Below are 56,184 nucleotides of genomic sequence, written 5' to 3'. Positions count from 1 at the left end.
TCATCCTCCTATCGTGACACCGATCGCACCGCAAGGCCCATCCAGCCCGCGGCGGGAGTGACCGAGGTCACGGACGGCGCGGCTCCTCCGGCGCGGGCCGGTGGAGCAGGTCGGCGAGGGCCAGCAGCGTCGCCTCCCCGCTCGGCCGGCCGATCAGCTGCACCCCCATCGGCAGCGCCGGGGCGTCGGGCGCGGGCGCCGTCCAGTGCGTGGTCGTCGCGACGGCCGGCAGGCCGACGACGTTGAGCACCGACGTCCACGGCGTGTACTGGCACTGCCGCCGGTAGTCCGTGTCCGCGTCGAGGTCCCAGTGCACGCCCGTGTACCAGCCGACGGGCCGCGGGGTGTCCGCCATCGCGGGGGTCAGCACGGCGTCGAAGGGGGTGAACGCGGCCACCGTGTCCCACTCGACGCGCCGCAGGACGTCGAGGGCGCGGGCGAGGTCGACGGCGGACCGGGACTGCGCGCGGGCACGGAACTCGCGGGCCAGCGGGGTCAGCCGCCGCTCGGCCTCGGCGTCCAGGTCGGGCAGCCCGACGGCGGTGGTCCAGACGGCGGAGAACGCCTCGGGGTAGCGGGGGTCCCAGCGCGGGTCCACGGGTTCGACCCGGTGGCCGGCCGCCTCGAGCTCCGCGACGGCCGCGTCGAGCGCGGCGTGGGCCGCAGGGGCGATCGGCAGGTCGTAGGTCGAGGCGAACGGCGAGGCCGTGGTGACGCCGACCCGCAAGGGGCGAGCGGCGCCGCGTGCCTCACCGGCGGCGCCCGGCCTGAAGGATTCGGGCACCGCGCTGAGCGCCCGGTGGTTGACGTCCCCGGCGAGCACGTCGAGCAGCAGGGCGGCGTCGGCGGCGGTCCGGGCGAGCGGACCGGCGACGGCGAGCCGACCCAGGTCCACCTGGCCCGATCCTGTCGCGACCCGTCCACGATTCGGTTTCAGCCCGATCAGCCCGCACGCGGCCGCGGGGATCCGCACCGAGCCGCCGCCGTCCGTGCCGACCGCGAACGGCAGCATCCCGGATGCGACCGCCGCGGCACTGCCGCCGGACGAACCGCCGGGGCTCAGGCGCGGGTCCTGGGGCAGCCGGGCCGGGGGGTGGGTGAGGCTCTCGCTGTGGCAGCTCAACCCGAACTCGGGCACCGCCGTCTTGCCGAGGAGGACGACGCCGGCACGGCGCAGCGTCTCCACCAGCGGGGCGTCCTCGGCCGGGGTGATCGGGGTCAGGGCGGCCGACCCGTGGCCCGTGGGCACGCCCGCGACGTCGGCCAGGTCCTTGATGCCCATCGGCAGCCCGTGCAGGGGGCCGACCGGGCCGCTGTGGGCGAAACGTTCGTCCAGGTCGGCGGCGTCGCGCATCGCCTGGTCCGCCGTCACCGTGACGAACGCCCCGAGCGCGGGATTGCGGGCCTCGATCACCGCCAGATGATGGGCGGTGACCTCGCGGGCACTGAGCTGACCTGCGACGAGAGCATCGCGGAGGTCGAGCGCGGACAGAGTGGTGAGGGAGTCGGTCATCGCTCCCGAGGCTAACGGAGGGCCGGAACGCGCCGAAGTCTCTATCATGTCCCCTATGCGCGCAGATCGACAGGACCCGCCCCGTGGGCAGCAGTCCGCTGTCGAGCGCCACGACCGCCGGCAGCGGTCCATCGCCCAGCGACCGGGATACCCCATCCTCCTGCTGCTGCAGCGGATGACCTCCGAGATCGAGTACTACGGCGCCCGGATGCGCCGCCGGGCCGGGGTGCGGCGTACCGACATGCACGCCGTCTCCGCGGTCGTCGACGCCGAGCGCGAGGAGCAGGAGATGACGCCGGGCCGTCTCGGCACGATGCTCGGCCTGTCCTCGTCCTCGGTCACCGCCCTGGTCGACCGCCTGTGCGAGGCCGGTCACCTGGATCGCGGCACGGCCCGGGCGGACGCCCGCCGGGTCGCCCTGCACGCGAACGACACCGGCCGGCAGGTGGCCATGGAGCTGTTCGACCCCCTCGATCACGCCCTGATGGAGGTATTCGACCAGTACAGCCCGTCCGAGCTCGAGCTGTTCAGCCGGATGATCCGGGATCTCATCTCCGCCACCGCGCAGGCGGGGAACGCCGAGCGTGCCGCGACGGGCGTCACAGGCACGCGATCGCCGGAGTCGTCGTCGAACGGTGCTGCATCGAACGGTGCGGGTGTCGACCGGGACCGCGCTCGCGGTGCCGCCGACTCCTGAGGACTCAGCGGACGGCCGGGGCGGTGAACCGCTCCGGGACGGCGGCAGCGAGCAGCGGCGCCTGCTCCACGAACCAGGGGCTGAAGGCGAACGGCACGCCCGCGACGGCGTCGAGAACCCCCGCCGGATCCGACCACGCGACGTCCATCACCTCGTCCGGGCGCGGTTCCAGCGTGCCGTCGATCAGGCCCGTGAACACCGGGCACACCTCGTGCTCGACGATGCCGCTCGCGTCCACGGCGCGGTACGCGAAGTCCGGCAGCGCCATCGCCAGCCCCGTCACGCCGACGCCCAGTTCTCGCTCGGCCCGGCGTCGAACGGCGTCGGTCATCTCCTCCCCGGGGAAGGGATGCCCGCAGAAGGCGTTCGTCCACACGCCCGGCCACGCCGCCTTGCCCAGCGCTCGCCGGGTCAGCAGCACGCGGCCGTCCGCGTCGAACAGCCAGCAGGAGAACGCCAGGTGCAGCGGGGTGTCGCGGGTGTGCACCTCGGCCTTGCGGGCCACGCCCGAGGGCCGGTGGTCCTCGTCCAGCAGCACCACCAGCTCCTCCGGAGCCTCGCGGGGAGGGGCGGACGCGTCGGTGGGGATGTCCATGATGACCGATCCTAGATCGCCTTCTCGATATTCGAGAGACGTGAGGTTGAATGGGGTCATGACGGTGCTCACGGAATCGGGTGAGACGCAGTTCCTCGACGCGGTCGACTCCGCCCTGACCGGGTTCTTCGCTCGCGGCCGCGCCGGTACGGCCGGACTCCCGGCCACGGTGGGCGACCTCTGGGACGCGCTCGCCTCCTCGGCGTCCGGCGGCAAGCGGATCCGGCCCCGGCTGCTGCTCTCGGTCGTCGAGGGCTACACCGGCGACCGCTACGCCCGCGACCCCGCGGGCGACGTTCCCACGGCGGCGCGCTGGTCGCCGGAGGACCCGTCGGTGGTCACCGCGGCGGCGCTCGAGCTGCTGCACACGGCCCTGGTGACGCACGATGACGTCATCGACCACGACTTCGTCCGGCGCGGAAAGCCCAACGTCGCCGGCATCTACCGGCACCGGGCCGCCGACGAGGGCTTCGACGACGACGCCGCGGCCCAGCGTGGGCAGGCGGCCGCCATCATCGCCGGGGACGTGGCCCTCGCCGCCGCCTACCGGCTCGTCGCCTCCAGCGGCTCCCCGGGCACCCCGGCGCTGCTGGACCTGATGGACGCGGCCGTGCACTCCGCCGCCGCGGGCGAGCTGCTCGACGTCGAGCACTCCGGCCACCTGCGCATCCCGGCCGCGGAGGTGGTGCTGCAGACGGCGCTGCTGAAGACGGCCATCTACTCCTTCGACGTCCCCCTGCAGGCCGGTGCGGTCCTCGCGGGGGCGCCGATCGCGGACCGCGACCTGCTGTGCCGGGTGGGCCAGGACATCGGCACCGCCTACCAGCTGGTCGACGACCTGCTGGGGGTCTTCGGCGTCGAGTCCGCCACCGGCAAGACCATCACCGGGGACCTGACCGCCCTCAAGCACACGCTGCTGCTCTCCCACGCGTCCCGGCAGCCCGACTGGCCGGCCGTCTCGCCCCTGCTGCTCAGCCCCGACGGGCTCGCCGACGTGGCGGCCCTGCGCGCGCACCTGGACGGCAGTGGGTCCCGCGCCTACGTCGAGGCGGTGGCCCGCGACTACGCCGAGCGGGCACGCGCCGCCCTGACCGGGTCCGCCCTGCCGGCCGCTCTGCGCGCGGACCTCGAGGTGCTGATCGACGCCGCCGTGGACCGGGTCCGATGACCGCCCGCCCCACCGGCGACCGGCAACCGGCCCCACCCGCGCCCTACGCCGGTACACCGGTGTCCGCGTCCGACGCCGCCCTGCGCCGGGAGAGCTCCGCCCGCTACGACGACGTCGCGCAGCGGGCGGCCGCCGTCGTCATCGGCCGCTACTCCACCTCCTTCGGCGCCGCGAGCCGCCTGCTGACCCCGCCCCTGCGGCGGCACGTCCGCAACATCTACGCGCTGGTCCGGGTGGCCGACGAAGCGGTGGACGGGGTGGGCGCCGAGCACGGGCTCGACGACGCCGCCGTCCTCGCGGCCCTGGACGAGCTGCAGGCGCAGACGGAGGAGGCGCTGCGCACCGGGTACAGCGCCAACGTCGTCGTCCATGCCTTCGCCCTGACCGCCCGCCGCACCGGTATCGGGCCGGAACTGACCCGGCCCTTCTTCACCTCGATGCGCACCGACGCGCAGCGCTCCGAGCACGACGCGGGCAGCTTCGACGCCTACGTGTACGGGTCGGCCGAGGTGGTCGGCCAGATGTGCCTGCGGGCCTTCTTCGACGGTGCGCCGGTGGACGCCGCCGAACTCGCGTCGCTCGACGACGGGGCCCGCCGGCTCGGTGCCGCCTTCCAGAAGGTCAACTTCCTGCGCGACGTCGGCGCGGACGTGCAGACCCTCGGCCGCCGCTACTTCCCGGGCGTCGACCCCGCCCTGCTCAGCGAGACGGAGAAGCGGCGCCTGGTCGACGACATCGACGCGGACCTCGCCGCGGCCCGCGCGGTGATCGGACGGCTCCCGGCCGGCAGCCGGGCGGCGGTGCTCGCGGCGCACGACCTCTTCGCCGAGCTGAATGCGCGGCTGCGCCGCACCCCCGCCGCGGACCTGCTCACGACGCGCATCAGCGTGCCGTCCCGCCGGAAGGCGCTCATCGTCGCCAGCGCCGTGGTCAGTGCCCGCCGGGGTCCCGCATGACGGTCACGGATCCGCGCGTGCGGGCCGACTCCACGACCGCCGCGAGCGCCGGGCCCGACGCCGGCACGCCGCGCCGCGTCGCCGTCATCGGTGGCGGCATCAGTGGCCTCGCCACCGCCGGCATGCTCGCCCGGCTCGGGCACGAGGTCACCGTGCTCGAACAGCAGGAGACCGTCGGAGGGCGCGCCGGTCGCTGGTCCGCGGACGGCTTCCGGTTCGACACGGGACCGTCCTGGTACCTGATGCCCGAGGTGTTCGACCACTGGTTCGCGCTGATGGGCTCCTCCGCCGCGGCCGAGCTGGAGCTCGAACGGCTCGACCCCGGCTACCGGGTGTACTTCCGGGACGGCGGTCCGCCCGCGGACGTGCCCGCCGGCCGGGAGAAGGCGATGGCGCTGTTCGAGTCCTACGAACCCGGCGCAGGAGCGCGGCTGGCCCGTTACCTGGACTCCGCCGCCGATGCCTACCGACTGGCCCTGGCCCACTTCCTCTACACCTCGTACCAGAGCTTCGCGCCCCTGCTGACCCGCGAGGTGATCACCGGGCTGCCGCGGCTGGCCCGCCTGCTCACCGAGTCGCTGCAGCACCGGGCCGCCCGCACCGTGAAGGACCGGCGGCTGCGCCAGCTGCTCGGTTACCCGGCGGTCTTCCTCGCCTCGGCGCCGGACCGGACGCCGAGCCTGTACCACCTGCTCTCCCACCTCGACATGCAGGACGGGGTCTTCTACCCGCGCGGCGGGTTCGGTGCGCTGATCGACGCCGTCGACCGGTTGACCCGACAGGCGGGCGCCCGGATCCTCACCGGGGCCGCCGTCACCGCCATCACCACCGAGCGCGTGCCCGGACGCGCGGGTGTCCGGGGGCAGACCCGGGCCACGGGCGTGCAGTACCGGACGGCGGACGGCGCGGAGCACCACCTCGCGGCCGACGCGGTGATCAGCGCCGCGGACCTGCACCACACCGAGACCGAGCTGCTGCCCCGCGAGCTGCAGACCCTGCCCGACCGGTTCTGGCGGCGCCGGCTGCCCGGGCCCGGCGCCATCCTGCTGCTGCTCGGGGTGCGCGGGGAGCTGCCGCAGCTGGCCCATCACACGCTCGTGTTCACCGAGGACTGGGACGCGAACTTCAGTGCCATCTTCGGCCGCGACAGGCACGTCCCCGAACCCGCGTCGATGTACGTCTCGCGGACCTCCGCGACGGACCCCGACGCGGCCCCGCCCGGGCACGAGAACCTGTTCGTCCTCGTTCCCGTGCCGGCGGATCCGGGTCTCGGCCGCGGCGGCGTCGACGGGGCCGGCGATCCCGGCCTCGAGGCCGCGGCGGACCGGCTCATCGCCCAGCTGGCCGCCGACCTGGACGTGCCCGACCTCGCGGACCGGATCGTCGCGCGGCGCGTGATCGGGCCCGGTGACTTCGCCGCGGACCTGAACGCCTGGAGCGGCACGTCACTGGGTCCGGCCCACACGCTGCGGCAGAGCGCGTTCCTGCGGGGCCCGGTCGTCAGCTCGAAGGTGGCCGGCCTGTCCTACTGCGGCTCGAGCACCCAGCCCGGCGTCGGCCTGCCGATGTGCCTGATCAGCGCCGAGAACCTGGTCAAGCGGCTGCACGGTGACGTGTCGACGGCGCCGCTGCGGGAGCCGCTGGGGCCCGAGTCGTTCCGGGTCCGGCGCCGGTGATGGGACTGGTGTACGCCGGTTGCCTGGTGGCCGGCCTGGCCGCCATGGCCGCGGTGGACGCCCGCTGGCGGCTTTTCGTCTTCTCCGGGCAGCCGGTCCGGGCCGTGCTCACCCTGGCCGTGGGGGTCGCCTTCTTCATCCTGTGGGACGTCGCCGGCATCGGGCTCGGCGTGTTCTTCCGCGGCGGCGGTCCGTACCTGAGCGGGCTCCTGCTCGGGCCCGAGTTCCCCGTCGAGGAGCTGCTGTTCCTGACCTTCCTGTGCTGGCTGACGATGGACCTCTGGGTGCTCGGCACCCGGCTCCTCGCCACGGGACGGCCCGGCCCGCGCCGCCGGGTGGTCCAGACGAAGGGGGCCGAGGACACGGTGGCCGGGGACCGGGTGGTGGGGGACCGATGACCTACACCGCACTGAACATCGTGTTCCTGCTGGTCGCGGGCGCGTTCGCGCTGGTCGCGCACCGGATCGCGAGCCGGCGCCGGCACGAGAACCAGCACGAGCACGACGGCGACGGCGCCCGGTCCGGTCGCGTCCGCCGACCGCGGTTGGTGGCCGGTCTCGCGACACTCGCCGTGATGCTGGTGCTGACCGTCGTGTTCGATTCGGTGATCGTCGGCGTCGGTCTCGTGGCCTACGACCCGGCACGGATCAGCGGGGTGTACGTCGGCCGCGCCCCCGTGGAGGACCTGGCCTACACCGTCGGGGCCGTGCTCGTGCTGCCGGCCCTTTGGCGGCTGCTCGGCACGCGGTCGGGACGCCGCGGACGGACGCCGGGGCGGGACCGGTGAGCGCCGTCGCCACGCTGCCCCGCCGGCTGTTCGCCTCGTCCCGGCCGGTCTCCTGGGTCAACACCGCCTACCCGTTCGCGGCCGCGTACGTGCTGACGGCCGGGCGGATCGACGTCACCGCCGTGGTCGGCACCCTGTTCTTCCTGATCCCCTACAACCTGGCGATGTACGGGATCAACGACGTCTTCGACTACGAGAGCGACCTGCGCAACCCGCGCAAGGGCGGCGTCGAGGGCGCGGTGCTGGACCCGTCCGTGCACCGCGCCACCCTGTGGGCGGCCGTGCTGCTGTGCCTGCCGTTCGTGATCTATCTGTACGCGGTGTGCGGCCCGGTGGCGGCGCTGGTGCTGACGGTGAGCCTGTTCGCGGTCGTCGCCTACAGCGCGCCCGGTCTCCGGTTCAAGGAACGGGCGTTCGTCGACTCCCTGACCTCCAGCACGCACTTCGTCTCGCCGGCGGTGTTCGGTCTGACCGTCGCGCACGCGACCTGGACGCCGGCGCTGGTGGCCCTGGTGGCGGCGTTCTTCTGCTGGGGCGTGGCCAGCCAGGCGTTCGGCGCGGTGCAGGACATCGGGCCGGACCGCGAAGCGGGTCTGGGCTCCGTCGCCACGGTGATCGGGGCGCGGCCGACGGTGTGGTTCGCCGCGGCCGTCTACGCGCTCGCCGGCGTCCTGCTGCTGTTCACGGCGCCTCCCGGGCCCCTCGCGGCGCTGCTGGCCGTGCCGTACATCGCCAACGTGCTGCGGTTCCGGTCGGTCACGGACACGACGGCGGAGCGCACCAACGCCGGCTGGCACACGTTCCTGTGGCTGAACTACGTGACCGGCTTCCTCGTCACGATGCTCCTCATCTGGTGGGCGATGACCCGCTGAGGTCGTCATCGACCGGCCCGCCGGACCCCGTGCCACCGTCGCGGCGCGCCCAGCGGCCGACCAGCAGCGGGTAGACCAGCAGGATCAGTACCAGCAGGACGGCGAGCACACTGCCCGCGGCCCAGCCGGCTCCGGGGCCGATCACCACGTGCACGATGAACGTCAGGCAGCCGGTCAGCATCAACGCGATCGCGCCGACCATGATCTTGATCAGGGTGTCGCCGTTGCTCACCAGCAGCGGCTTGTGGTGGTGGCGGAACAGCATCCGGTGCAGGCTCACGGGCGCCAGCATCACCGCCGTGGTCAGGCACGCGAGCACCACGAGACCGAGGTAGAGGGCGAGCCCCGCGTCGTCCAGCTGGGTGAAGCGCTGCTGGAACGGCAGGGTCAGCAGGAAGCCGGTGATGATCTGGACGCCGATCTGCATCACCCGGATCTCCTGGAGCAGCTCGTTCCAGTTCCGGTCCGCCCGCTGCTCGGGGGTCTCCTCACGTCCCGGGTCACCCGCGGTCGTGGGCTCACTGCCGGGCAGGTGGGACACGGGTGCTCCTGGGAGTTGGACGAGGACGACGCCCCCATTCTCGCAAGCGTGCGCCCGTCATGATGCCGGCGCCCCGCCGGGCGATCACCGGGGTGGACTAGGCTGAAATCGTGGATTCCCTGCCGAGCGTCACGGTCGACGCGATCACCGACACCACCACCGTCCTGGACGTGCGGGAGGACGACGAGTGGGAGGCCGGGCACATCGCGAACGCCCAGCACATCCCCCTCGGCGACGTCATGTCCCGCTACGGGGAGCTGCCCGCCGACGAGGAGATCCACGTGATCTGCCGCACCGGCGGCCGGTCGGCCCGGGTCACCGCCTGGCTGAACCAGAACGGGTACGACGCCGTCAACGTCTCCGGCGGCATGGGTGCCTGGATGGACGCCGAGCGCGACATGGTCTCCGAGACCGGCGCCGCTCCCTACGTCAAGTGAGCGACGCCGCGTGAGCCCCGACGGATCGAGCGGGGAGAGCTACGCCTACCTCGGCCCCGAGCTGACGTTCACCGAGTCGGCCCTGCTCACCGTTCCCGGCGCCGCCGCGGCCCGCCGGGTGCCCGCCACCAGCGTCAACGCGGCCCTGCAGCTCGTGCTCGACGGCGAGGTCGGGGCGGCCATGGTGCCGATCGAGAACTCCGTCGAGGGCGGTGTCACGGCCACCCTGGACGCCATCGCCGTGAGCGACGACCTGCGCATCCTCCGCGAGGTCGTCGTCCCTGTCCGGTTCAACCTCCTGGCCCGGCCCGGCACCCGGCTCGAGGACGTGCACGTGGTCGCGACCCACAGCCACGCGATGGCCCAGTGCCGCGGCTGGGTGGACGGGCACCTGCCGGACGCCGAGTACCTGCCCTCGAGTTCGACGGCGGCCGCCGGCGTCGCCCTCACCGGTCCGGGGCCCTGGCCGTGGGACGCCGCGATCTGCGCACCCGTCGTCGGGGAGCGGCACGACCTGGCCGTCCTCGCCGAGGACATCGGCGACCGGTCCGGCGCCGTCACCCGGTTCGTCCTCGTCAGCCGCCCGCGGCCCCTGCCGCCGCGCACCGGCTCGGACAAGACCACGATCGTCGTCCCGCTGCCGGACGATCACCCCGGCGCCCTGATGGAGATCCTCGGCCAGTTCTCTGCGCGCGGCGTCAACCTCTCCCGCATCGAGTCGCGGCCCACGGGCGCCTACCTCGGCGACTACTTCTTCAGCATCGACGCCGAGGGCCACCTCGAGGACGCGCGCGTGGCCGACGCGCTCGCCGGTCTGCACCGGATCAGCCCCGCGACCCGGTTCCTCGGCTCCTACCCGCGGGCCGACGACGGGATCCCCACCGTGCCGCGGCACCATCGCGACCAGGCGTTCGAGGACGCCGACCGCTGGATCCGGTCCCTCACGGGCCGGCCGGGGGACGACGCGTCGGCCGGCGATCCCGGCCGGTGATCCGCGCCGGATTGAGCGGCCGGGTGGTCACCGCTTAGGCTGAACGATCTGCGCCGCACCCGGCTCCGTCGGGGGACGGCGCCACCGTGACACCGACAGCGGCGCGAGGCCGCGAGAAGGAGCGCATCATCGTGAACGAGATTCCCGACCGGTCCGACGACGGCGAGATCGTCAACCCCGAGCTCCAGTACGAGCCCAACGCCTCCGGCACGGACGACGACATCGCCCGTGACGAGGCCGACGAGGCGAACGACATGCGTTTCGCCGAGGAGACCGAGGCCATCGCGCGCCAGTCCCGCGGCGACGACGAGCTCCAGATCTCGCAGGGTGAGAAGGACGTCGAGAAGGACTTCAACCAGTCCTGACGCGACCGGCGGCGGCCGTCACCGGTCGCCGCCGCACCCGCACGGTCCTGCCGCGCTCGCCGTCAGGCGGGATTGCTGAGCTGCTTGTCCATCTTCGGCGCCAGCACCCGCACGGTCAGCGCCCCCGGATTGACGGTGACCCGCATGGCCACGGCGTCCCCGGTCTCGTCGCCGTCCACCTGCGTCATCAGCGCGTGTTCCGTGCTGATCTGCGCCTCCCGGGTGTCGTAGTACCGGATCGCCGGCAGTGAGCGGCGGTGCTTGAACACCACCTTGCCGAGCACGGCGACCCACTCGATCATGTTCCGCGGCGCCATGATGACGACGTTGAGCGTGCCGTCGTCGATCACGGCGTCGGGGATGAAGTCGATACCCCCGGGCAGCAGGCCGCAGTTGGCGACCAGGACGCTGCGCATCCGGAACCGCTTGCGGCCGCGCTCGTCCAGGTCCATCTCCACGGGGTGGCGGTGGCCCACGAGCTTGCGCACCCCCGCCTCGCCGTAGGCGAGCCAGCTGATCTTGGACTTCAGGTCGTCACGGGTCTCGGCGATCACCTCGGCGTCGAACCCGATGCCGGCCATCACGAGGCCGGTGTGCTCGTCGACCGAACCGTCCTGGCGCTCGAACCGCACCGTCGACGTGTCGATTGCCCGGTGCACCCCGAAGATCGCCGCCTCGATGTTGCCGACGAGGTCGTCGGGGTCGATGTCCAGGTTGCGGGCGAGCAGGTTGCCGGTGCCGAGCGGCACGATGCCCATGGGCACGTCGGTACCGGCGAGCACGTGAGCGACCATCCGGATGGTGCCGTCCCCGCCGCCGGCGAGCACGACGTCGGGGTCGTGCTCGAGCGCGTCGCGGGTCATCTGCACGCCCGCGTCGTCCTCGCTCGTCTCGAAGAACCGGGGCTCCTCCCAGCCCTGCTCGCGGCAGAGCGCGGAGATGCGCGTGCGAGCCTCGTCGGCGTTGCCCTTGATCGGGTTGATGACGACGGTGATCCGCTGCGGACCCTCGTGGGCGGGGCTCGTCTCGCCGCCCACGGCGGAGCGGGAGTGGCGCGATCGCATCGCCTGGACGGTGGGCAGGTTCGTCACCCGGGAGCTGCCGGTCAGGGTCGCGACGGCGCGGGCGATGAACGGCACTCGGGTCTCGGTCATGCGCCCCATGCTATCGGCGCCGGCCGATCCCGCCCGGCGCGGGACACCGCGTCGGACGAGACGAGGAAGGGCGCCCGACGACGTCGCCGTGGGAGCTGCCGGACGGAGCGCCGAGACCGGGCGCTGACGGGGCCGCTGACTACTGGACGCTGCGGTGCAGCCGGAGGGCGTTGCGCATGGCCATCGCGACCGTCATCGGCCCGACGCGGGGGATGAACGCGCCGGCGGTGTCGGTGATGTCCTCGGTGAAGTTGCGGAACTCGGCGAAGTTGGCGCAGATCGCCCCGGGCTTGATCTCGTCCGGACCGATCAGGTCGAAGCTGCGGGACGGCACGCCGGTGACGACGACGTCGGCCCGGGCGAGGGCCTCCTGCCGGGTGATCGACGTCGGCTGGATGACGTGGGACTGCCGGCCGATGGCCGGCGCGAAGAGGAGGGCTCCGTCGATGTCGATGGAGATGACCTCGGCCCCGTCGTTGGCGAGCATCGCCGAGAGCGGGCGGCCGACGATCTCGGAGCGGTTGATCACGCACGCGGTCAGGCCCTGCAGCGGCGCGTCGGTGCCGTTCCCGGTCAGCCCGGCCCGCAACAGGAGCTTGAGCAGGGCCAGCGGCGTGCACGGCAGGATCGCCGGCGTCGTGCGGCCCTCGTCGAGGTAGCGGCGGTTCTCGTAGAGATACCGGCTCCAGAAGGAGTGCATGCCCTCGACGTCCTTGCGCGGGTCGACGAGCTCGCGCAGCCAACGGTCCCCCTCGGGCCCGTGCAGGGGGTAGTAGAGGAAGATGCCGTGCACGTCCGGGTCGGCGTTCGCCTCACCGATCGCCCGCTCGGCGTCGGCCGACTCCACGTGCCGCAGGTCGAACTCGATGCCCACGGACTCGCAGCCGAGCTGCGTGTAGCGCGCGTAGGTGGCGGCGGGGCCGGACTCCTGCGCCAGCAGCCCCACGATCCGCAGTGGGTGGTCCAGCTCGTCCAGCTCGGCGCGGATCCGTGCCCGGTAGTCCGCTGCCAGTTCGGTCGGGTCGATGAGCGTCGCGGTCACGTCAGTCCTCCTGCGGGTGGGAGAGCGCGGGCCGCAGCCGGCGGTGGGCGGTCTCGAGTCGCTCCAGCGCCGCGTCGCGCCGGGACGTGAACGCCGCGCGGGGCTCGGCGTCCAGGGAGGGGAAGTTGATCTCGACGGTGTGCAGGGCGGCGTGGAACGACCCGGCCAGGATGTCCGCGCCGGCGAGGACGTCGCTGCGGACGTGGTCGTCGACCCGGTCCACGACCGTCCCGGCGAACTCGACGGCCTCGGTGATCGCCTCGGCCAGCGCCAGCGGCACCTCGGTCGCGGCGCCGCTCGCGTCGGCCACCGCGCGATCGCGGTCCTGACCGCCGGCGTCCTGGCCGGCCGCGTCCTCGCGGGGGAGCCGGTAGGCGCGCATCAGGTTCTCGAAGGCGACGACGTCGGCGGCGGCCGCCTCGGCCAGGGTGTCGGCGAGGTCGTCCCCGCGCCGGGCGTCGTCGTCCCAGGCGTGCTTCGCCGCGGCGGCGTCGTCCCCGCTCTCGCGGGCGGCCTTGCGGGCGGTGATGGCCACGGCCATCTGGATCAGACTCGCGCCGAGCGTGGCCGTCACGGAGGAGACGGATCCACCGCCCGGTGTCGGGCCGGCACCGGCGGTACGGCGCCGGAACTCGGCCAGCGGGAGCGACCACAGGTCCTCGTGGTCGGCGGAGGAGGGGGCGGGGGCAGCGTCATGGTCGGCCATCGACACCATCGTAGGGTGCGGGCCCGCCGCCGGGTCCGTCCGGCGCAGACGTGACCCGTAGGATTGGCCCGTGATCGATCTGAACGAACTCCGCGAGGACCCAGACCGTTTCGTCACGTCGCAGCGCGCTCGGGGGGCCGACGCGTCTCTCGTGGCACGCATGCTCGAGGCCGACAGTTCCCGCCGGACGGCGATCACCTCGTACGAGTCCCTGCGGGCCGAGCAGAACGCCTACGGCAAGAAGGTGGCCAAGGCCTCCGGCGACGAGAAGGCGCAGCTGCTCACGCAGGTCAAGGAGCTCGCGGGCCGGGTCAAGACCGCGCAGGCCGACGCGGACGCCGCGCAGGCCGAGCTGGACGGCCTCGCCCGCACCATGCCGAACGTCGTCATCGACGGCGTGCCCGCGGGCGGCGAGGACGACTTCACCGTGCTGCGCGAGGTCGGTGACAAGCGCGACTTCGCGGCCGAGGGCTTCGAGCCGCAGGACCACCTCGCCCTCGGCGAGCCGCTCGGGATCGACATGGAGCGGGGCGCGAAGGTCTCCGGTTCCCGGTTCTTCTTCCTCAAGGGCGCCATGGCGCGCCTCGAGCTCGGCCTGCTGTCCATGGCCATGGACCAGGCCGCCGCGGCGGGCTTCATCCCGATGATCACGCCGACGCTGGTGCGCCGCGAGACGATGGCCGGCACCGGCTTCGACGTCCAGCACGACGACGAGATCTACCAGCTGCCCAAGGACGATCTCTACCTGGTGGGCACCTCCGAGGTGGCGATCGCCGGTTACCACGCCGACGAGATCGTCGACCTGAGCGACGGCCCGATCCGGTACGCCGGCTGGTCCTCCTGCTACCGGCGTGAGGCCGGCTCGCACGGCAAGGACACTCGCGGCATCATCCGCGTCCACCAGTTCAACAAGGTGGAGATGTTCACCTACACGACGGTGGAGGAGTCCTACGCCGAGCACGAGCGGCTGCTGGCGTGGGAGGAGGAGATGCTCGGCAAGTGCGAGCTCGCCTACCGCGTCATCGACATTGCCGCCGGAGACCTCGGCACGTCCGCCGCCCGCAAGTTCGACTGCGAGGCGTGGGTGCCGAGCCAGAACCGGTACCGCGAGCTCACCTCGACGTCCAACTGCACGACCTTCCAGGCCCGCCGCCTGAACATCCGGGAGCGGGTCACCGCCGCCGACGGCAGCAAGGCCGGCACCCGGATGGTCGCGACCCTGAACGGCACGCTGGCCACCACCCGGTGGATGGTGGCGATCCTCGAGCAGCACCAGCAGGCCGACGGCTCGATCCGGGTGCCCGAGGCGCTGCGGCCGTACGTCGGCGGTGTGGCCGAGCTGCGCCCGTAGGCTCGCGCGTCGCCGTCCGGCGGCGCTTCCCGGCGGCCGTTCCCGGCCGCTGTCCGGCCGCTGTCCGGCCGCTGGCCGCGCGAGTGTTCACCCGGCCTTCATCCGGGTGAGGCCGTCGCGTCCGGCGGACGGTCAGGGGTGCGTGGCAGGATCGGATCATGACCACGAGCATCACGACCGGCACCGAGGACCGGTCCTCCCAGAATCTGACCACCACCTCCGTTCTGGCTGTCCCTGAGCCGGCTGGGGCACGTCGTCCCGAGCGGGCTGCCGCGCAGCGGCGCCTCGTCGCGCTCGACGTCGACGGCACCCTGCTCGACCACGACGGGCACATGAGCGACGCCGTGCGCGAGGCGGCCGGTGCCACCGTCGCGGCCGGCCACCACGTCGTCATCGCCACCGGGCGCTCGCTGCACGCGACGCTGCCGGTGATCGCCCGGATCGGCCTGGAACGCGGCTACGCCGTCTGCAGCAACGGCGGCGTCACCGTGCGCATCGACCCGGACCTGCCCGAGGGCCACGAGGTCGTCGAGCGGGTCACCTTCGACCCGGCGCCGGCGCTGAACGCACTGCGGGCCATCCTGCCGAACGCCACCTACGCCCTCGAGGACGACATCGGCCGCTTCCTCTCCACCGAGCGATTCCAGGACGCCAGCTTCGGCGTCGAGGCCGAGGGGGTGGATTTCGGCCGGCTGCTCGACGCGACGGCCGTCCGCCTCGTCGTCTACAGCGCGGACTCGACCTCCGACGACTTCTCCGCCGCCATCGAGCGGGCCGGCCTGCACGGCGTCGCCTACTCCGTGGGCTGGACGGCGTGGTTGGACATCGCCGCGCAGGGCACCACGAAGGCCAGTGCGCTCGAGCAGGTGCGCCGCCGGCTCGACGTGGACCCGTCCCTGACCATGGCGATGGGCGACGGCCGCAACGACATCGAGATGCTCGGCTGGGCCGGGCACGGCGTCGCCATGGGGCAGGCGCCCGCGGAGGTCGCCGCCGCGGCGGACGCGATCACCGGCAGCGTCCACGAGGACGGCGCCGCCGTCGCGCTGCGCACCCTGCTCGGCTGAGGAGGCACCGGCTCGGCGTCGCTGCCGTTCCGGGCGCCGGGTCTTCTTGCCGGGCTTTCTCGCGTCGAGTGTGCGGCTGATGCTCTCATCGGACGCGAATGGCGACATCGTCCGCACACTCGGCGCAGCAGCCGGGCCGTCCCGTGCCGGTGGCCATACTGGGACATGGCCAGTTGCCTCGTCCGCCTCGACCCGGCGCTGCGCGGCTTCCTCCGCCCCGCGCTGCGCGGCGAACCGGTGACCGTTCCGCTCGATGGTCTCGTGCCCGTCATGGACCGCATCCAGGCGCTCGGCGTTCCGCACACGGAGGTCGGCCGGATCGAGGTCGCCGCTGCGGGCCGGACGGCAGTGGCGGTGTCGCCGGATCATCGTCTCGCCGACGGTGAGGCGGTCGACGTGCATCCGGTGGCCGTTCCCCAGGCGTGGCCGGAGGCGGCCGAGGACGCGCCCGGCTTCGTGCTCGACGGCCACCTCGGCCGGCTGGCCGGCTACCTGCGGCTGCTCGGCTTCGACGTCGAGCACGCCACGAACGCCGAGGACGGCGATCTCGCCGCCGTGGCCGCCGCCGGAACCCGCGTCCTGCTCAGCCGCGACGTCGGTCTGCTCAAGCGCTCCGCCGTCCGGCACGGGGCCTTCGTGTACGCGACCGACCCGCTCGCCCAGCTCCGAGAGATCCACGACCGGTTCGGGCTCGACGGGCACGCCCGTCCGCTGACCCGGTGCCGGGTGTGCAACAGCGCGTTGCTGGACGGCGCCGGGGCCGGTCGGGCGGGCGACGTGCCGGCGGACGTGGTCGCCCGGGGGCTGCCACTGCATCATTGCCCGCACTGCGGACGCTCGTACTGGCCGGGTGGGCACCGGGACCGGCTGCGCGCCCGGTTCGCTGCGGCCGGCATCACGCTCGGCTGACCACGCGAGCGAGATCATCAGCATGCTTCCGGTCCCGGTGATCCGGCCTAGACTGCCAGCATGTCGGATACTCGCGCAGGACGACCAGCACCGCCGGCGGCGTCGACGGAGCGTCCGGACGGACGATCCCCGGGCGACGGCGATCGCGGCCACGAGAAGCACGGCGGCTCGATGTTCACCGTGCTCGTCGCCTTCGCCGCGAACGTCCTCATCGCCGTCGCGAAGTCGGTCGCTGCCGTGATGACCGGCTCGGCGGCCATGGTCGCCGAGGCCGCGCACTCCTGGGCGGACTCCGGCAACGAGGTGTTCCTCCTGATCGCCGAGCGCAAGGCCGGTCGGAAGCCCGACGACTCCCACCCGCTCGGCTACGGGCGCGACGCCTACGTGTGGTCGATGTTCGCGGCGTTCGGCCTGTTCAGCGCCGGCGCGGTCGTCTCCATCTGGCACGGCATCCAGTCCCTGAGCGAGGAGGGCGACCAGACCGATCCGCTGGTCGCCTACATCGTCCTCGCCATCGCGTTCGTGCTCGAGGGAACCTCGTTCTTCCAGGCGACGCGCCAGACCCGCGGCCAGGCGGCCAGCCTCGGGCTGCACCCGCTGCGGTTCATCACCCGCACCTCGGATCCCACGCTGCGGGCGGTGTTCATCGAGGACGGAGGTGCCCTGATCGGCATCGTCATCGCCGTCGCCGGGATCGGACTGCACCAGGTCACCGGATCCGCGGTCTACGACGCGCTCGGCTCGATCGCCGTCGGCATCGTCCTCGCGGTGATGGCGATCTTCCTGATCGCCCGCAATCGCGAGTTCCTGGTGGGCCAGACGCTGGCCGGTCCGCAGCGCGATGCCGTGCTGCGCGCCCTGCTGGACGACGACGAGGTCGAGCGCGTCACCTACCTGCACCTCGAGTTCGTCGGCCCGGGCCGGATCTTCCTCGTGGCCGCCGTGGACCTGGCCGGGGACCGCACGGAGTCGGAGGTCGCGGAGCGCCTGCGCGCCGTCGAGGCCCGGGTGGAACAGCACGACCGGATCACGGAGGCCGTGCTGACCCTGGCCACCCGGGCCGAACCGTCGCTGACCCTGGAGTCGCCGGTGTCGTGATCCCCTGACGCCAAGCCGGATCACGACGGCAGCGGCCGAGCCCACGCCGTCTCAGGCGGAGAGCACGCGCTGTCGATCGAGGAGGCCGAGCAGGCGGGCGGCGGCGGGCCGGGCGGCCCACTCCTGCGGCAGCAGGGAGCGCTGTACGGCCTGGGAGACCGCCTGCACGGTGATGCCGAGCTCGGCCGCGATCACCTTCTGCTGCCCGCGCACGCCGGGCGTCATCAGGTCCACGACGCGCCACTCGGCCGTCGTGCGGACCGCCACGATGCGGCCGATCAGGCGCAGCACGCCCTCCGCCTCCGCCGCCAGCTTCTCGTCGAGACCCTCGACCGAGAGGGCGACCCGGTCCGTGACGGCCAGGGACCGTTCGGCCGCGTTGCGCGAGTGAACCATGGCGGGGCCGGCGGCGTCGAGGACGTGGTCCGAGGTCAGATCGTCGACCCGGCCGACGCCGATGCCGACCGACCAGTGGCCGCCCCGCAGACCGACCAGGGCGGCGTCGACGGCGACGGCGGGGTCGTCGACGATGCCCTGCACCTCGTCGGCCACCGATCGTTGGAACGGCACGAGCACGGGGTGGAACCGCAGCCGCGTCATCAGGTCCGGGACGAGGTCACCTGCCTCACGTCCAGCACGCTGGTCGAAGGTGAGGGCGAACACGGATCCAGTATGCCGGGCGGCGGGCGGCACGACGCCGAGGCCCGGTCCCACGACACGCCGTCGTCGACCGGGACCGGGCGCCATGTCCCTCGGCGCTCGGGAGTGTCCGGGGACCGGGCCCCGCGGCCATACTCCCGGAGACGACGATGCCCCCGGCCGCGAGGCGACCGGGGGCATCGTGGAGTCGGTGTCAGTTGTTGACCGGGTCCGCGTCGACGTCGCGGCCCTGCGGCTCGTCCTCCTCGGACGGGGACCCCTCGGCCTTGAAGCGCTCGAGGGAGGCGACGACCTCCTTCTCGGCGGCCGCGCGGTCCTCCCAGTCCGCGGCCTCGACCCACTTGCCCGGCTCGAGGTCCTTGTACTTGGTGAAGAAGTGCTTGATCTCGTCCAGCAGGAAGGGGGAGACGTCGCCGATGTCCTGGATGTGGTCGAACCGCGGGTCCTCGGGCACGCACAGCACCTTGGCGTCCCCGCCGCCGTCGTCGACCATGTTGAACACGGCCACCGGGCGGGACTCGATCAGCACGCCGGGCACGACGTCGACGTCGAGGATCACGAGCGCGTCCAGCGGGTCGCCGTCCTCACCGAGGGAGTTCTCGATGTACCCGTAGTGCGCGGGGTACTGCATCGAGGTGAAGAGCACGCGGTCCAGGCGCAGCCGGTGCGTCTCGTGGTCGATCTCGTACTTCACGCGGGACCCCTTCGGGATCTCGACGGTGACATCGAAGTTCATGGTTCTCCTTGCTGGCGATCGGCGGTGAGGCCCGGTGGTGCCGACGGGCGGGGCCCGGGTCGGCGAGACTGGTACCCACGATAGTTCAGCATCGACCGACGACGAGGGGGTGACCGGTGCCCGCATCCGCCGTCCCGTCACGCCCCCGCCGGCGGTCCCGGGGCCGCCGCACGCTGATCGGGGTGCTGCTCGTCCTGGCGATCATCGCCGTCGCCGTGCCCGTGGGACTGTTCGCGCTGCCCGGCGGGCCGACGGGGGACTCCTGGACGGCCGACGACGCAGCCGCGATCCCGGCGCAACGCCCGCCGACGGCGCTCGCCACCTCGGCCGGATCACCGGCGGGGACGGCGCCACTGCCCACCTCGGCGGGGGTCGCGGCGGCGCTCGCGGCCGCCCGGTCCGTCGCGCCGGGCGTCGACGTCTCCGCCGCCGTGCTGGACGCGGCGACCGGCCGCGCCGTGCACCAGGACGCCGCGGCCGAGCCCCGCCTGCCCGCGTCCAACCTCAAACTCCTCTCGTCCCTGGCGATCCTGAGCACGCTGGACCCGCAGTCGCGCCTCACCACGACCGCGGTGCGCGGCACCGGCCGGGGCGAGGTGGTGCTGGTCGGCGCCGGCGACGTCATGCTCGGCAGCGGCCGGTCCGATCCGTCCGCGACCCAGGGCCACGCCGGCCTGCGGACCCTGGCCGAGCGGACCGCCACCTCGCTGCGGGCCGCCGGCGTGACCGGCCCCGTGCGCGTGAGCGTGGACACGACCCGGTTCGCCGGCCCCGCCCTCAACCCCGCCTGGTACGCCGACGACGTCGCGGACGGGCAGATCGGCGCGGTTGGCCCGCTCGCCCTCTGGTCAGGCCACAGCCGGGCCGACGCCGCCCCGGGCGAACGGCCCGCCGACCCGGCGCTGGCGGCCGGCCAGGTTTTCGCCGCGGCCCTGCGCACCGCCCTCGGCCCGGCCGCCGACGTCGCCCCGGTCGTCACCCGCACCCCTGCCCCGGTCCCCAGCACCGCGGCCCGGCTCGGCGCCGTCGATTCCGCGACCGTCGGAGAGCAGGTCCGGTGGCTGCTCGAGCACTCGGACAACGACGTCGCCGAGGCCCTCACCCGGGTGGCCGCCCGCGCGGCCGGCCGGCCCACGGACCCCGTCGGGACCGCGGCCTTCGTGAAGGACACCGCCACCCGGCTCGGACTGGACACCCGCGGCCTCGTCGTCACCGACGCGTGCGGGCTGGCGGACGGCAACCGCGTCAGCGCGTCGACGCTGGCCGGGGCCATGCGCCGGATCGTCACCGACGGCCGGTTCGACGATGGCGTGGCGGGGCTGCCCGTCGCCGGGCTCACCGGCACGCTCGACGACCGCTTCGACGACGCCGCGGACGCGGCCGGCGCCGGCGTCGTCCGCGCCAAGACGGGCACGCTGAACGCCGCGTCGACGCTCACCGGCTACGTGCTGGACCGCGACGGCCGGCTGCTGGTGTTCGCGCTCATGGCGTCCAACCCGCCCGGCGCGACCGCAGCGGCGCGGGGAGCGCTGGACCGCGCGGCTGCCGCGCTCGCCGGGTGCGGGTGCCGCTGAGCCGACCCAGCGCGACGGGGCGCGCGGCGCGGAGCGCCACCACCGGGCCGGCATGCCCGGGTCCGACCGGCCGCCGGTGTGCCAAGCTGACACCATGTCGGAGCACCGCAGCACGGAAGAGAAGATCGCCGAGCAGGAGAGGCTCTACGGCCAGAGTCTCGCCGACCGTTTCGGCGCCGTGATGAGCCACTACGGCATCTCCAGCCGGCGGCTGGCCGCCGTCCTCGGCCTCTCCGCGCCGATGCTCTCCCAGCTCGGCTCCGGCCAGCGGATCAAGATCGGCAACCCCGTGGTGCAGGAGCGGCTGCTCATGCTCGAACGCGACATGGACTCGACCATGGACCCGGCCCTGATCCTGGAGCGCGTCGCCGCCTCCCAGCCGGTCGCGATGACGACGGCGAGCGACGCCGGTGCCCCCCGATCCTCGGCGATGGGCGGCGCCGTCGACCGCGCCGCCGTCGTCGCCCACCTGCGCAACGCGGGGGACCGGTCCGCCCTGAACGCGGCGGCCGACGCCGCCGGTCCCGGCGCCCTGGCCGACCTGCTCCGGGACGCGGCCCGGCCCGGATCCCGCTGACCCTCGCGCTCGTTCCTCGGGAGGTGCTGTCTCGCCGGCTCTTCGCGAGGGCGGGATCGAGGCGCGACCGGTGCGCACGCCCTGAGCGAAAGGGCCACCGCGCCCAGCACGGCGTCAGGGGCATGTGGTCGAATGGCCCCATGAGTCTCACCCCGTCCCGCCTGCCCGGTCTCGTCGATTGGGACCTCGCCGCCGGCACCGCCGCGAAGCTCGCCCCTGCGGGCCCACGCGTCAGCGCCGCCCGCATGCGCGACACCGTCGAGAGCCTGCGGGAGGCCGCGGACGCGTCCGTCGCCCACGTGCACGAGATCAGCCGGCTCGACGCCGCCGCGGACCTGCGCGACTCGTCGGTGCTCGTCGTCGACCGGGCCACGTGGTCCCGGGCGAACACGCAGAGCTTCTCCGTGCTGATGCAGCCCGCGCTCGAGCGGCTGGTGGAGACCCGCGGTCAGTCGCTGACGGCCGCCACCACGGCGCTGGGCGGCCGGCTCACCGGCGTGCAGCTGGGCACGATCCTCTCGTTCCTCTCCAGCAAGGTCCTCGGCCAGTACGACCCGTTCGCCGCCCTCGCCGCGAACACCACCGCGCCGCCGGCCGGCCGGCTGCTGCTCGTGGCCCCCAACGTGCTCGAGATCGAGCGCGAGCTGCACGTCGAGCCCGCCGACTTCCGGCTCTGGGTGTGCCTGCACGAGCAGACCCACCGGGTGCAGTTCGCCGCCGCGCCGTGGCTGCGCGGCCACATGATCGAGCAGGTCGGCCGGCTCTCGGAGTCCATGGTCGACAAGGCCGACACGTTCGCCGCCCGCATCGCCGAGGCGGCGCGGTCCGTCGGCTTCGGGCGGCTGACCGGTGCCGCCGGCCGGTCCGGCGGCGAGGTCGGACCCGGTTCCGAGGCCGGGATCCTCGGCATCTTCCAGGACGTGCAGGAGCGGGAGATCTTCTCCCACCTGACCGCCGTGATGAGCCTGCTCGAAGGCCACGCCAACGTCGTCATGGACGGCGTCGACGCCACCGTCGTGCCGACCGTGCGGACCATCCGGCAGCGGTTCAACGCCCGCGGCTCCCAGCGCTCCGGCTTCGAGAAGCTGATCCGCCAGCTGCTCGGCCTGGACGCCAAGATGCGCCAGTACAGCGACGGCTCCCGCTTCGTGCGCGGCGTCGTCGACCAGGTGGGCCTCGACGGGTTCAACCGCATCTGGGACGCCCCGGCGCACCTGCCCACCGAGCACGAGATCCACCATCCCGGCGACTGGGTCGCCCGGATGGGTCTGGGCGACCCCCGGCGCTGAGCCGGACACGCACACCGTCGCGACCGTCCCTCCGACCAGCCGATGATCCCGTGCCCGGCCCCGTGACCCGGCAGCACGGGCGACGTGGCCCTCTCGACCCCGTCGTCGCCCGTGCCCGCCGCGCGATCGCGACCGCGCTGGCCGCCCTCGACCCGCCCCCGCCCGGCGATGTCGACGGCACCGTCGACGCGCTCGTGGCCTGCAGTGGGGGAGCGGACTCCCTCGCGCTCGCCGCAGCCGCCGCCCACCTCGCCCGGCGCGGAGACGCGCGGATCGGCGCCGTCGTCGTCGACCACGGCCTGCACCCGGACAGCGCGGACGTCGCCGCCCGGGCCGCGGCGCAGTGCACGGATCTCGGGCTCGACCCCGTCGTGGTCGACCGGGTCCGTGTGGAGCCGGCGGGGGAGGGCCCGGAGGCCGCCGCCCGCGATGCCCGGTACGCCGCGCTCGACGCCGCCGCCCGGCGGACCGGCGCGCGCGCCGTGCTGCTCGCCCACACGCTCGACGACCAGGCCGAGCAGGTGCTGCTCGGGCTGCTGCGCGGCTCCGGCACCCGTTCCCTGGCCGGCATGCCGCCGCGGCGCGGCCCCTACCACCGGCCGTTCCTCCACCCCGACCTCGGCCTGGACCGGGCCGCCACCGAGCGCGTCTGCACCGCCGAGGGCCTGGACTGGTGGAACGATCCCGCCAACGAGGACCCGGCGTTCACGCGGTCGCGCATCCGCCGGACCGTGCTACCGCTGCTGACCGACGAGCTCGGCCCCGGCGTGGCCGCCGGCCTCGCTCGCACCGCGGCCATCGCCGCCCGGGACGCGGACCACCTCGACGCCGAGGCCGCCGCCCTGTTCGCGCGGATCGCCGAGCGGAGCCCCGGGCGCTGCGTGCTGCCGCTCGCCGAGCTGCGCGTGACGCCGCCCGCCCTGCTGCCCCGCGTGCTCGCCGCCGCGGCCGCCGCCGTGGGGGCGGATCCGCTCACCCGGGAGCGCATCGGCGCCCTCGAGAACCTCGTGGCGCCCCGATCGGCCACCGGCCCGGGCGGTGCGGGGCCGGTTCCCCTGCCGGGCGGGGTCATCGCGCGCCGTCTCCGCGACCGCGGGGACCAGATCGACGACGGGGCGGATGCCCGGGGCCGGGACGGCGCCGGCGCCGGCGCCGGCGCGGGCCGGGCCGTGCTGGAGCTGCGGGGTGCGGCGAACCGGGCCGGGCTTGAAGCGAGCGGCGAGCCGGACCGGGCGTGAGCCGGGCCGGAATTGACCGGCGGCGGCGCGACTGTGGCACGCTAGAGGCGATGCGCCGGGGCGAGCCCGGCACCCTCTTCCGCCGCCGCCCGCACGACGGCCCGTTCCCTCCTGAAGGAGCCCCGCGTGGATTCGAGCGACGTCCAGGCCGATCTGGAGCACGTGCTCTACACCAAGGAACAGATCCAGCAGAAGATCACTGATCTGGCCGCCGAGATCGACCGCGACTACGCGGGGCGGGACATCCTCCTCGTCGGTGTCCTCAAGGGCGCCGTCATGGTCGTCGCCGACATCGCCCGCGCCCTGCACAGCCACGTCGCGATGGACTGGATGGCGGTCTCCTCCTACGGGTCGGGCACGCAGTCCTCCGGCGTCGTGCGGATCCTCAAGGACCTCGACACCGACCTGACCGACAAGCACGTCCTGATCGTCGAGGACATCATCGACTCCGGGCTCACCCTGTCCTGGCTGAAGTCGAACCTGGCCTCCCGCGGCCCCGCGTCGATCGAGATCTGCACCCTGCTGCGCAAGCCGGACGCGGCGAAGGTCGAACTGCCGGTCAAGTACGTCGGCTTCGACATCCCCAACGAGTTCGTCATCGGCTACGGCCTCGACTTCGCCGAGAAGTACCGGAACCTCGACTTCATCGGCACGCTCGCCCCGCACGTCTACCAGTGACGTCTCCCCAGCAGGCACGGGCCGAGCCGCGGCACCCGTACCGGCTGTGAGATCGGCCACCGCTCTCCGCTCTGAGGGAACTCGACGCCCGTCGACTACGTCCTACAGCCGTAGCGGTGCGATATTTGGCACAGACACGACACGTCGGCACCCGTCGGCGGCGTCGCTGCGAGCACAGTCGAACGGGAGGTAGTGGCCGGACCGGGCCCAACCACGCATGAACCTCAAGAAGATCTTCAAGGGACCGCTGGTCTACATCGTGATCGGCCTGATCGTGCTGGCCATCGCGTTCCCGCTGATGACATCCGGGTCGTCCAACCGCGTCGACACCAACGTCGGCCTGCAGCTGCTCGCGGACGGCAAGGCGAGCCAGGCCCGCGTCTCCGACGGCGAGCAGCGCGTCGACCTGACCCTGCGTGACGACTACGTCCAGGACGGCAAGGACCTCGGCAAGAACGTCCAGTTCTACTACGTGGCCCCGCGCGGCGCCGACGTCGTCAAGGCCGTCTCCGCCTCCAAGCTGGACAGCTACACGGACCAGCCGCCGGAGAACAACTGGCTGCTCGGTCTCGTCCAGCTGATGGTGCCGTTCCTCATCATCGGCGTCATCTTCTGGTTCATCCTCTCCCGCGCCCAGGGCGGCGGGTCCAAGGTCATGCAGTTCGGCAAGTCCCGCGCGAAGCTGATCTCCAAGGACCACCCGAAGGTCACCTTCGCCGACGTCGCCGGTGCGGACGAGGCCGTCGAGGAACTGCACGAGATCAAGGAGTTCCTCTCCGAGCCGGCCAAGTTCCAGGCCGTCGGCGCCAAGATCCCCAAGGGCGTGCTGCTCTACGGCCCTCCGGGTACCGGCAAGACGCTGTTGGCCCGCGCCGTCGCCGGTGAGGCCGGCGTCCCGTTCTACTCGATCTCCGGCTCGGACTTCGTCGAGATGTTCGTCGGTGTCGGCGCCTCCCGCGTCCGCGACCTGTTCGAGCAGGCGAAGAACAACGCCCCGGCGATCATCTTCGTCGACGAGATCGACGCCGTCGGCCGGCACCGCGGCGCCGGCGTCGGTGGTGGCAACGACGAGCGCGAGCAGACCCTGAACCAGCTCCTCGTGGAGATGGACGGGTTCGACGTCAAGACCAACGTCATCCTCATCGCCGCCACCAACCGGCCCGACGTGCTGGACCCGGCCCTGCTGCGGCCCGGCCGGTTCGACCGCCAGATCGGCGTCGAGGCCCCCGACATGGGCGGCCGCTTCCGCATCCTGCAGGTGCACGCCCAGGGCAAGCCGATGGCGCCCGGCGTGGACCTCTACTCCGTCGCCAAGCGCACGCCCGGCTTCACCGGTGCGGACCTGGCCAACGTGCTCAACGAGGCGGCGCTGCTGACCGCCCGCTCCAACGCCCAGCTGATCGACGACCGCGCGCTGGACGAGGCCATCGACCGTGTCATCGCCGGCCCGCAGAAGCGGTCCCGGCTGATGAAGGAGCTGGAGCGCAAGATCACCGCCTACCACGAGGGCGGTCACGCGCTCGTCGCCGCGGCCCTGCGGAACACGGACCCGGTCACCAAGGTGACGATCCTGCCCCGCGGCCGCGCACTCGGCTACACGATGGTGCTGCCGGCCGACGACAAGTACTCGACCACCCGCAACGAGCTGCTCGACCAGCTGGCGTACGCGATGGGTGGCCGCGTCGCGGAGGAGATCATCTTCCACGACCCGTCCACGGGCGCGTCGAACGACATCGAGAAGGCCACCGCCACGGCCCGCAAGATGGTCACCCAGTACGGCATGAGCGCCCGGATCGGCGCGGTCAAACTCGGCTCCGGCAACGGTGAGCCGTTCCTCGGCCGCGACATGGGCAACGAGCGGGACTACTCCGAGGAGGTGGCCGCCGTCGTCGACGAGGAGGTGCGCATCCTCATGGACAGCGCCCACGACGAGGCCTGGGCCATCCTGATGGAGAACCGCGACGTCCTGGACCGGCTCGCCCTCGAGCTGCTCGAGCGGGAGACGCTGAACCAGCAGCAGATCGCGGACATCTTCCGCGACATCCGGCAGCGGGACCTGCGCCCGGTGTGGCTCTCCAGCGACGACCGTCCGGTCTCGGACATCCCGCCGGTGACCACGCGCGCCGAGCAGGAGCAGGCCGTGCGCGACGGTCGGCCGAACCCGGCGCGGCAGGCCCCGCAGGACCAGGCCGTCGCCGCCAAGCCCGAACACCCGGTGCAGGCTCCCCACGAGTCGAGCGCCGGCGAGCTCCCGCCGCACGAGTGATGACGCACGCGGAGCGGCCCGACGAACCGGGCATGCCCGGCGCGGTGGCCGGGGTCGACGAGCCCCGGATCGCCGCCGCCGTGCGGGAGATCCTGCTGGCCATCGGGGAGGACCCCGAGCGATCCGGGCTGAAGGACACCCCGGATCGCGTGGCCCGGGCCTACGCCGAGATGTTCTCCGGCCTGCACCAGGACGCCGGGGACGTGCTGGGCACGACCTTCGACCTGGACCACGAGGAACTGGTCCTGGTGAAGGACATCCCCTTCTACTCGACCTGCGAGCACCACCTCGTGCCCTTCCACGGCACGGCGCACGTCGGCTACATCCCGTCCCACGACGGGAAGGTCACCGGCCTGAGCAAGCTGGCCCGGCTCGTGGAGATCTACGCGCGGCGTCCCCAGGTGCAGGAGCGGCTCACCACCCAGATCGTGGAAGCGCTGGTCGCGCACCTCGCGCCGCGCGGTGCCATCGTGGTCATCGAGTGCGAACACCTGTGCATGTCGATGCGCGGGGTCCGCAAGCCGGGCACCCGCACCGTCACCTCGGCGGTCCGCGGCCAACTGCACGACCCGGCCACCCGCGCCGAAGCCATGGGTCTCATCCTCGGAAGGTAAGAACGTCATGGACACACTCGGTGTCGCGCCGGGCACGGGCCCCAACACCCTGCCCCTGCCGGTCATCCGCCGGTCCACCCGTCCCCGCACCGTCGCGGACCTGCCCACGGACCGCACCCTGGTGATGGGCATCGTCAACGTCACGCCGGACTCCTTCAGCGACGGCGGTGACCACAGCACCCGCGGCGCCGCGATCGACCACGGCCTGCGCCTGCACTTCGCGGGGGCCGACATCGTCGACGTCGGCGGGGAGTCCACGCGGCCGGGTGCGGTCGAGGTCCCCGTCGGCACGGAGCTGGACCGGGTGATCCCCGTGATCACCGCGCTCGTGCGGGCAGGCGCCCTGGTCAGCGTTGACACCCGTCGGCCCGCGGTCGCGGCTGCCGCGATCGACGCCGGCGCGGCCATCGTCAACGACGTCTCCGGCACCGCGCTGCACCCGGACATGCCCGCGCTGATCGCCGAGCGCGGCGTGCACTACGTCCTGCAGCACAGCCGGGGCGACTCCCGCACGATGGTCTCCCGTGCCCAGTACGAGGACGTCGTCGAGGAGGTCATCGCCGAGCTCGCGCCGCTCGCCGCCCGCTTCGTCGACGCGGGCGTCGCGCCCGAGAAGCTGATCCTCGACCCCGGCATCGGGTTCGCGAAGGCCGGCGAGCAGAACTGGCAGCTGCTGCGCTCGCTCGACCGGTTCACCGCGCTCGGCCGCAAGGTCCTCGTCGGCACCTCCCGGAAGACGTTCCTCGGCGAGCTCCTCGCCAGCTCCGGCAAGTCCGCCCCGCCGAAGGACCGCGACGACGCGACGATCGCCACCACCGCCCTCGCGGCCGCCGCCGGGGCCTGGGCGGTGCGGGTGCACGACGTGAAGCCGAATCTCGACGCGGTGAAGGTGGCCGCCGCCTGGGCCGGGCGGTGAGTGCGGTGGACACCATCACCCTCACCGGGATCCGCGGGCGCGGCACGCACGGCGTGCTCGACGCCGAACGGGACCTCGGCCAGGTCTTCATCGCCGACGTCGTCCTCGAACTCGATCTGACCGCCGCCGCCCGCGACGACGACCTGACCCGCACCGTCAACTACGCCGAGGCCGCCGAACGGGTGCACGCGCGCCTGACCGGGGCGCCCGTCGCCCTGATCGAGACGCTCGCCGCGGCCATCGCGGACGAGCTGCTGGCCGCCTTTCCCCTGGACGCGGCCACCGTCACCGTGCACAAGCCCGCCGCCCCCATCCCGGTGCCGTTCGACGACGTCGCCGTGACCGTCCGGCGAACCCGGGACTGAGCGGGCATGAGCGAGCCGGGGTCGAGGGAACCGAGCATGAGGGAACCGGGGATGGGGAAACCGGGGGCGGCCGGGCCGGACGCGCACCGGGCCGAGGCGATCCTCGCGCTCGGTGCCAACCTGGGCGATCCCGGCGCGACGCTGGCCGCGGCCGTGGACGCGATCGCGGACGACGCCGGCCTCACGCTGCTGGCCGCCTCTCCCGTCGCCGTCACGGCGCCCGTCGGTGGGCCCGCGGGCCAGCCGGACTACCGGAACATGGTGGTGCGGGTGGCCACCGAGCTGGACCCGGACGAGCTGCTCGCCACATGCCACCGGATCGAGGCGCGCTTCGGCCGCGAGCGGCTGGTGCGCTGGGGACCCCGCACGCTCGACGTCGACATCATCACCGTGACCACGCCCGCCGGCGAGGTGCACCGCACCGACCCGGACCTGACCCTGCCGCACGCCTCCGCCGCCGGCCGCGCCTTCGTGCTGGCCCCCTGGTCCTGGCTGGAGCCGGACGCCCGGCTCGACGGCGTTCCCGTGGCGGACCTGCTCGCGCGCGCCGCCGACCACGACGGGGTCCGCCGCGCCGAGGTCGCGTCGTGAACGGCCTGCGGGTCCGCACCCTGCTCGTGGTGGCCGTCGTCGCCGCCGTCCTCGGCTGGCTGGCCGACGTTCTGATCACCCGGGCGGGCGGTCCCACCCCGGTGCTCCCGCTCAGCTCGCTGCTGACGGTGCTGCTGCTGGTCGCGATCACCGTCGGCCTCGGCCTGCAGGTGCTGCGCTGGCGGCAGGGCAGGGCGAAGCGGATGATCAACCCGCTGCTCGCGGCCCGGACCCTCGTGCTCGCGCAGGCGACCGCCTACACCGGCGCGGTCCTCGGCGGTTGGCACGTGGGGGTGCTGGTCGAACAGCTCGGCCTGCTCGCCCTGCGCTCGGACCAGTCGGTGCTCTGGTTCGCGGTCGCGCAGGTCGCGGGCGGTGCCGTCATGGTCGGCGTCGGCGTCCTCGTCGAGCACTTCTGCCGGATCCCGCCCGAGGACGGCCAGGACAGTGGTGGCGGCCCGCAGCCGAACGAGGGGGAGTATGCGTAGCGAACCGATCGATCCCGAGGGGCTGACCTTCACCGGCGTCTCGCCGCGGCTGGTGTGGGCCCGGGCTCTCGGCTGGCTGCCGGGGGCCGTCATCACCGTCGTCGTCTGCTCCGTCCCTCTCCTGCTCGTCCTGCTCGGCGCGTGGACCTGGCTGCCGGGCTGGCTCGCGTGGACCGTCGCCGTGGTCGCCCTCCTCGTCCAGCTGTGGCGCCTCGTGCTCATCCCGCGCCAGGTGCGCGCCGTCGGGTACGCCGAACGGGACGAGGACCTGCTGATCCGCAGCGGCCTGTTCTTCCGCCGTCTCGTCGTGGTGCCCTACGGCCGGATGCAGTACGTGGACGTGCAGGCCGGCCCGATCGACCGGATGCTCGGCATGGCCGGCATCAAGCTGCACACCGCGTCGGCCGGGACGGACGCCGCGATCCCGGGGCTGCCGGCCGACGAGGCCGCCCGGCTGCGTGAGGCGCTGTCCGCCCGCGGTGAGGCGAGGCTGGCGGGCCTGTGACCGCGAACGAGCCGGGCGCCGTCCGCGGGGATGCCCCCGCCCGGGGTCCGGTCGCGTCCGCCACCCCCGTCGGCCGGCGGGATGCCGGTTCCGGGTCGGGGGCACCGGTGCCGGGAGGAGCCCAACCGGGGCCGCCGCTCTCGGCTGAGCCGGTGCGTGGGGGCATCGACGCCCCGCAGACGTGGCACCGGGTGCACCCGGCGTCCCCTCTCGTGCGTGGCTGGCTCGCCCTCGTCGCGTTCTACGTCGTGTTCGGCCGCGACTGGCTGCAGAACGCGATCGGCTCGATGGCGGATCCGTCCTCGTCGCACCGGCGGGGCGCGGAGGGGCTGCCGATCTGGGTCATCGTGCTCTTCGCCGTCGTGCCGCTCGTCGTCATCCTCGCGGTCTTCTTCGCCAGCTGGTGGTTCACCCGCTACCAGGTGACCGAGGACCACGTGCGGATCAACTCCGGCGTCCTGGTGCGGCAGAACCGGCAGGCGCGGCTGGACCGGGTGCAGGCCATCGACATCAACCAACCGCTCGTGGCCCGGCTGCTGCGGCTGGCCGAGTTGAAGTTCGAGGTGGCGGACGCCGGCCACGCCGCCATGCGCCTGTCGTTCCTCCGGCTCGACGAGGCGGAGCAGCTGCGGGCCACGATCCTCGGCCGGGCCGCGGGCGTCCGCGGGTCGACGGAGCACCCCGGCGTCATCGCCTCGGCGCCCGAACGGCCGGTGCTCACCGTCCCGCCGCAACGGGTGCTCGGCGCGGCCGTGCTCTCCGGTGTCACGGTGTGGCTGCTCGGCGCGGCCGTCGTCGCCCTGCTGCCGGCCGTCATCAGCGGCGAGCCGTTCGCCGTGGCCGCCGTGATCCCCGTGGTCTTCGGCGCGGCCACCGCCTACTGGGCCTTCTTCACCCGCAGCTTCAACTTCCGTGTCGCCCACTCGGCCGACGGGGTCCGGCTGCACTACGGGCTGCTGGAGACGCACGCCCAGACGGTGCCGCCCGGCCGGGTCCAGGCCGTGTCCGTGCACGCACCGCTGTTCTGGCGGCCGTTCGGCTGGCACCGCGTCGAGATGAACGTCGCCGGGTACGGCACGGCCGGCCGCGAGCAGAACGCCCGCACCGTGCTGCTGCCGGTCGGCACGTTCGACGAGGTCCTCGCGGTGCTCGCCCTCGTGCTGCCGCACCCGGGCGTCGAGGACCCGGTGGCCGTCTTCCGCGCCGGAGTGCGCGGCGCCGGGACCGCGGAGGGCTTCGTCGCCTCGCCGTCCCGCTCGCGCTGGCTCGACCCGCTCGCCTTCCGACGCAACGGGTACCGGCACACCGAGACCGCCCTGCTCGTCCGCAGCGGCCGGCTCACCCACCGCCTCGGCGTCGTCCCGCACGAGCGCACGCAGTCCCTCGCGCTGCAGCAGGGGCCGCTGCAGCGTCGGCTCGGCCTGGCGCACGTGCTGCTGCACTCCACGTCCGGCCCGGTCAAGCCCGTGGTGCCGCACCTGGCCGTCGACACGGCCCGCCGCCTCTTCACCGACCAGGCCGAGCGTGCCGCCCGCGCCCGGCGGCTCGCCGGTCCGGAGCAGTGGATGCTGCGGACGCCGCCGACGTCGCGGGCTCGCGAGGGCGACGGCGTTCCCGGCGAGGCCGCCGCACCTGACGCGATCGCCGCGGCACCCGCTCAGGCCCCCGACGTCACGCCGTCTTCCCACCCCGGCGAGGACGGGCGATGAGGCCCGGGCGGCTCGGGGTCGGGGTGATCGGCGCCGGCCGGGTCGGGGCCGTCCTCGGTGCCGCCCTGCGGGCGGTGGGCCATTCCGTCGTCGGGGTGAGCGCCATCTCCGAGCAGAGCCGGGACCGAGCCGCGGCCCTGCTGCCCGGGGTGCCGCTGCTCGAACCCGCGGAGATCGTCGAACGGTGCGAACTCGTCCTGCTGGCCGTGCCCGACGACGACCTCGTGCCGCTCGTGCAGGGGCTGGCGGATCTCGACCACTGGCAGACGGGTCAGATCGTGCTGCACACGAGCGGTCGCCACGGCATCGCGGCACTCGCACCGGCCGCCGCCCGCGGCGCCGTCTGCCTCGCCGTGCACCCGGTGCTGGCGTTCACCGGGATGAGCCTGGACCTGACGCGACTGACCGGGGCGATGGTGGCCGTGACCGCGCCGGCCGCGTTCCTGCCGATCGCGCACGCGCTCGTCGTCGAGATGGGTGCCGAGCCCGTCGTGCTGACCGAGGACGAGTTCCCCGTGGTCGGCGAGATCCTCGCCCGGGTGCGGGAGGACACCGACCGCACCACGCGCCGGGCCCTGCGCCGGCTGGCCGATCAGCACGTCGAGGATCCGGCGCGTTTCGCCGGTCCCCTGGTGCGAGCCGTGCTGGAGAACGCGCTCGCGGCCGGACCGGAACGGCCGCCCACGGATCTCACCGACCAGGAATCCGATCCGGACTGAATTCCCGTCGGGTCGTCCCGTACCACCGGTCGGCATTCACCACCGCACGCCGACATCGCGTCCTGACCGCCCGAGAATGATCAGTCCGCTTATTCTTCCCTCGCGCGGAAATGGTGGCGGTCGACACCGTTCAGGAATCCGGAAGAGGGACGGCGGCGGTCCCGGAATTTCACCACGGGAATGCGATCCGGAGATCCATCGATTTCCGCTGAGTCGGCTGTCCACGCCAGCCGATCACCGAGCAGCGCCGTGCCCCGAGCAACGGATTCTCCGACGCTGCGGCGAGGGGACGCTCGATTTCCCTGCCGCCCGCATTTCACAGCACGGTGAATCCGGCGGGAAGACCGGCCCGGCCGGTCAGCGCCAGCAACAGGGATTCCGCGGACCCGGTGCGGATCCCGACCGCCACGGCCAGTTCCGCCGCGTCGGCGATCAGGTGCGGGTCGAGGCCGGAGGGGATTCCGCAGGCCCGGGCGATGTCGAGGCTGTGCACGGTGAGCTCGAAGCACCGGGTCGGCAGGTAGTCGCTGAGCAGCATGCCCCCGCCGGCGGTAGGGATCACCGGGTCCGCGTCGTCGGCCGTGGCGGCGTCGACGGCGGCCCTCGCCTCGGCGGCCAGCCGCGCCACCGCCGTCGCCGGATCCGCCCCGAGCGCCGCCCCCGCCTGCACGCCGCGGGCCGCGACCTCGTCGTCGTGACCGTGGGCGGCCAGGAAGTAGGCCGCGGTGTCGGGGACCTCGCGGACCGGGGCGGGCCGCTGCAGATAGTCGATCACCGTGGTCAGCGCCCGTGCCGCGTGGCCCGTCAGGGAGCGCACGGACCACGCGCCGAGCCCGGGCCGATCCCAGTCGTCCGGGCCGATCCGGGCGACGACGTCGGTGAACGCGATGGCTGCTGCGCCGAAGCGGACCATGGCCTGCATGCGGGGAATCGTAGGCCACCGCCGCGGGCCGATACCCTTGGATACCGTGACCACACCGACTCCCGCGTCCAGCCCGCAGTCCCCGGAGCCGGCCGACGGCTCCGCCGAGGCGCAGCTGCGCCAGCAGACCTCCGAGCAGATCGAGGTGCGCACCGCCAAGCGCCGCCGTCTGCTCGACGCCGGTGTCGAGGCGTACCCGGTGGGCGTCGAGCGCACCCACACCCTGGCCGAGGTGCGCGGGAAGTACGAGCACCTCGCCGCCGACGAGGCGTCCGGCGAGCACGTGGGCGTCGCCGGCCGTGTCGTGTTCCTGCGCAACACCGGCAAGCTGTGCTTCGCGACGCTGCAGGCCGGTGACGGCACCCGGCTGCAGGCGATGATCAGCCTGGCCGGCGTGGGCGAGGAATCCCTGGGGGAGTGGAAGGCTGTCGTCGACCTCGGCGATCACGTCTTCGTGCACGGCGAGGTGATCAGCTCCCGCCGTGGTGAGCTCTCCGTGATGGCCGACCGGTGGCAGATGGCGTCCAAGGCGCTGCGGCCCCTCCCGACCCTGCACCACGACCTGAACGAGGAGACCCGCGTCCGGCAGCGGTACGTCGACCTCATCGTGCGCGACGAGGCCCGCCAGACGGTCCTGGACCGCGCCACCATCACCCGCACCGTGCGGCAGACCCTGGACGCCCACGGCTACATCGAGGTCGAGACCCCGATCCTGCAGCTGGTGCACGGCGGCGCGACCGCGCGGCCCTTCAACACCCACATGAACGCCTTCGACCAGGGCATGTCGCTGCGCATCGCCACCGAGCTCTACCTCAAGCGCGCCGTCGTCGGTGGCCTGGACCGGGTGTACGAGATCGGCCGGGTGTTCCGCAACGAGGGCGTCGACTCCACCCACAGCCCCGAGTTCACGATGCTCGAGTGCTACGAGGCGTACGCGGACCAGTTCGTGATGGCGGACCGGATGCGGGAGATGATCCTGGCCTGCGCCCACGCCCTGGGCCGCACCCGGATCGAGACGGCCGCCGGCACCGTCGACCTCGAGGGCGAGTGGCGCTGGCTCTCCGTCTACCCGGCCGTCTCCGAGGCCGTCGGCGAGGAGGTCACCCCGCAGACCGTAATCGAGGACCTGCGCCGGATCGCCGCCGCGCACGACGTCGAACTGCCGGCCGACGCGATCGACCAGAAGATCGTCATGAAGCTGTTCGAGGACCTCGTCGAACACACCCTCCTGCAGCCGACCTTCGTGTGCGACTACCCGCCCATCGCCCAGCCGCTCGCCCGCCCGCACCGCAGCATCCCCGGCGTGATCGAGGCCTGGGACCTCATCATCGCCGGGACCGAGACGGGCACGGCGTTCTCCGAGCTGATCGACCCGGTCATCCAGCGGGAGCGGCTGACGGCGCAGTCCCGCCAGGCCGCGGCGGGCGACGAGGAGGCGATGCAGCTGGACGAGGACTTCCTGCGCGCCCTCGAGTACGCGGCGCCCCCGATGGGCGGCATCGGCCTCGGCATGGACCGGCTCGTGATGCTGTTCACCGGCGTCGGGATCCGCGAGAGCATTCTCTTCCCCCTGATGAAGCCGGAATGAGCCGGCCCGTCATGGTCGCGGTGAGAGCTGTGAGCATTCGCCCAGCCTGCCGGTCTACCCTGAGATCGTGAACGATTTCCTGGCAGCGGTTGCGGTGCTGCTTCCCTCCCTCGGCGTCGGCGTGCTCTTCTTCATCGCCATGCGTGCGTTGTTGAATGCGGATCGCACCGAACGGCGCGCATTCGCCGAGGCGGAGGAGAAATACCGGAAGAGTCATTCGACCGACGCGTGATGTCTTTGACTCCGCGCACGAGGATATTCATACTTGAGAGGAATTCCAGGGACCCCGGGAATTCTCGCAAGCACATTTCCTCAGAGGAGTTGACTTGGCTCAGAAGGTGAAGATCATCCTGGTGGATGATCTGGACGGCGGCACTGCCGATGAAACCGTCCGGTTCGGGCTCGACGGCGCGAACTACGAAATGGACCTCTCCACCGACAATGCGGATCAGCTCCGGGACGCCCTGAAGCCGTTCGTGTCGAAGGCGCGGCGGTCGGGCAGCCGTTCCTCCTCGACCCGCAGCAGCAGCAAGTCGGCCTCCGGTTCCGGCCGGAACCAGGACACCGCGCGGATCCGCGAATGGGCGCGGGAGAACGGCTACACGGTCAGCGACCGCGGCCGCGTGCACTCCGACATCCAGGACGCGTACCGCAAGGCACACGACCAGTGATCCGGTGTCACCCGTGCCCACGGCGTGACACCTCCAGAACACCCTCCACCGGACCGTAAACCGGTGGACTCCGAATGCGGATCGGCCCCGGCCGGTCCGCATTCGTCGTCCCGTCCGCCGGTGCGGCGATCCGGCGGCCCCGCGGGCGACGAACAGCGGGTGAGACACCCATCTCGCCTGTGGCGAACAACTGGCCACGGGGCACGACCGCGCACGTAGCATCATCAGTACGCATCAGCTAGGGAGTGTGCCCAATGTTCGAACGTTTCACCGACAGAGCCCGCAGGGTCGTCGTGCTCGCCCAGGAAGAGGCGCGCATGCTCAACCACAACTACATCGGTACCGAGCACATCCTCCTGGGCCTCATCCACGAAGGCGAAGGGGTCGCCGCCAAGGCGCTCGAGTCGCTGAACATCTCGCTCGGCGCGGTCCGGGAGCAGGTGCAGGAGATCATCGGCCAAGGCCAGCAGGCGCCGTCGGGTCACATCCCGTTCACCCCGCGCGCCAAGAAGGTCCTCGAGCTCTCCCTGCGCGAGGCCCTGCAGCTCGGCCACAGCTACATCGGCACCGAGCACATCCTGCTCGGCCTGATCCGCGAGGGTGAGGGTGTCGCCGCCCAGGTGCTGGTCAAGCTCGGCGCCGACCTCTCCCGCGTCCGCAACCAGGTGATCCAGCTCCTCTCGGGTTACCAGGGCGGCAAGGAGAACGCCTCCGCCGGCGTCGGCGCCGGCCAGAACGAGGGTCAGCCCGCCGGTTCGGTGGTGCTCGACCAGTTCGGCCGCAACCTGACGCAGGCCGCTCGCGAGAGCAAGCTCGACCCCGTGATCGGGCGCGAGCAGGAGATGGAACGCGTCATGCAGGTCCTCTCCCGCCGCACCAAGAACAACCCGGTCCTCATCGGCGAGCCCGGTGTCGGCAAGACCGCCGTCGTCGAGGGCCTCGCCCAGGCGATCGTCCGCGGTGACGTGCCGGAGACCATCAAGGACAAGCAGCTCTACACGCTCGACCTCGGTTCCCTGGTCGCCGGTTCGCGGTACCGCGGTGACTTCGAGGAGCGCCTGAAGAAGGTGCTCAAGGAGATCCGCACCCGCGGCGACATCATCCTGTTCATCGACGAGATCCACACCCTCGTCGGGGCCGGTGCCGCCGAGGGCGCGATCGACGCCGCGAGCATCCTCAAGCCGATGCTCGCCCGCGGCGAGCTGCAGACCATCGGCGCCACCACGCTGGACGAGTACCGCAAGCACATCGAGAAGGACGCCGCGCTCGAGCGCCGCTTCCAGCCGATCCAGGTCTCCGAGCCCTCCGTCGCCCACGCGATCGAGATCCTCAAGGGTCTGCGTGACCGGTACGAGGCGCACCACCGCGTGTCCATCACCGACGGCGCGCTGGCCTCGGCCGCGAGCCTGTCCGAGCGGTACATCTCCGACCGGTTCCTCCCGGACAAGGCGATCGACCTGATCGACGAGGCCGGGGCGCGCCTGCGCATCCGCCGGATGACGGCGCCGCCGGAGCTGAAGGAGATCGACGACCGGATCGCCGACCTGAAGAAGGAGAAGGAGTCCGCGATCGACGCGCAGGACTTCGAGGGCGCCGCGTCGCTGCGCGACAAGGAGCAGCGGCTCATCGCCGAGCGCTCCGAGAAGGAGCAGGCCTGGCGCAACGGTGGCATGGACGACGTCGCCGAGGTCGATGAGGAACTCATCGCCGAAGTGCTCGCCAACTCCACCGGCATCCCCGTGTTCAAGCTGACCGAGGAGGAGTCCTCGCGCCTGAAGAACATGGAGGGCGAGCTGCACAAGCGGGTCGTCGGCCAGAACGAGGCCATCAAGGCCATCAGTCAGTCCATCCGCCGCACGCGTGCGGGTCTGAAGGATCCGAAGCGCCCGGGCGGTTCGTTCATCTTCGCCGGTCCCACCGGCGTCGGGAAGACCGAGCTGGCCAAGGCCCTCGCCGAGTTCCTGTTCGGCGAGGAGGATGCCCTCATCCAGCTGGACATGAGCGAGTTCTCCGAGAAGCACACCGTCTCGCGGCTGTTCGGTTCGCCTCCGGGCTACGTCGGCTACGAGGAGGGCGGGCAGCTGACCGAGAAGGTCCGCCGCCGCCCGTTCTCGGTGGTCCTGTTCGACGAGGTGGAGAAGGCGCACGCCGACATCTTCAACTCGCTGCTGCAGATCCTCGAGGACGGCCGCCTGACCGACAGCCAGGGCCGCGTCGTCGACTTCAAGAACACGGTCATCATCATGACGACCAACCTGGGCACCCGGGACATCGCCAAGGGTGTGCTCACCGGCTTCCAGTCCGGCACCGACACGCAGACCTCGTACGAGCGGATGCGCGCCAAGGTGCAGGAGGAGCTGCGTCAGCACTTCCGGCCCGAGTTCCTCAACCGTGTCGACGACATCGTCGTGTTCCCGCAGCTGACGCAGGACGAGATCGTCGAGATCGTCGACATGTTCGTGGCCCGGCTGGAGACCCGGCTCAAGGACAAGGACATGGGCATCGAGCTGACCACGGAGGCCAAGCGCCTGCTGGCCACCCGCGGCTACGACCCCTCGATGGGTGCCCGTCCGCTGCGCCGCACCATCCAGCGGGAGATCGAGGACCAGCTGTCCGAGAAGATCCTGTTCGGGGAGCTCTCCGCCGGCCAGGTCGTCCTGGTCGACGTGGAGGGCGAGGGCGACCTGCAGAAGTTCACGTTCGAGGGCACCTCGAAGCCGTCGGTGCCGGACACGGTTCCCTCGGTCTGACCCGCCCACCCGGTTGTTCGACGGGCCCGGGACCACCGCCTCGTGCGGTCGGTCCCGGGCCCGTCGTCGTTCCCGGCCGGCCGCGAACGGGCCGTCGGTCCCGGGCCGGCCGGTGGTCTTCTCGTGGACGCAGGTGGGCACGGCGGAGCATCATCAGTAGGCTGAGGGTGACGCGGGGACGTCCCGCCACGAGGAAAGGACGTGTCGAATGCTCAAGAAAGCGATCTTCCTGGTCGGAGCGGGCGTGGGGTTCGTGCTCGGAACCCGTGCGGGCCGGGAGACCTACGACAAGCTGCGCGCCCAGGTGACGGGCTTCGTCAACGACCCGAAGGTGCAGGAGAAGGTCAACCAGGGCACCGAGTGGGCCAAGGAGAAGGCCCCCGTGGTGGCCGACAAGGTCCAGGAGGGTGCCGAGAAGGTCAAGGGCGCCGCGTCCGACGCCGCGAGCAGTGTCTCGGGCAAGGCCTCCGACGCCGCTGATTCCGTCTCCGCGAAGGCCTCCGACGCCGCCGGTACCGCCTCCGCCAAGGCGGACCAGGCGGTCGGCACGGTCAAGGACAAGGCCGCGCACGACGACGGCACCGACCCGGCGACCGGCGGCACCAGCAGCGACTACGAGCCGCACGTCGTCGATCAGGGCGACCAGCACTGACCCGAACCGACGCACCACGCACGGCGGATCCATCCGGCACGGATGGGTCCGCCGTCGTGCGTCCGGATGCGCTCTCCTCGTGTCCGGGAGACCTCATGACGCCCACCAGCAGTGATAGAGATGAGACATGACCGACGTGACCGCGACCACTCCCGCGACTCCCTCCGCCGACAACGCGTCCACCACCGCGTCGGCACCCACCACCGACTTCGGTGACCTCGACCGCTTCCTCCACCTGCCCCGCGTCTCCGGGCTGGCGCTCAGCCCGGACGGCAGCCGGCTCGTCACCGGCGTCGCCACCCTGAACGGCAAGGGCACCGGCTACAGCACGGCCCTGTGGGGTATCGACACCCGGGGCGAGGGCCCGGCTGTGCGGCTGACCCGCAGCGCGGCGGGCGAGGCCGGTGCCGCCTTCACCGCCGCCGGCGACCTGCTCTTCACCTCCGCCCGCCCGGATCCCGGTGCCGACGAGGGCGAGGAGCCCGTGACCGCGCTGTGGACGATTCCCGCCGCCGGGGGAGAGGCCCGCGTCCTGCACAGCCGTCCGGGCGGGCTCGGCCCGGTCCTGACCGCCGCGGACGCCGACGTCACGGTCGTGCGGGCGAGCGTCCTGCCCGGCGCCCACGACGAGGCCGAGGACGCGGACCTGCGCGCCGCCCGGAAGAAGGCCGCCGTCTCCGCGATCCTGCACGCCGGCTACCCGGTGCGGTTCTGGGACGCCGACCTCGGTCCCGACGAGCCGCGCCTGTTCGCCCTCGAGGAGGGCACCCCGGGCACGGCCACGGACGGCGCCCAGCCGACCCCGATGCCGGGCACGACGGACGCCACCGGGCCCACCGCGCTGCGGCCCATCACGGTCGGCATCGGCAACGGGCTGATGCACGCCGAGCAGGTCCTCAGCCCCGACGGGACCATCGTGCTCGCCGGGGAGACCCTCGCCGTCGCCCGCGCCGACCTGCGCAACGTCCTGATCCGCGTCGACGTCGCCACCGGCGAGCGGACCCGGCTCGTCGAGGACCCGGACTGGGACTACGCGGTCGGCCCGATCAGCCCGGACAGCTCGCGGGCCGTCGTCGTGCGCGAACGCCAGACGACGCCCGAGCGGGCCGCTCAGCTCCAGCTGATGCTGCTGGACCTGCGTACCGGGCAGACCTCCCCCCTCGCCCACGAGTGGGACCGGTGGGGCCACCCGTACGCGTGGCTGCCGGACGGCTCCGGCGTGGTCGTGACCGCGGACCAGGACGGCCGCGCCCCCGTGTTCGTCATCGACGTCGCCACCTCGGACGTGCGCCAGGTGACGACCGACGACGCCACCTACACCGACGTCGTCGTCGGCAGGGACGGCACCGCCTACGCCCTGCAGGCCAGTTACGCCCACCCGGCCGAGCCGGTGCAGATCGACCTGGAGACCGGCGCGGTCACCGCCCTTCGCGGCCCGGTCGCCCGGCCGGAGCTGCCCGGCCGGCTCGAGGAGGTCCGCACCGAGGCGTCCGACGGCACCCCGCTGCGCGCCTGGCTCGCGCTGCCGGACGGTGCCGGTCCCGATGCCCCGGCACCGCTGCTGCTGTGGATCCACGGCGGCCCGCTGGGGTCCTGGAACAGCTGGAGCTGGCGCTGGTGCCCGTGGCTGCTCGTCGCCCAGGGCTACGCCGTGCTGCTGCCGGACCCCGCCCTGTCCACCGGTTACGGCCAGGACTTCATCCAGCGCGGCTGGGGCGCGTGGGGGGACAAGCCGTACACCGACCTGATGGACGTCACGGATGCCGTCGTCGCCCGCGACGACATTGACGAGAGCCGCACCGCCGCGATGGGCGGCTCCTTCGGCGGCTACATGGCCAACTGGGTGGCCGGGCACACCGACCGGTTCGACGCGATCGTCACCCACGCCTCCCTGTGGGCGCTGGACAACTTCGCGCGCACCACGGACATGTCGCTGTACTGGGAGAAGGAGCTCTCCCCGGCGATGACCGACGCCAACTCCCCGCACCACGCGGTCGAGGACATCCGCACCCCGGTGCTGGTGATCCACGGCGACAAGGACTACCGGGTGCCCATCAACGAGGGACTGCGGCTCTGGTACGAGCTGCTCTCCCGCTCCGGTCTGCCGGCCGACGACGACGGGCAGAGCCCGCACCGGTTCCTGTACTTCCCGGACGAGAACCACTGGGTGCTCAAGCCGCAGAACGCGAAGGTCTGGTACGGCGTGGTCGAGGCGTTCCTGGCCGAGCACGTCCTGGGGACCGAGCAGGCGCTGCCGTCCGAGCTCGGCCTGACTCGCGCGGTAGCCGAGGAACCGACCCAGGAGCCGGCCGGGCAGCACGATGAGCGCTGAGCCCGGGTCCTCGCACCCCGGCTACACGCTGCGCCGCGCCCGGACGTCCGACGTCGCGCCGATCCGGGCGCTGGTCGCTCCGCTGGCCGACGAGCGCGTGCTGATCTCCAAGGAGGCGGTCGCGTACTACGAGGACATCCAGGAGTTCCTCGTCGCGGAGAGCGACGACGGAACGGTGATCGGCTGCGGTGCCCTCCACGTGATGTGGGAGGACCTCGGCGAGGTGCGCACGCTGGCCGCGTCGACGGACTGGCGCGGCCGCGGGGTGGGGCGCGCACTGCTGGAGGCGCTGCTGGAGCGCGGACGGGACCTGGGCGTCGCGCGCGTGTTCTGCCTGACGTTCGAGGTCGACTTCTTCGTCCGGCACGGCTTCGCGGTGATGGCCAACCAGGACAGCATCGATCCGGTGGTCTACTCGGAGCTGCTCCGCTCGCACGACGAGGGCGTCGCCGAGTTCCTCGACCTCGCCCGGGTCAAGCCGAACACCCTCGGCAACACCCGGATGATCCGCCGGCTCGACTGACCCGTCCCCGCCTCGCCCGGCGCTGGCCTGGACGCGACGTCGGCGGTTTCTGGGGGTCCCCTGGCAAGGAGCTGGGGCCACTGGACACTCCGACGAGGGTCTGCCTACTGTGGGGACCGTACGGAGGTCTTCCTCTGTCGTCCGCCGCTTCTGCGGCAGAAGGCTCCATCCCCGACCCGAGAGGGAAAGATCATGGGATTCGACGACGCGATCAACAAGGGCAAGGACGCTCTGGGCAACGACCAGGTCGGTGACAAGATCGACGACCTGCAGGAGCAGCACGGCGACAAGCTCGGCGACCACGGCGACCAGGTCAACCAGGGCATCGACGCGGCGCAGGAGAAGTTCGGCGGCGGCGGAGACGCGGGCGAGGGTCAGTAACCCGAACCCGCCGGGCGGCTTCACCGCCGCCCCCACACACGTCCGGCGCCATCAGGGCGCTGTACCCAACGAAAGGAGTGTCCATGGGACTCGGAGACAAGATCAGCAATGCTGCCCAGGACGTCAGCGGCAAGGTCAAGGAAGCCGCGGGCAAGGGCACCGACAACGAGAGCCTCGAGGCGGAGGGCCGGACCGATCAGGCCGGTGCCGACGTCAAGAAGGCCGGCGAGAACGTGAAGGATGCGTTCAAGCACTAGTCATCCGACGGCCGTCCACACAGCGGGCGGCGACCGGAGAAGGGGCGGGGACCTGCGGGTTCCCGCCCCTTTCCCCTGTCCGGGGGCGGCGGTACTGTCGTCTCACCGCGACGACGTGCGACGACGCGGACGGACCTGACCAGGAGATTCGATGAAGAAGCTCATGAACGACCCGAAGAACGTCGTCACGGAATCGGTCGAGGGTTTCGGCCGCGCCCACGCCGACCTCGTGACCGTCAACCCCGACCCCCTGTACGTGGTGCGCAAGGACGCGCCCCGCAGCGGCAAGGTGGGGCTGGTCTCCGGGGGAGGCAGCGGACACGAGCCGCTGCACGCCGGGTTCGTGGGGCGGGGGATGCTCGACGCGGCCGTGCCCGGCCCGGTCTTCACGTCGCCCACCCCCGACGCCATCATCCCCGCGACCGCCGCCGTCGACGGCGGGGCCGGCGTCGTGCACATCGTGAAGAACTACACCGGCGACGTGCTCAACTTCGAGGCGGCCGCCGAGATGGCGGAGGCCGAGGGCAGCACCGTCCGGCAGGTCCTCGTCAACGACGACGTGGCCGTCGAGGACTCGCTCTACACCGCGGGCCGCCGCGGTGTCGCCGGCACGGTGCTGGTGGAGAAGATCGCCGGTGCCTCCGCCGAGCGCGGCGACGACCTGGACGCCGTCGTCGCCGTCGCCGAACGCGTGGTCGCCAACGTCCGGTCCATGGGCGTCGCGCTGACGCCCTGCATCGTCCCGCATGCCGGGGACCCGAGCTTCGACCTGCGCGAGGACGAGATCGAGATCGGCATCGGCATCCACGGCGAACCGGGACGCCGGCGCGGCAAGCTCGAACCCGCGGACGCCATCACCGAGCACCTGCTGCAGCCGGTGATCGACGACCTCGGCCTCGCCTCGGGGGAGCAGGTGCTCCTGTTCGTCAACGGGATGGGCGGCACCCCGCTGTCCGAGCTGTACATCGTCTACCGCGCGGCCGCCGCGCTGCTGGACCGCACCGGGGTGAGCATCGAGCGGTCGCTGGTCGGCAACTACACCACGTCGCTCGAGATGCAGGGCGCGTCCGTGACCGTCCTGCGCCTCGACGGCGAGATGCTGACCCTGTGGGACGAGCCGGTGAACACCGCCGCCCTGCGGTGGGGGGTGTGAGCGTGGCGGGCGATGCCCTGGACACCGCGTGGGCGGTGCGGTGGATCCGCGCGGCCGCGGACACCGTGGCGGAGCACCGCGCCGAGTTGGTGAACCTGGACCGCGCCATCGGCGACGGGGACCACGGCGAGAACCTGGACCGGGGCTTCACCGCCGCGCGGGAGAAGCTCGACGACGAGTACGCGGCACCGGGGGCGGTGTTGAAGATGGTCGCGATGACCCTGATGTCCAAGGTGGGCGGGGCGGCGGGGCCGCTGTACGGCACCGCGTTCCTGCGGGCCGCCACCAGCCTCGGCGACGGTGACGCATCCGCCGAGGACGTCGCCGCGGCCCTGGCTGCCGCGCGCGACGGCGTGGTCAGCCGTGGCAAGGCCGAGGTGGGCGACGCGACCATGGTGGACGCATGGACCCCCGCGGTGGACGCGGCCGCCCAGGCGGCGGCCGGCGGAGCCACGCCCGCCGAGGTGCTCGCCGCAGCAGCCGACGCCGCGCAGACCGGGGCCGAGTCCACGGACGCACTGCAGGCGCGGAAGGGCCGGGCCAGTTACCTCGGCGAACGCAGTGTGGGCCACCGCGACCCGGGCGCCGTCTCGACCGTGCTGCTGCTGCGCGCCGCCGTGGACGCCGCCACGACCGCAGACGGATCCGACGAGGGGCCCGACGCGTGAGCGTCGGGCTCGTCATCGTCTCCCACAGCCCGAAGATCGCCGAGGGGGTGCGCGATCTCGCCGCCCAGATGGCGGCCGACGTGCGCATCGTCCCGGCCGGTGGCACCGACGAGGGCGGCATCGGCACCAGCCTGGAGGTGGTGATGGCGGCCGTCGAGTCGGCGCAGAGCGGTGACGGCGTCGTCGTCCTCACCGACCTGGGGTCCGCGGTGATGACCGCCGAGTCGGTGCTCGAGTTCCTCGACGACGACGCCCGCGCCCTCGTGCGGGTTCCCGACGCGCCCCTGGTCGAGGGCGCCGTGGCGGCGGCGGTCGCCGCCCAGGGAGGCGCCGACCTGGACCGGGTCGCCGCCGACGCGGCAGCCGCCGGTGGTGTGGGCACCTCCGGTGATCCCGGGGATGGGCCGGATCGGCCGGCGACGGCATCCGCGTCCGACGCGACGGCATCGGTGTCCGGCCCGACGGGTGCCGCGGCACAGCCGACCGCGGAGGGCACCTTCACGCTGACCAACAAGGTCGGTCTGCACGCACGGCCCGCGGCCATGCTCGCGCAGGCGCTCGGCGGCCTGGACGCGGACACCCGTGTCAACGGGGTGGACGGCGCGTCGGTGATGATGCTGATGACTCTGGCCGCCGGTCAGGGAGCGACCCTGACGGTCGAGTCCACCGGTCCGGAGGCGGAGCGGGCGATCGAGACCGTCGCCGACCTCGTCGGCCGCGGCTTCGACGAGGACTGACCGACTCCTCCTTCCGCCAGCTCGTCAATAGATGTTCCATCCGGTGCCTCCGAGCACCCCGATGGGACATCTATTGACGAGCTGGCGCTCCGTGGTGCTCGGGCCGGTGGGGACTCGATCCGGGTCGGGTCAGTCGGGGAGGCGGACGGTGGGGCCGTCGCCGTCCAGCTTCACCAGCCCGTCTGCCGCGAGTCCGTCCAGCGCGGCGCGGACGCGGGCCTCGTCGTGGCCCAGCGCGGCCAGCGTGCGCAGCGGACCACGAGTGCCGCTGTCGGTATCCGTCACGTCCAGCAGGACGGCCGTCCCGGTCGCCGTGCGCACCAGCGCCCCGACGTCGACCGGTCCGGTGGCCTCGCGCACGACGGCGAGGATCGCCCCGCGCAGCTGCCGGGTGGTGCCTGCCCACGCCTGACCGGTCGGCTGGTGCTCCGGATCCGGGCGGCCGGCAGCGAGCCAGGCGCATCGGTTCGCGAGGGGACACTCGGTGCACCGCGGGGAGCGAGCCGTGCACACGAGGGCGCCGAGCTCCATCACCGCGACGTTCCAGGTGGCCGCCTCCGCGTCGTCCGTGGGCAGCAGCTCGCGGGCGAGCCGGGTCTCGGCGACGGTCAGCGACGGTCGCGGCAGCGCCGTGCCGTGCAGCACCCGGGTGAACACGCGACGGATGTTGGTGTCCAGGACCACCGTGCGCCGGCCGTGCGCGAAGGCGGCGATCGCGGCGGCGGTGTAGGCACCCACGCCGGGCAGGGCCAGCAGGGCGTCCTCGTCGTCGGGCACGTGACCACCGTGCCGCTCGGTGACGGCGACGGCCGCCGCGTGCAGCCGCAGGGCGCGACGCGGGTAGCCGAGCCGCCCCCAGGCGCGCACGGCCTCGCCGCTCGGTTCGGCCGCCAGGTCGGCCGGTGTCGGCCAGCGGCGCAGCCACTGCTCCCACACGGGCAGCACCCGGACGACCGGCGTCTGCTGCAGCATGAACTCGCTGACCATGACGGCCCACGCCGTCCGGTCCGCCGACCGCCAGGGCAGCACGCGGGCGTGCCGGCGGTACCAGCCGATGACCGTCTCGTGCAGGACGGCGACGTCGTCCGGCACGGGTGCGAGGGTGCCTCCGGAGGTCGCGGGAACGGTGGCGGCCGTGCTCCCGGATCCCGTCTGCGTCATGCTCTCGATGCTAGATCAGCCCGGCTCCGGCCGCGGCGGCGCGTCATCGGCGGGCGTCGCCACCCCGGCCACTACGCTGGTGAGCATGCCATCGAACGGAAGCAGCCGCGGGACCAGTGCGGCCACCTTCCGCCGCCGTCGTATGGTCGCTGCGCTCGTCGTGCTCGTCCTCGTCGTCGCCCTGCTGGGCGGGATCATCGCCCTTGTCACGTCCGTCAGCGGCGGACCGACCGACCACGCGCAGGCTGCCGGGTCCACCGCCGGCGGTTCCGCCGTCCCGAGCGCGACGGCGAGCCGGACGACGGCCTCGCCGAAGCCCTCGACCGCGTCGCCGACGCCCACCGCCACGTGCGATCCCGCGAAGGTGACCGTGGAGGCCGCGACGGACAAGGCGGTCTACGCGCCGGGTGAGAAGCCGCTGCTCACGCTGCGGGTGATCAACGGCAACCCGGTGCCGTGCGAGGTCAACGTGGGCACGAACCAGATGGAGTTCGTCATCACGAGCGGCAACGACCGGGTGTTCTCCTCCAAGGACTGCCAGGTGGACCCGTCGGACAACAAGAAGCGTCTGGCCGCGGGAGCCACCGACTCGGCGAACTTCCCGTGGAACCGGAACCGCTCGGTCGCCGGCTGCGGGACCGTCAAGACCGAACCGCGCCCGGGGTACTACCGGCTGGAGGCCAAGCTCGGCGACCGAGCCAGCGGGCAGACGATCTTCCAGCTGCAGTGACGCCCGCCTGAGCGGACCGTCGCGCGAGCGCCACCGTCCGAGGTGGATGCCTGACGTGGTGCCGGCGCCGCGCTGACGCGGCGTCGGTCAGCCGAAGCGGTCCAGCAGGCTGGTCTCGGCGATCCGGGACAGGGTCTCGCGGACCAACCGTGCCCGCTGCTCGCCGACCCCGTCGACGGTCATCAGATCCTCGACGTTCGCGGCCATCAGCGTCTGCAGGTCCCCGAACCGGCCGATCAGGCGTTCGATCACCGGACGCGGCAGGGCCTGTATGCCGGCCAGCAGCCGGTAGCCGCTGGGCTGGACCGGGACGTCCAGGTTCTCCCCGGCGCCGATCAGTCCCACCGCCTGCGCGATGACGGCCAGGTCGATCATCTCGGTCGAGGTGAGCGAGCGCAGCGTGGTGACGGCGGCGTCCACCTGGTCGGGGGTCAGGTCGGTGCCGAGATAGTCGCCGAGCAGCATGTGGCTGTCCGGGCCGAGGCCGGTGACCAGTTCCTCCAGCTGCAGGTCGACGAGCCGGCCGTCGGTGCCCAGTTCGGCGACGTACTGGCGGATCTCGTCGGAGATGCGGCGCACCATCTCCTGTCGCTGCAGGGTGACGGCCACCTCGCGGACGCTTGCGACGGCCTCGATCTCCGAGGCGGAGAGGGCAGTGGTCACCTGGTCGAGCCGGTTGCGGTACCGCTCGAGGGTCTGCAGTGCCTGGTTGGCCCGGGCCAGGATCGACGCGGAGCCCTCGAGCACGTGCTTGATGTCGCCCATGTACAGGCCGATGATGCCCATCGACTGGCTGACGGAGACGACGGGGAATCCGGTCTGCCGGGCCATCCGTTCGGCGGTGCGGTGCCGGGTGCCGGTCTCGGAGGTCTCGATCGCCGGGTCCGGCATCAGGTGGACGCCGGCGCGGATGATGCGGGTCAGATCCCGGTCGACGACGATCGCGCCGTCCATCTTGGCCAGCTCCCGCAGTCGGGTGGCGGAGAACTCGATGCCGATGTCGAAGCCGCCGGTGCACAGGCGCTCGATCGTCCGGTCCCAGCCGAGGACGATCAGCGCCCCGGTGCGACCGTGGAGGATGCGTTCGATGCCGTCCCGCAGTGCGGTGCCGGGAGCGAGCCGGGCCAGCGTCTCACGCGGCATGCTGCTCATGGTCGGTCTCGCTCCTGCTGGTGGGCCGGTCGGCCCGGCGTTCTCCGGTCGAGCCTAGTGCAGCTCGGCGGGCTCGGTCGTCCGCCCCTCCGCGGTGCCCGGATAGAGGACGGCCAGGGCCTCGTTGAGGGAGGAGACCTCCCGAACGGTCACGCCCGGGGGTGCGGCGATGGGGCCGTTCGGGGCGGCGGGCACGATGGCGTGCGTGTACCCGAGGCGGGCGGCTTCCTGGATGCGGCGCACGATCTCCGGCACGGGGCGCACCTCGCCGGCGAGCCCGACCTCGCCGAATGCGATCATGTTGCGGCGCACCGCCTCCCCGCGTTTGGCCGAGGCGAGCGCGAGGGCGACGGCGAGGTCGGCGGCCGGTTCGGTGAGCCGCACCCCGCCCACCGTGGCCACGTAGCTCTCGTCGCCGCCGACGGCGTATCCGGCGCGCTGCTGCAGCACGGCCAGCAGCATGGACACGCGCGAGGCGTCCAGCCCGCTGGTGGCCCGGCGGGTGCCGCCGGGGGTGGACGGTGCCAGCAGCGCCTGCACCTCGGCGACCAGAGGACGGCGCCCCTCGAGGGTCACGGTCACGCAGGTGCCGGGCACGGGCTCCCGGGTGCGGGAGATGAACAGGCCGCTCGGGTCGGCGAGGCCTTCGATGCCGTCCTCGGTCAGGTCGAAGCAGCCGACCTCGTCGGTGGGCCCGAACCGGTTCTTCGTCGCCCGCAGCAGCCGCAGCCGGGAGTGACGCTCACCGTCGAACTGGCACACCACGTCGACGAGGTGCTCGAGCAGCCGCGGCCCCGCGATCGACCCGTCCTTGGTCACGTGACCCACGAGCAGCGTCGTCATGTTCCGCTTCTTCGCTGCCGCGATCAGGGAGGCGGCGACCTCCCGGACCTGGGTCACGCCGCCGGCGACGCCGTCGACCTCGGCGCTGGAGAGCGTCTGCACGGAGTCGATCACGAGCAGCCGGGGGTCCAGCGCCTCGACGTGCGCCAGCGCGGTGCCGAGGTCCGTCTCCGCGGTCAGATACAGGCGGTCCGCGACCGCGTCGATCCGTTCCGCCCGCAGCTTCACCTGCGCCGCGGACTCCTCCCCGGTCACGTAGAGCACGTCGCTGCCGCGCCCGGCCAGCTTGGCCGAGACGTCCAGCAGCAGGGTGGACTTGCCGACGCCGGGCTCCCCGGCCATCAGCACCACGGCACCGGCGACCAGGCCGCCGCCGAGCACCCGGTCCAGCTCGTCGACACCGGTCCGCAGGTAGGCGGCCGCGGTCGCGTCGACCTCGGTGATCGGCCGGGCGGGGGACGCGACGCGGGACGCCGCCGTCGTGCGCCCGACGGTCGGCCCGCCGACCTCCTCGATGCTGCCCCACGCCTGGCACTGGGTGCACCGGCCCATCCACTTCGCGGTGGTCCAGCCGCACTCGGCGCACCGGTAGTTGGCTGTGCGGGGGGCGCCGGACTTCCGGCTCGTGGTGGTGCGCGTGCTCATGTCTCCACCCTAGGCAGGAGCACCGACAGAACCCGCGCACGGCAGGTCCCGGGGCGAGCTGCGGGAAGGAACGGCTCAGTCGAGGTCGGGCAGGAAGTCCCGGGCGTCCTCGTGGGAGAGGCCCGTCGACTCGAGCAGGTCCACGATCAGCGGCCGCAGCAGGACGACGAGCGTCTCGCCCTCGAGGTGCTGGATGTGCAGCAGCCGGGGGTGCATGCGGGTGGCGACGTCGCCGAGCTCGTACCGGGCCCGCCGGATCAGCCGGTCCCGCCCGTCCGACCGCCGTTCGCCGACCGCGGCGGCGAGGGAGTCCACCGCGTCGCCCAGGTCGCGCAGGACGGCGACGATGCTCTCGGCGCCGGACTCGCTCAGCGCCGCATTGTTGAGGACGGACGCCAGGCGGCGGACGAAGACCCGGCTGTTGCGCAGGGCGAGGTCCACCGCGGAGAGCGCGTCGCCGAGGCCGGCCAACTCGTCCCGGTGCCGCCGGTACGCGGGGGCGAGCGAGGCGATCTCGGTGGACCCGCTCAGCGTCACCCGCATCGCGTCGATCGTGGACTGGGTCCCGCGGGCGCGCACCAGGGCGTGCCAGGCGCCCGTGGCGTCCGTGTCCTCGACGGCGGACGCGGACTCGCGCAGGATCTGCGCCTGCTCGCGCAGCAGCGCGCTCAGCTCGGCGCGCGGCTCGGTGCGGGGGTCGCGGGGGACGACCATGGTGATCAGCAGGGCGATGACGCCGCCGACGACTGCGTCGATGCTGCGGGTGAACGGGCCGGACTGCGGCACCGGCAGCAGCACCACGAGCAGGGACTGCAGCCCGAGCTGGGTGGTGAAGACGACGCCCCGGTCGAGGAAGCGGGCCAGCATGATCGAGACGAAGAGGATGATCGCGGCCTGCCACAATCCGTGCCCGAGGACGAGGATCAGCAGCTCGCCGACCAGGATGCCCAGGGTGCAGCCGACGCCGACCTCGAGCACGCGCCGCACCCGCGGCTCCCGGGAGAAGCCGAGGGAGACCAGCCCGGCGGTGGCGGCGAAGATCGGGCCCTGGTGGCCCAGCACCAGCTCGGCGAAGGCGTACCCGCCGACACCGCAGATGGTCATCTGCACGGCGGGGACCACGGACTTGCGGGTCCGCGCCAGCCCGACGCGCGAGCGCACACGGAGGAAGCGGCTGCTCCGCCTCCACACCTCGCTCACGTGCACGCTCGCCAGTCTAGAGTGGGATCCGGCCGTCCGACGCGGACCCGCGGGCGCGGACGGAGAGACGGAGATCACCTGCTCCGGAGCGAACCGCTGGTCGCCGTTAACCTCCCGTTAAGGTGACCGGCCCGGTCCCTTCACCTGTCCTGCCTACCGTCACTCATGTTGTGCTTCGTGACCGTCGCCCCGGATTGGGCCGGGGGCGGATCGATCCTAGGAAAAGGACTACATCGTGAAGTTTGTTCGCGTCAGTCAGGCTGCGGCCGTTCTCGCAGTCGGCGCCCTCGCTCTCACCGCGTGCGGCTCGGACAACGCCACCGGCCAGGCCGGCGGGTCCTCCGCCGCTGCCTCCGGGTCGAGCTCCGCGGGCGCCTCGGTGTCCGGCACCCTGACCGGCTCCGGCTCCTCCGCGCAGAACGCGGCCATGGACGCGTGGAAGGCCGGCTTCTCCAGCGCCAACTCCGGCGCGACCGTGCAGTACTCCCCGGACGGCTCCGGCGCGGGTCGCAAGGCGTTCATCGCCGGCGCCGTGCAGTTCGCCGGCACCGACGCCGCGATGAAGACCGACGAGCTCGAGTCGGCGAAGAAGCAGTGCACCACCGGTGCTCTCGACATCCCGGCCTACATCTCCCCGATCGCGGTCGCCTTCAACGTCCCGGGCGTGCAGGACCTGAACCTGGCTCCCGACACCATCGCCAAGATCTTCCGCGGCCAGATCAAGAACTGGAACGACGCGGCCATCAAGGCGGACAACCCGAACGCGCAGCTGCCGGACCTGGCCATCACCGCCGTGCACCGCTCCGACGACTCGGGCACCACCAAGAACTTCACCGACTACCTGAACAAGGCGTCGGAGAAGGTCTGGACCGACAAGTCCGACGGTGTGTGGCCGTCCTCGCTCGGCGGCGAGAACGCCAAGGGCACCCAGGGCGTCGTCAAGACCGTGACGGACACCAAGGGCGCCATCACCTACGCTGACGAGTCCGCGATCGCCGGCACGCTGGGCAAGGCGAAGGTCAAGGTCGGCGACGCCTGGGTCGGCATCTCCCCCGAGGCCGCGGCCAAGGCCGTCGAGCTCTCCTCGGTCGAGGACGGCCGCGCCGAGCACGACATCGCGCTGAAGCTGGACCGCGTCCCCAAGGACTCCTCCGCCTACCCGGTGGTCCTGGTCTCCTACCACGTCGTGTGCAGCACCTACAAGGACCAGAAGACGGTTGACCTGGTCAAGGCGTTCGAGAACTATGTGGTCAGCGAGCAGGGCCAGAAGGATGCCGCCGACTCGGCCGGCAACGCCCCGCTGTCCTCCAAGCTGAGCGAGCAGGCCAAGGCCGCGGTCGCCTCCATCAAGGTCGCTTCCTGATCGGTCTCCACTTCTTCAGGTGCCCTGCCCGGAACCTCGGGCAGGGCACCTGTGTGGTTGACCGGCAACCGATGCGACCGACGTCGTGAAAGGCGAATGACGAGTGTCACTGACGAGGAATCAGCTGGTGGGGGCCAGCTCCGCTCCCGAACGGGACGGCTCCGGCCGGGCCGGGGACAAGGTCTTCTCGGGCGCCGCGCTCGCGGCGGGGATCCTCATCCTCGTCGTGCTGTTCGCCGTCGCCCTCTTCCTGCTCGTCCAGGCGCTGCCGACCTTCGGCGCGAACCCGGCCGACATCAGTGGGGGCGCGGGCTTCGGCACGTACATCTTCCCGCTGGTGATCGGCACCCTGATCGCCTCGGCCATCGCCCTGGTGATCGCCACCCCGATCGGGATCGGCGTGGCCCTGTTCATCTCGCACTACGCCGCCCGGCGGATCGCCAACGGCCTGGGCTACCTGATCGACCTGCTGGCGGCGATCCCCTCCGTGGTCTACGGCGCGTGGGGCATCGCCTTCCTGGCGCCCGCGCTGGTGCCGGTCTACGACTGGCTGGCCACCTACGCCGGCTGGATCCCGCTCTTCGCCGGTCCCGCCTCGGGCACGGGCAAGACCATGCTGACCGCGGGCATCGTGCTCGCCGTCATGATCCTGCCGATCATCACCTCGCTGTCGCGGGAGATCTTCCTGCAGACCCCCAAGCTGCACGAGGAGGCCGCGCTCGCGCTCGGCGCCACGCGCTGGGAGATGATCCGCATGTCGGTGCTGCCGTTCGCACGCGCCGGCATCATCAGCTCGATCATGCTCGCCCTCGGCCGGGCGCTGGGCGAGACCATGGCCGTCGCCATGGTCCTCTCCTCCGGCGGCCTGAAGGCCAGCCTGGTCCAGTCCGGCAACCAGACCATCGCCGCCGAGATCGCCCTGAACTTCCCCGAGGCGTTCGGGCTGCGGCTCTCCGAGTTGATCGCCGCCGGCCTCGTGCTGTTCGTCATCACCCTCGCGGTGAACATGATCGCCCGCTGGATCATCAGCCGCCACCAGGAGTTCTCAGGAGCGAACGGATGACCGCCACCACACAGATCCGCGGCCGTTCGGCCCTCACCCGGGGCAAGCTGCCCGGCTGGTCCCGGTGGGCGGTGCTCGCCGCCGCCCTCGTCCTCGGGGCCGCCCTGTCCTCCCTGATCGGCTTCTCCCTGGTCGGCTGGATCCTCTTCGCCGCCGTCCTGTTCGTCATCGGCTGGCCGGTGACGGTCGGGCTCGTGGAGGGACGGCGCAAGGGCGTCGACGCCCTCGTCTCGGCGCTCATCGTCGCGGCGTTCATCGTCGCGCTGCTCCCGCTGCTCTCGGTGATCTGGACGGTGCTGGGCAAGGGCATTCCCGGGCTGACCGCCAACTTCCTGGGCACCTCGATGAACGGGATGACCGGCGCGCAGGACAACCGCGCCGTGCGGGAGGGCACCGCGGTCCTCGGCGGCGCCTACCACGCCATCCTCGGCAGCATCCTGATCACCGTGTGGGCAACGGTGATCTCGGTCCCGATCGGCCTGCTGACCGCCGTCTACCTCGTCGAGTACGGCCAGGGCCGGACCCTGTCGCGCGCCATCACGTTCTTCGTCGACGTGATGACCGGCATTCCGTCGATCGTGGCCGGCCTGTTCGCCGCCGCCCTCTTCGGGCTGATCCTCGGGCCGGGCTTCAAGGCCGGCATCGTCGGCGCCATCGCCCTGTCGGTGCTGATGATCCCCACCGTCGTCCGCTCGGCGGAGGAGATGCTGCGGATCGTCCCGAACGAGCTGCGGGAGGCGGCCTATGCCCTCGGCGTGCGCAAGTGGCGCACCATCCTCAAGGTGGTGATCCCGACGGCGATCTCGGGCATCGCGTCCGGCGTGACCCTGGCGATCTCCCGCGTGATCGGGGAGACGGCGCCGCTGATCGTCACGGCGGGCTTCGCCACCGGCATCAACGGCAACGTGTTCTCAGGATGGATGCAGTCCCTGCCCGCGTACATCTACACGCAGATCCTGACGCCGACGTCGCCGACGAACCCGGGCCCCAGCGAACAGCGGGCCTGGGCGGCCGCGCTGATCCTGATCGTGCTGGTGATGCTGCTCAACCTCGTCGCCCGCCTGATCGCCCGCCTCTTCGCCCCCAAGACCTCCGGCCGATGACCGCACCGGTCAGCAGCCTCCGAACCTGAAGGAAGTACCGTGTCCAAGCGCATCGACGTGGACGATCTGAACGTCTACTACTCGAAGTTCCTCGCCGTGGAGGGCGTCTCGATCAGCATCGAGCCGCGCTCCGTGACGGCGTTCATCGGACCCTCCGGCTGCGGCAAGACGACGTTCCTGCGCACCATCAACCGGATGCACGAGGTGCTGCCGGGCGCCCACGTCGAAGGCAAGATGCTGCTCGACGGTGACGACATCTACGCGCCCGGCGTCGACCCGGTGACCGTGCGCAGCCAGGTCGGGATGGTGTTCCAGCGCCCCAACCCCTTCCCGACCATGTCCATCCGGGACAACGTGCTCGCCGGCGTGAAGCTGAACGGCAAGCGGCTCGGCAAGAGGGCCGAGGAGGAGATCGTCGAGACCTCCCTGCGCGGCGCCAACCTGTGGAACGAGGTCAAGGACCGCCTCGACAAGCCGGGCTCCGGCCTCTCCGGCGGCCAGCAGCAGCGCCTGTGCATCGCCCGCACCATCGCGGTGCAGCCGGACGTCATCCTCATGGACGAGCCCTGCTCGGCCCTGGACCCCATCTCCACGCTCGCGGTCGAGGACCTGATCAACGAGCTCAAGGAGAAGTACACGGTCGTCATCGTCACGCACAACATGCAGCAGGCGGCGCGCGTGTCGGACAAGACGGCGTTCTTCAACATCGCCGGCACCGGCAAGCCCGGCAAGCTGATCGAGTACGCGGACACCAGGACGATCTTCAACAACCCGTCCGTGAAGGCCACCGAGGACTACGTCTCCGGCCGCTTCGGGTGATCCGCGCCGGCTGGTCAGTGGGCAGGGCTGGTCAGCGCGCCAGGCCCACGAGCGGGTCGATCGCCAGGCACAGCACGCCGCCGAGCAGCAGGCACGCCGGCACGGTGAGCACCCAGATGCCGACGATGCGGGTGGCCAGTGGCCGGTTGATCGCCACGAACCGGTGGTTGGCCGCGGTACCGAGCAGCCCGGCCGCCACGGTCTGACTGCTCGAGACGGGCACGTCCAGGACGGTCGTCCCACCGAACATGAGCGCGGCGCTGATCCACTGCGTGACCATGGCCCGCAGCGGGTCGATGCGCACCAGGCGGTACCCGAGGGTGTGGGTGATGCGCCAGCCCCCGGTGAGGCAGCCCGCCGCCCCGATCAGGGCCACCGCCGCGACGACGGCGCCGACCGGGCCGCCGTCCCGGTCCGCCACGCCGGCGGTGATCAGGGCGGCGGTCATCACCGTGATCGAGCGCAGCCCGGTCTGCATGCCGTGACCGAGGGCGACGACGGCGGATCCGACGGCCAGGGCCGCGCGGTTGCGGGCGGAGAGGAAGTGGACCTCCGCGTTGCGGTCGAGATAGCCGAACAGGGCGACGGCGGCGAAGCTGAGCACGAAGGCCACGACCGGGG

Annotated in this window: 60 protein-coding genes (2 of these 60 running past the window's edge); 45 read left to right on the top strand and 15 right to left on the bottom strand. The window is 72.5% G+C overall.

Going from position 1 to position 56,184, the window contains the following annotated elements; genetic code table 11:
- On the bottom strand, positions 1–4 hold the beginning of the coding sequence (locus BGP79_RS12475) for a peptide MFS transporter (RefSeq protein WP_076695955.1). Its footprint begins 1,475 nt before the window's first position; only the first 4 of its 1,479 coding nucleotides appear in the window; it begins with the start codon at positions 2–4; the stop codon falls past the left edge of the window.
- A gap of 63 nt (positions 5–67) precedes the next feature.
- The gene (locus BGP79_RS12470; protein WP_076695953.1) at positions 68–1,513 is read right to left on the bottom strand and encodes an amidase; all 1,446 of its coding nucleotides are present in this window, start codon (positions 1,511–1,513) and stop codon (positions 68–70) included.
- A 55-nt stretch (positions 1,514–1,568) separates the two neighbouring features.
- Between BGP79_RS12470 and BGP79_RS12465 the strand changes: the two genes are divergently transcribed.
- The gene (locus BGP79_RS12465) at positions 1,569–2,210 is read left to right on the top strand and encodes a MarR family winged helix-turn-helix transcriptional regulator (protein ID WP_076695951.1); all 642 of its coding nucleotides are present in this window, start codon (positions 1,569–1,571) and stop codon (positions 2,208–2,210) included.
- A 4-nt stretch (positions 2,211–2,214) separates the two neighbouring features.
- On the opposite strand, the gene idi is transcribed toward BGP79_RS12465, so the two are convergent.
- Complete coding sequence (gene idi, locus BGP79_RS12460) at positions 2,215–2,805, bottom strand: isopentenyl-diphosphate Delta-isomerase (RefSeq protein WP_076695949.1); 591 nt, start codon at positions 2,803–2,805, stop codon at positions 2,215–2,217.
- Positions 2,806–2,863: 58 nt separating this feature from the next.
- Between idi and BGP79_RS12455 the strand changes: the two genes are divergently transcribed.
- The 6 genes from BGP79_RS12455 to BGP79_RS12430 are packed head-to-tail and all read left to right on the top strand — an operon-like array spanning position 2,864 to position 8,264.
- Positions 2,864–3,973, top strand: coding sequence for a polyprenyl synthetase family protein (locus BGP79_RS12455; protein ID WP_076695948.1), 1,110 nt, complete (start codon positions 2,864–2,866; stop codon positions 3,971–3,973).
- Complete coding sequence (locus BGP79_RS16660; protein ID WP_083701880.1) at positions 3,970–4,929, top strand: squalene/phytoene synthase family protein; 960 nt, start codon at positions 3,970–3,972, stop codon at positions 4,927–4,929. The genes BGP79_RS12455 and BGP79_RS16660 overlap by 4 nt, the downstream gene beginning before the upstream one ends.
- Positions 4,926–6,605, top strand: a complete 1,680-nt coding sequence (crtI, locus tag BGP79_RS16655) for a phytoene desaturase family protein (protein ID WP_083701879.1) — start codon at positions 4,926–4,928, stop codon at positions 6,603–6,605. Before BGP79_RS16660 ends, crtI begins: the two co-directional genes overlap by 4 nt.
- Entirely contained in the window at positions 6,605–7,003 is a 399-nt protein-coding gene (locus BGP79_RS12440) for a lycopene cyclase domain-containing protein (RefSeq protein WP_076695946.1), read from the top strand. Before crtI ends, BGP79_RS12440 begins: the two co-directional genes overlap by 1 nt.
- Positions 7,000–7,392 (top strand): lycopene cyclase domain-containing protein, encoded by a 393-nt coding sequence (locus BGP79_RS12435; RefSeq protein WP_076695944.1) that lies wholly within the window; start codon positions 7,000–7,002, stop codon positions 7,390–7,392. Before BGP79_RS12440 ends, BGP79_RS12435 begins: the two co-directional genes overlap by 4 nt.
- Positions 7,389–8,264 (top strand): prenyltransferase, encoded by an 876-nt coding sequence (locus tag BGP79_RS12430; protein ID WP_076695943.1) that lies wholly within the window; start codon positions 7,389–7,391, stop codon positions 8,262–8,264. Before BGP79_RS12435 ends, BGP79_RS12430 begins: the two co-directional genes overlap by 4 nt.
- Here BGP79_RS12430 and BGP79_RS12425 read toward each other — a convergent pair.
- On the bottom strand, positions 8,239–8,805 hold the full coding sequence (locus tag BGP79_RS12425) for a DUF6328 family protein (RefSeq protein WP_233121472.1): 567 nt from the start codon (positions 8,803–8,805) through the stop codon (positions 8,239–8,241). The two genes, BGP79_RS12430 and BGP79_RS12425, sit on opposite strands and share 26 nt — an antisense overlap.
- Positions 8,806–8,915: 110 nt before the next feature.
- Between BGP79_RS12425 and BGP79_RS12420 the strand changes: the two genes are divergently transcribed.
- From BGP79_RS12420 to BGP79_RS12410, 3 genes are all read left to right on the top strand, one after another.
- Positions 8,916–9,242, top strand: a complete 327-nt coding sequence (locus BGP79_RS12420) for a rhodanese-like domain-containing protein (RefSeq protein ID WP_198928476.1) — start codon at positions 8,916–8,918, stop codon at positions 9,240–9,242.
- Between the two features lie 10 nt (positions 9,243–9,252).
- Positions 9,253–10,233, top strand: coding sequence for a prephenate dehydratase (pheA, locus tag BGP79_RS12415; RefSeq protein WP_076695939.1), 981 nt, complete (start codon positions 9,253–9,255; stop codon positions 10,231–10,233).
- Between the two features lie 131 nt (positions 10,234–10,364).
- Entirely contained in the window at positions 10,365–10,598 is a 234-nt protein-coding gene (locus BGP79_RS12410) for a hypothetical protein (RefSeq protein ID WP_076695937.1), read from the top strand.
- 62 nt (positions 10,599–10,660) lie between these two features.
- Here BGP79_RS12410 and BGP79_RS12405 read toward each other — a convergent pair whose 3' ends face one another.
- The 3 genes from BGP79_RS12405 to BGP79_RS12395 form a co-directional block, all read right to left on the bottom strand.
- Positions 10,661–11,752, bottom strand: coding sequence for a diacylglycerol kinase family protein (locus BGP79_RS12405; protein WP_158067187.1), 1,092 nt, complete (start codon positions 11,750–11,752; stop codon positions 10,661–10,663).
- Between the two features lie 139 nt (positions 11,753–11,891).
- On the bottom strand, positions 11,892–12,794 hold the full coding sequence (locus BGP79_RS12400) for a bifunctional methylenetetrahydrofolate dehydrogenase/methenyltetrahydrofolate cyclohydrolase (RefSeq protein WP_076695935.1): 903 nt from the start codon (positions 12,792–12,794) through the stop codon (positions 11,892–11,894).
- A 1-nt stretch (position 12,795) separates the two neighbouring features.
- Complete coding sequence (locus BGP79_RS12395) at positions 12,796–13,500, bottom strand: cyclodeaminase/cyclohydrolase family protein (protein ID WP_158067185.1); 705 nt, start codon at positions 13,498–13,500, stop codon at positions 12,796–12,798.
- Between the two features lie 70 nt (positions 13,501–13,570).
- Between BGP79_RS12395 and serS the strand changes: the two genes are divergently transcribed.
- The 4 genes from serS (at position 13,571) to BGP79_RS12375 (ending at position 17,925) form a co-directional block, all read left to right on the top strand.
- Positions 13,571–14,851 carry a serine--tRNA ligase gene (gene serS, locus BGP79_RS12390; RefSeq protein WP_076695932.1) on the top strand — a complete coding sequence of 427 codons (1,281 nt, stop codon included), beginning with the start codon at positions 13,571–13,573 and terminating at the stop codon, positions 14,849–14,851.
- 158 nt (positions 14,852–15,009) lie between these two features.
- On the top strand, positions 15,010–15,918 hold the full coding sequence (locus tag BGP79_RS12385) for an HAD family hydrolase (RefSeq protein ID WP_083701877.1): 909 nt from the start codon (positions 15,010–15,012) through the stop codon (positions 15,916–15,918).
- A gap of 165 nt (positions 15,919–16,083) precedes the next feature.
- Positions 16,084–16,827, top strand: a complete 744-nt coding sequence (locus tag BGP79_RS12380; protein WP_076695930.1) for a Mut7-C RNAse domain-containing protein — start codon at positions 16,084–16,086, stop codon at positions 16,825–16,827.
- 60 nt (positions 16,828–16,887) lie between these two features.
- Entirely contained in the window at positions 16,888–17,925 is a 1,038-nt protein-coding gene (locus BGP79_RS12375) for a cation diffusion facilitator family transporter (RefSeq protein ID WP_083701876.1), read from the top strand.
- A 51-nt stretch (positions 17,926–17,976) separates the two neighbouring features.
- On the opposite strand, the gene BGP79_RS12370 is transcribed toward BGP79_RS12375, so the two are convergent.
- A complete protein-coding gene (locus BGP79_RS12370) occupies positions 17,977–18,588 on the bottom strand; it encodes a hypothetical protein (protein ID WP_076695926.1) in 612 nt (203 codons plus the stop codon).
- Positions 18,589–18,778: 190 nt separating this feature from the next.
- Positions 18,779–19,321, bottom strand: coding sequence for an inorganic diphosphatase (locus tag BGP79_RS12365; RefSeq protein ID WP_076695924.1), 543 nt, complete (start codon positions 19,319–19,321; stop codon positions 18,779–18,781).
- 116 nt (positions 19,322–19,437) lie between these two features.
- Here BGP79_RS12365 and BGP79_RS12360 point away from each other — a divergent pair, with 116 nt between their 5' ends.
- The 14 genes from BGP79_RS12360 to BGP79_RS12295 all read left to right on the top strand — a co-directional run bounded on the left by BGP79_RS12360 (position 19,438) and on the right by BGP79_RS12295 (position 32,850).
- Complete coding sequence (locus BGP79_RS12360) at positions 19,438–20,895, top strand: D-alanyl-D-alanine carboxypeptidase/D-alanyl-D-alanine-endopeptidase (protein WP_083701875.1); 1,458 nt, start codon at positions 19,438–19,440, stop codon at positions 20,893–20,895.
- 94 nt (positions 20,896–20,989) lie between these two features.
- Positions 20,990–21,472, top strand: coding sequence for a hypothetical protein (locus BGP79_RS12355; protein WP_076695922.1), 483 nt, complete (start codon positions 20,990–20,992; stop codon positions 21,470–21,472).
- 140 nt (positions 21,473–21,612) lie between these two features.
- On the top strand, positions 21,613–22,761 hold the full coding sequence (locus BGP79_RS12350) for a zinc-dependent metalloprotease (RefSeq protein ID WP_233121469.1): 1,149 nt from the start codon (positions 21,613–21,615) through the stop codon (positions 22,759–22,761).
- 50 nt (positions 22,762–22,811) lie between these two features.
- The gene (tilS, locus tag BGP79_RS12345; RefSeq protein WP_076695919.1) at positions 22,812–23,999 is read left to right on the top strand and encodes a tRNA lysidine(34) synthetase TilS; all 1,188 of its coding nucleotides are present in this window, start codon (positions 22,812–22,814) and stop codon (positions 23,997–23,999) included.
- A gap of 126 nt (positions 24,000–24,125) precedes the next feature.
- The gene (hpt, locus tag BGP79_RS12340; RefSeq protein ID WP_076695917.1) at positions 24,126–24,677 is read left to right on the top strand and encodes a hypoxanthine phosphoribosyltransferase; all 552 of its coding nucleotides are present in this window, start codon (positions 24,126–24,128) and stop codon (positions 24,675–24,677) included.
- Positions 24,678–24,894: 217 nt separating this feature from the next.
- Entirely contained in the window at positions 24,895–26,943 is a 2,049-nt protein-coding gene (gene ftsH / locus BGP79_RS12335) for an ATP-dependent zinc metalloprotease FtsH (RefSeq protein ID WP_076695915.1), read from the top strand.
- Positions 26,943–27,557, top strand: a complete 615-nt coding sequence (gene folE / locus BGP79_RS12330; RefSeq protein WP_076695913.1) for a GTP cyclohydrolase I FolE — start codon at positions 26,943–26,945, stop codon at positions 27,555–27,557. Before ftsH ends, folE begins: the two co-directional genes overlap by 1 nt.
- A gap of 7 nt (positions 27,558–27,564) precedes the next feature.
- The gene (folP, locus tag BGP79_RS12325) at positions 27,565–28,473 is read left to right on the top strand and encodes a dihydropteroate synthase (protein ID WP_076695911.1); all 909 of its coding nucleotides are present in this window, start codon (positions 27,565–27,567) and stop codon (positions 28,471–28,473) included.
- 5 nt (positions 28,474–28,478) lie between these two features.
- On the top strand, positions 28,479–28,838 hold the full coding sequence (gene folB / locus BGP79_RS16975) for a dihydroneopterin aldolase (RefSeq protein WP_076695909.1): 360 nt from the start codon (positions 28,479–28,481) through the stop codon (positions 28,836–28,838).
- A gap of 36 nt (positions 28,839–28,874) precedes the next feature.
- Positions 28,875–29,429 (top strand): 2-amino-4-hydroxy-6-hydroxymethyldihydropteridine diphosphokinase, encoded by a 555-nt coding sequence (folK, locus tag BGP79_RS16970; RefSeq protein ID WP_083701874.1) that lies wholly within the window; start codon positions 28,875–28,877, stop codon positions 29,427–29,429.
- Complete coding sequence (locus BGP79_RS12310; protein ID WP_076695905.1) at positions 29,426–29,917, top strand: DUF3180 domain-containing protein; 492 nt, start codon at positions 29,426–29,428, stop codon at positions 29,915–29,917. The genes folK and BGP79_RS12310 overlap by 4 nt, the downstream gene beginning before the upstream one ends.
- Positions 29,910–30,422 (top strand): PH domain-containing protein, encoded by a 513-nt coding sequence (locus BGP79_RS12305; protein WP_076695903.1) that lies wholly within the window; start codon positions 29,910–29,912, stop codon positions 30,420–30,422. The genes BGP79_RS12310 and BGP79_RS12305 overlap by 8 nt, the downstream gene beginning before the upstream one ends.
- A gap of 152 nt (positions 30,423–30,574) precedes the next feature.
- Positions 30,575–32,131, top strand: a complete 1,557-nt coding sequence (locus tag BGP79_RS12300) for a PH domain-containing protein (protein ID WP_076695901.1) — start codon at positions 30,575–30,577, stop codon at positions 32,129–32,131.
- On the top strand, positions 32,128–32,850 hold the full coding sequence (locus BGP79_RS12295) for a Rossmann-like and DUF2520 domain-containing protein (RefSeq protein ID WP_076695899.1): 723 nt from the start codon (positions 32,128–32,130) through the stop codon (positions 32,848–32,850). Before BGP79_RS12300 ends, BGP79_RS12295 begins: the two co-directional genes overlap by 4 nt.
- 316 nt (positions 32,851–33,166) lie before the next feature.
- Here the strand turns inward: BGP79_RS12295 and BGP79_RS12290 are convergent, their stop codons facing one another.
- Positions 33,167–33,772: a maleylpyruvate isomerase family mycothiol-dependent enzyme gene (locus tag BGP79_RS12290; RefSeq protein WP_076695897.1), complete on the bottom strand. Its 606-nt coding sequence runs from the start codon at positions 33,770–33,772 to the stop codon at positions 33,167–33,169.
- Between BGP79_RS12290 and lysS the strand changes: the two genes are divergently transcribed.
- The 12 genes from lysS (at position 33,771) to dhaM (ending at position 45,484) form a co-directional block, all read left to right on the top strand.
- Positions 33,771–35,360 (top strand): lysine--tRNA ligase, encoded by a 1,590-nt coding sequence (gene lysS, locus BGP79_RS12285; protein WP_076695895.1) that lies wholly within the window; start codon positions 33,771–33,773, stop codon positions 35,358–35,360. The two genes, BGP79_RS12290 and lysS, sit on opposite strands and share 2 nt — an antisense overlap.
- Positions 35,361–35,427: 67 nt before the next feature.
- Positions 35,428–35,592: a hypothetical protein gene (locus BGP79_RS16650; protein WP_158067182.1), complete on the top strand. Its 165-nt coding sequence runs from the start codon at positions 35,428–35,430 to the stop codon at positions 35,590–35,592.
- Between the two features lie 94 nt (positions 35,593–35,686).
- Positions 35,687–36,031, top strand: coding sequence for an Lsr2 family protein (locus BGP79_RS12280; RefSeq protein ID WP_076695893.1), 345 nt, complete (start codon positions 35,687–35,689; stop codon positions 36,029–36,031).
- 254 nt (positions 36,032–36,285) lie between these two features.
- Positions 36,286–38,781, top strand: coding sequence for an ATP-dependent Clp protease ATP-binding subunit (locus BGP79_RS12275; RefSeq protein WP_076695891.1), 2,496 nt, complete (start codon positions 36,286–36,288; stop codon positions 38,779–38,781).
- A 208-nt stretch (positions 38,782–38,989) separates the two neighbouring features.
- Positions 38,990–39,433, top strand: coding sequence for a YtxH domain-containing protein (locus tag BGP79_RS12270; protein WP_076695889.1), 444 nt, complete (start codon positions 38,990–38,992; stop codon positions 39,431–39,433).
- A 127-nt stretch (positions 39,434–39,560) separates the two neighbouring features.
- Entirely contained in the window at positions 39,561–41,765 is a 2,205-nt protein-coding gene (locus tag BGP79_RS12265; RefSeq protein ID WP_083701873.1) for an alpha/beta fold hydrolase, read from the top strand.
- Positions 41,755–42,288: an amino-acid N-acetyltransferase gene (locus BGP79_RS12260; protein ID WP_076695887.1), complete on the top strand. Its 534-nt coding sequence runs from the start codon at positions 41,755–41,757 to the stop codon at positions 42,286–42,288. Before BGP79_RS12265 ends, BGP79_RS12260 begins: the two co-directional genes overlap by 11 nt.
- Positions 42,289–42,480: 192 nt before the next feature.
- Entirely contained in the window at positions 42,481–42,669 is a 189-nt protein-coding gene (locus BGP79_RS12255) for a hypothetical protein (RefSeq protein ID WP_076695885.1), read from the top strand.
- An 83-nt stretch (positions 42,670–42,752) separates the two neighbouring features.
- Positions 42,753–42,926, top strand: a complete 174-nt coding sequence (locus tag BGP79_RS12250; protein ID WP_076695883.1) for a CsbD family protein — start codon at positions 42,753–42,755, stop codon at positions 42,924–42,926.
- A 151-nt stretch (positions 42,927–43,077) separates the two neighbouring features.
- On the top strand, positions 43,078–44,079 hold the full coding sequence (dhaK, locus tag BGP79_RS12245) for a dihydroxyacetone kinase subunit DhaK (RefSeq protein WP_076695881.1): 1,002 nt from the start codon (positions 43,078–43,080) through the stop codon (positions 44,077–44,079).
- A 2-nt stretch (positions 44,080–44,081) separates the two neighbouring features.
- Positions 44,082–44,747, top strand: coding sequence for a dihydroxyacetone kinase subunit DhaL (gene dhaL, locus BGP79_RS12240; RefSeq protein WP_233121467.1), 666 nt, complete (start codon positions 44,082–44,084; stop codon positions 44,745–44,747).
- The gene (gene dhaM / locus BGP79_RS12235) at positions 44,744–45,484 is read left to right on the top strand and encodes a dihydroxyacetone kinase phosphoryl donor subunit DhaM (RefSeq protein ID WP_076695879.1); all 741 of its coding nucleotides are present in this window, start codon (positions 44,744–44,746) and stop codon (positions 45,482–45,484) included. Before dhaL ends, dhaM begins: the two co-directional genes overlap by 4 nt.
- Positions 45,485–45,613: 129 nt before the next feature.
- Here the strand turns inward: dhaM and BGP79_RS12230 are convergent, their stop codons facing one another.
- Complete coding sequence (locus BGP79_RS12230; RefSeq protein ID WP_083701872.1) at positions 45,614–46,645, bottom strand: A/G-specific adenine glycosylase; 1,032 nt, start codon at positions 46,643–46,645, stop codon at positions 45,614–45,616.
- Between the two features lie 85 nt (positions 46,646–46,730).
- On the opposite strand from BGP79_RS12230, the gene BGP79_RS16645 reads away from it, so the two are divergent.
- Positions 46,731–47,375, top strand: a complete 645-nt coding sequence (locus BGP79_RS16645; protein WP_083701897.1) for a hypothetical protein — start codon at positions 46,731–46,733, stop codon at positions 47,373–47,375.
- An 87-nt stretch (positions 47,376–47,462) separates the two neighbouring features.
- Here the strand turns inward: BGP79_RS16645 and disA are convergent, their stop codons facing one another.
- The 3 genes from disA to BGP79_RS12210 all read right to left on the bottom strand — a co-directional run bounded on the left by disA (position 47,463) and on the right by BGP79_RS12210 (position 51,221).
- Complete coding sequence (gene disA / locus BGP79_RS12220; protein ID WP_076695877.1) at positions 47,463–48,527, bottom strand: DNA integrity scanning diadenylate cyclase DisA; 1,065 nt, start codon at positions 48,525–48,527, stop codon at positions 47,463–47,465.
- A gap of 54 nt (positions 48,528–48,581) precedes the next feature.
- Complete coding sequence (gene radA / locus BGP79_RS12215) at positions 48,582–50,015, bottom strand: DNA repair protein RadA (RefSeq protein ID WP_076695875.1); 1,434 nt, start codon at positions 50,013–50,015, stop codon at positions 48,582–48,584.
- Between the two features lie 75 nt (positions 50,016–50,090).
- Positions 50,091–51,221, bottom strand: a complete 1,131-nt coding sequence (locus BGP79_RS12210; protein WP_076695873.1) for an aromatic acid exporter family protein — start codon at positions 51,219–51,221, stop codon at positions 50,091–50,093.
- 229 nt (positions 51,222–51,450) lie between these two features.
- Between BGP79_RS12210 and pstS the strand changes: the two genes are divergently transcribed.
- The 4 genes from pstS (at position 51,451) to pstB (ending at position 55,563) form a co-directional block, all read left to right on the top strand.
- The gene (pstS, locus tag BGP79_RS12205; RefSeq protein WP_076695871.1) at positions 51,451–52,578 is read left to right on the top strand and encodes a phosphate ABC transporter substrate-binding protein PstS; all 1,128 of its coding nucleotides are present in this window, start codon (positions 51,451–51,453) and stop codon (positions 52,576–52,578) included.
- Positions 52,579–52,705: 127 nt separating this feature from the next.
- Positions 52,706–53,641 carry a phosphate ABC transporter permease subunit PstC gene (gene pstC / locus BGP79_RS12200; RefSeq protein WP_076695869.1) on the top strand — a complete coding sequence of 312 codons (936 nt, stop codon included), beginning with the start codon at positions 52,706–52,708 and terminating at the stop codon, positions 53,639–53,641.
- The gene (gene pstA / locus BGP79_RS12195) at positions 53,638–54,744 is read left to right on the top strand and encodes a phosphate ABC transporter permease PstA (RefSeq protein WP_076695867.1); all 1,107 of its coding nucleotides are present in this window, start codon (positions 53,638–53,640) and stop codon (positions 54,742–54,744) included. The genes pstC and pstA overlap by 4 nt, the downstream gene beginning before the upstream one ends.
- A 39-nt stretch (positions 54,745–54,783) precedes the next feature.
- Complete coding sequence (gene pstB / locus BGP79_RS12190; RefSeq protein WP_076695865.1) at positions 54,784–55,563, top strand: phosphate ABC transporter ATP-binding protein PstB; 780 nt, start codon at positions 54,784–54,786, stop codon at positions 55,561–55,563.
- Between the two features lie 31 nt (positions 55,564–55,594).
- Here pstB and BGP79_RS12185 read toward each other — a convergent pair whose 3' ends face one another.
- A protein-coding gene (locus BGP79_RS12185) for an inorganic phosphate transporter (RefSeq protein WP_076695863.1) crosses the window boundary here: on the bottom strand, positions 55,595–56,184 show its 3' portion. Its footprint extends 430 nt past the window's final position; only the last 590 of its 1,020 coding nucleotides appear in the window; its start codon lies beyond the right edge, outside the window; its stop codon occupies positions 55,595–55,597.

Source organism: Tersicoccus sp. Bi-70 (assembly GCF_001968825.1).
GTDB lineage: Bacteria > Actinomycetota > Actinomycetes > Actinomycetales > Micrococcaceae > Tersicoccus.
The sequence above is the reverse complement of the archived record's forward strand: the minus strand, read 5'-3'. Positions and strand labels throughout refer to the sequence as shown.

Coding starts and splice junctions, on each gene's coding strand:
- BGP79_RS12470 (WP_076695953.1), bottom strand. CDS start 1,513: ATGACCGACTCCCTCACCACTCTGTCCGCGCTCGACCTCCGCGATGCT.
- BGP79_RS12465 (WP_076695951.1), top strand. CDS start 1,569: ATGCGCGCAGATCGACAGGACCCGCCCCGTGGGCAGCAGTCCGCTGTC.
- idi (WP_076695949.1), bottom strand. CDS start 2,805: ATGGACATCCCCACCGACGCGTCCGCCCCTCCCCGCGAGGCTCCGGAG.
- BGP79_RS12455 (WP_076695948.1), top strand. CDS start 2,864: ATGACGGTGCTCACGGAATCGGGTGAGACGCAGTTCCTCGACGCGGTC.
- BGP79_RS16660 (WP_083701880.1), top strand. CDS start 3,970: ATGACCGCCCGCCCCACCGGCGACCGGCAACCGGCCCCACCCGCGCCC.
- crtI (WP_083701879.1), top strand. CDS start 4,926: ATGACGGTCACGGATCCGCGCGTGCGGGCCGACTCCACGACCGCCGCG.
- BGP79_RS12440 (WP_076695946.1), top strand. CDS start 6,605: ATGGGACTGGTGTACGCCGGTTGCCTGGTGGCCGGCCTGGCCGCCATG.
- BGP79_RS12435 (WP_076695944.1), top strand. CDS start 7,000: ATGACCTACACCGCACTGAACATCGTGTTCCTGCTGGTCGCGGGCGCG.
- BGP79_RS12405 (WP_158067187.1), bottom strand. CDS start 11,752: ATGACCGAGACCCGAGTGCCGTTCATCGCCCGCGCCGTCGCGACCCTG.
- BGP79_RS12395 (WP_158067185.1), bottom strand. CDS start 13,500: ATGGCCGACCATGACGCTGCCCCCGCCCCCTCCTCCGCCGACCACGAG.
- BGP79_RS12385 (WP_083701877.1), top strand. CDS start 15,010: ATGACCACGAGCATCACGACCGGCACCGAGGACCGGTCCTCCCAGAAT.
- BGP79_RS12380 (WP_076695930.1), top strand. CDS start 16,084: ATGGCCAGTTGCCTCGTCCGCCTCGACCCGGCGCTGCGCGGCTTCCTC.
- BGP79_RS12375 (WP_083701876.1), top strand. CDS start 16,888: ATGTCGGATACTCGCGCAGGACGACCAGCACCGCCGGCGGCGTCGACG.
- BGP79_RS12365 (WP_076695924.1), bottom strand. CDS start 19,321: ATGAACTTCGATGTCACCGTCGAGATCCCGAAGGGGTCCCGCGTGAAG.
- BGP79_RS12355 (WP_076695922.1), top strand. CDS start 20,990: ATGTCGGAGCACCGCAGCACGGAAGAGAAGATCGCCGAGCAGGAGAGG.
- BGP79_RS12350 (WP_233121469.1), top strand. CDS start 21,613: ATGAGTCTCACCCCGTCCCGCCTGCCCGGTCTCGTCGATTGGGACCTC.
- ftsH (WP_076695915.1), top strand. CDS start 24,895: ATGAACCTCAAGAAGATCTTCAAGGGACCGCTGGTCTACATCGTGATC.
- folE (WP_076695913.1), top strand. CDS start 26,943: ATGACGCACGCGGAGCGGCCCGACGAACCGGGCATGCCCGGCGCGGTG.
- folP (WP_076695911.1), top strand. CDS start 27,565: ATGGACACACTCGGTGTCGCGCCGGGCACGGGCCCCAACACCCTGCCC.
- folK (WP_083701874.1), top strand. CDS start 28,875: ATGAGGGAACCGGGGATGGGGAAACCGGGGGCGGCCGGGCCGGACGCG.
- BGP79_RS12305 (WP_076695903.1), top strand. CDS start 29,910: ATGCGTAGCGAACCGATCGATCCCGAGGGGCTGACCTTCACCGGCGTC.
- BGP79_RS12295 (WP_076695899.1), top strand. CDS start 32,128: ATGAGGCCCGGGCGGCTCGGGGTCGGGGTGATCGGCGCCGGCCGGGTC.
- lysS (WP_076695895.1), top strand. CDS start 33,771: ATGCGGGGAATCGTAGGCCACCGCCGCGGGCCGATACCCTTGGATACC.
- BGP79_RS12290 (WP_076695897.1), bottom strand. CDS start 33,772: ATGCAGGCCATGGTCCGCTTCGGCGCAGCAGCCATCGCGTTCACCGAC.
- BGP79_RS12275 (WP_076695891.1), top strand. CDS start 36,286: ATGTTCGAACGTTTCACCGACAGAGCCCGCAGGGTCGTCGTGCTCGCC.
- BGP79_RS12270 (WP_076695889.1), top strand. CDS start 38,990: ATGCTCAAGAAAGCGATCTTCCTGGTCGGAGCGGGCGTGGGGTTCGTG.
- BGP79_RS12265 (WP_083701873.1), top strand. CDS start 39,561: ATGACCGACGTGACCGCGACCACTCCCGCGACTCCCTCCGCCGACAAC.
- BGP79_RS12260 (WP_076695887.1), top strand. CDS start 41,755: ATGAGCGCTGAGCCCGGGTCCTCGCACCCCGGCTACACGCTGCGCCGC.
- BGP79_RS12255 (WP_076695885.1), top strand. CDS start 42,481: ATGGGATTCGACGACGCGATCAACAAGGGCAAGGACGCTCTGGGCAAC.
- BGP79_RS12250 (WP_076695883.1), top strand. CDS start 42,753: ATGGGACTCGGAGACAAGATCAGCAATGCTGCCCAGGACGTCAGCGGC.
- dhaK (WP_076695881.1), top strand. CDS start 43,078: ATGAAGAAGCTCATGAACGACCCGAAGAACGTCGTCACGGAATCGGTC.
- BGP79_RS12230 (WP_083701872.1), bottom strand. CDS start 46,645: ATGACGCAGACGGGATCCGGGAGCACGGCCGCCACCGTTCCCGCGACC.
- BGP79_RS16645 (WP_083701897.1), top strand. CDS start 46,731: ATGCCATCGAACGGAAGCAGCCGCGGGACCAGTGCGGCCACCTTCCGC.
- disA (WP_076695877.1), bottom strand. CDS start 48,527: ATGAGCAGCATGCCGCGTGAGACGCTGGCCCGGCTCGCTCCCGGCACC.
- radA (WP_076695875.1), bottom strand. CDS start 50,015: ATGAGCACGCGCACCACCACGAGCCGGAAGTCCGGCGCCCCCCGCACA.
- pstA (WP_076695867.1), top strand. CDS start 53,638: ATGACCGCCACCACACAGATCCGCGGCCGTTCGGCCCTCACCCGGGGC.